The sequence below is a fragment of the Billgrantia zhangzhouensis genome, from assembly GCF_021404465.1.
In the GTDB taxonomy this organism is placed as follows: domain Bacteria; phylum Pseudomonadota; class Gammaproteobacteria; order Pseudomonadales; family Halomonadaceae; genus Halomonas; species Halomonas zhangzhouensis.
In genome coordinates this window covers 1-56,201 of sequence record NZ_JABFTT010000021.1, presented here as the reverse complement: position 1 = coordinate 56,201, position 56,201 = coordinate 1, and the positions used below count along the sequence as shown (strand labels likewise).

Sequence of the window (56,201 nt, the reverse complement as noted above, 5' to 3'; positions counted from 1 at the left end):
AGATCGCCGGCGAAGCGGTCGCTCGCCGAGATCAGCGTGCCGTCCTCAACCGTCCAGTCGAGTGAGGAGCGGCCATCGAGCCTCAGCGTGCCGCCGCCGCGCAGGATCATGTCGCCATCCGTGCCGTTCAACCCGGCAATCTCGCCGGCAAAGACCCCATCGCTTGTCTGATCGAACGCCACCATACCCGCATTGGCGATGTTGCCGGAGATCGAACCGGCATCGCCCACCAGGGTGCCGGACCGGACGCGCGTGTCGCCATAGGCGTTGCTGCCCGTCAGCACCAGCGTGCCATCGCCGCCCATGACGAGATCGCCTGGGCCGGTGATGTCCTGTGTGAGGGTAAAGCTGTGCCCGGCCTCCTCGATGTCGAAACCGCCGCCATGCTCGCCCCAGACAATATCGCGTCCGATGCTGGACATGCCGGTGCCCGTTATCTGCAACACGCCGCCATCGAAGGTCAGCGCGCCCGAAACATCGCCAAGCTGGTCATCCGAGGAGACCGACAGCGTGCCTTGTGAAATCGTCCAGGGCGTTATCGCGGAGGTGGTACCCTCAAGTGTCCATATGCTGTCGCCCGTCTTCTCGAAGGTGTCGAAGCCGACGAACCATCCGTCATCGGTCGAGGGCGTATCGGTCAGTGTGGAGACATCGAAGCTTGCGTTGTCGTCGCCGCCCAGGACGAGGGCGCCGGTCGCGCCGCTCTCGACCACGACATTGCCGGTGAAGGAATAGCCCCCGCGCAGCTCCAGGCTGTTGGCTCCGCTGGTGAAGGTGATGGCGTTGGCCAGCACCTGATCTATTGGATCGGCATGGCCGCTCATACCGCCGGAAATTTCTCCGGCATTTAGGATGATGAGATCCGAGCCCAAGATACCGGCACCGCCTGTGCCCGGTTCGCCATCAGCCGCACTGGCGCTGTTGCCGCCAATTCCGCCGGTGCCGCCGCGGATCGTTCCACCATTGGTCAGAGAAAAACCACTGCCGCTGACACCAGTGCCACCATTGCCGCCGCGTCCACCGTCAACGTTGGTTGTCGCGCCGCCGCCCCCTCCGGTGCCGCCAACGATCTCGCTGCCACTGACATTGGCAACGCTGCCGCCACTGGTCAATTCAATGCCGGTGCCGCCATCGCCCCCACCCCCGGCGTGACTCTGGGTGAGATCACCGTCGCCGCCGGTTCCGCCCTGACCACCTTCGATACGGCTCGATGCCGACAAATTGATCGATCCGCCATTGGTTACAAGGACGCCAGCCGCGCCCTGACCACCACCGCCGCCACCGGCCATGCCGCCGCCGCCCTCCATGCCGCCACTGCCACCAGCACCACCAGTGATAACTGCCACATTGCTGGAGTTGCCGTTTCCCTCGATGAGCCACCCGACGCCACCGCCGCCGCCGCCGCCGCCGCCGCCCGACGGGGCACCACTGCCATCGGTTCCATCTTCACCATCGGTGCCCGCGACGTTGGCTGTATTGGCCTCGTCTGTTGATGTCGTTTTCCCCACAGTGCCGCCGGCTCCGCCAACTCCACCAGGGCCGCCGTAATCTCCCCCCCCGCTGCCCCCAGTACCACCAATTCCGGTGATCTGGTCGACGCTTCCGCCACCACCGCCGCCGTGACCGGTGCCACTTTCGCCATCGGGGCTTGAAGGGGTACCTCCATAGCCGGGACTGGAAAAGGCGACGCCGTTACCGCCATCGCCGCCGCTCTGGGTCTGCTGCGCCATCGCCGGTCCGACTGCCAGCACCAGCGCAAGCGCGGCCCCGGCCAGCATATGAGGCCCGCGCCACCTTGCTGTGATCCCCGAGAATTTTCCCTGCCCCATCCCCGCCGGTAGCCCCTTCTTCATCGCCCTCACCTCGATATACCCATCAGATCGAATCCCGACCTTCTATCATCCACATTTGGGCTTTGCGCGGAGTCCCAATATTTTGCAGAACGTCCCAATTTTCGATATTTCAGGAGGTATTGCGCGCGGGACACGCGCTTGCGACCCCGGGGCCGATACTGCATCCTGTGCAAAACCGATAATAACCAGCCCCGGGTACAGACGATGCCCAACGACATCCACCACGTCCATCTCGATACCAGAACCCTTGACGAGCCCGACAGGTTCGAGGTTTGGCGCAGCTATTTCCGCCGCACCTTCCTCGATATCCCCGACCCCGCGCGGGCGCCGCTGTTCGAGGCCGAGGGCGACATCATCACCAGCAGTGAAGGCGTGATGTTCACCGCCGGCCACTGCGAGGCGACCGACAACTACATGTCGGGCGATATCAGCGACTTCATCCTGCTCGGCTCGATCCTCGACGGAGAGAGCCTGTACAGCCATGCCGACAATGATGCGCTCAGCGTGACCCCGGCCAGTGGCCTGGCCATGCTCTCGCCGCAGGCCAAGGTGCGTGTCTCCAACCACTATCACCGCTATGCGCTGATCGTTGTGCCCAAGCGCCTGGTGCGAGCGCGGCTGGGTTTCGACATTGCCTACCCGGAGGTTCAGCGCGGGGCCGATCGCGGGCGTAGCGTTTTCACCTTTCCCCGCGCGCCGATCGCCCGCATGCTCGACGGCATGCTGCGCCTGGCCGCTCAGCACGCGCACATGTTCGACGGGGCGGCGGCGCAAACCACGCTCAACGGCCTGGTCGATTTCGCCCTGGCCACGGTGCAGGAGGAATACGCCCTCCAGAACGAAAGGCTGCCCGGTAGTGATCGCGCCTGGTATACGGCGGTCTGCACCATCATCGAGGGGCATCTTCATGAACCGACCCTCGATGCCAAGATGATCGCCCATTATCTGGGCATTTCCCGGAGCAGCCTCTACCGCATTCTCGCCGACCGGAACGAGACGGTCGGGCATCTCGTGCGCAGGCTGCGGCTGAAAAAAGCGCAACGGCTCCTGAGCCAGCCCCATAGCCAAATCAGCATGGTCGCGGCCGACTGTGGCTATGCCTCGGCCGCCGCCTTCTCACGCGCCTTTCGCAGCGCCACGGGAATGACGCCGAGAGACTGGCAACAACAGGCAAGGGCTGGCAACGTTTACCATTGACAGGGGCTGGCGTCGCTCACCGGCGGGCGAGCAGGTCGATGGGCTTGCCCTGTCTGCGGAGGGCCGCGTGTTCGTACCTATGCCGGGCTGGCCTCAAGCCGCCGCGACATCGAAGGCGACGATCTGGCGCCGTTCGCGGGAGAACTCGACACCGACCAGGTGAATGGGCTTGCCCTGGCCGCGGTACTTGTCGGCATAGCCCTTCTCCTGGAGCTGCTGCAGCGCCTTGCCTTCGGGCAGTTGCTCGACCACCTTGAACTCGAACAGGTAGAGGTGGCCGTCGAAGTCGACGGTCATGTCGACCTTGCCGGTATGGCTGGCGTCTTCCACCGTCACGCTCACGCCCAGGGCGGCGAAGTGGCTGTAGAACACGCTGGCATAGTGGCCTTCATAGCGCGCGATGGGGTTGTTGCGGTACCAGTCGTGGGGCAGGCCGGCATAGAGCGCCTTGAGGTGGGTTTCCAGCGCCGCCAGGTCGTGTTGGCGAAGTGCGTCGAACAGGGTCTTGCGCTGGCGAGGCGCATTCTCGACGCCCAGCACGGGCAACAGCGCCTGGTTCAGACTGCTCTCCACCTCCCGGTTGGGAACACCGAGCGTGTAGAGGCGATAGCCCAGCATTGGCTCTTCGACTTGCTTGACGGTGAGGTAGCCGGCCTGGAACAGCAATGCTTCGGTGGCCATGTCGTCGACGTCGAAGCGGCTCATCAATTCCGGCTCTGCCTCCCAATGGCTTAGCGCAGGCGTGTAGGTGCCGCGCTCCTTGAGGACATCGATCAAAAAGGCGGGCGTGGCGGTCTCGAACCAGTAGGGGGCGAACTCGCGTTTCTGAAACAGCAGCAGCACGTCGAATGGGTTGTAAACGGAAGGCACGGCTTGGCTCCCCCAACGGTAGCCGTTGTACCAGTGGCGGATGTCGCGGCGCTCCAGGCCAGGCAGCTCAGGCGCGAAGACCGTGTCGATGTCTTCGTCGGTATAGCCGCAGATGGTGGAATGGGGAGCGTCGAGGGTGATGTCGTTGAGGTTGTTGAGCCCCGAGAACAGGCTGACCTTGCTGAATTTGGAGACCCCGGTGAGCAGGCAGAATTGCAAGTGGCGATCAGCGTCCTTGAGCACACTGTAGAGGTTCTTCAGCCCTTCGCGTAGCTCGCGGGCGCGCTTGGGTTCGAGCAGGTTGTCGAGAATGGGCTTGTCGTACTCGTCGATCAGCACGACGACGCGCTGGCCATGCTGCTCGTGCGCCCGGCGGATCAGGTCCGAGAAGTCGTTGGAAATCAATTCCGGCGGCGGATTGATGATGCCCAGTCGTTGACGGTGCTGTTGCAGTTGGTGCCGGATGTGGCTGTCCAGTGTGCTGCGACTCGTCAGCACGCCGTCGCCAAAGCTCAGCCGAATCACCGGATGGCGCTTCTGCCAGTCCCACTTGTCGTGAATGTAGAGCCCATGGAACAGCGCTTCGCGGCCCTCGAACAGACAACACAGGGTATCCACCAGCAGGCTCTTGCCGAAGCGGCGCGGGCGCGAGAGGAAGTAGTACTTGCCTTGCTCGATCAGGCGGTGGATGTGAGGTGTCTTGTCGACGTAGTAGTAGCCGCCTTCGATGATGTCGGAAAAGGTTTGAATGCCGATGGGCAGCTTGCGGCGAGACGGGATGGACACGGCGACGCTCCTGCACTGGAAACCAGAGGCATTGAGCATACCATGGCCACGGTGCCTGTTAGGTTTTGTCCGAAAACCTAGAGTGACAGGGGGCTGCCATCGGGGAGCGGCTGGCGGCCATACAGCACCCAGACGTCCAGTGCCGGGCCCAGGTCCTCGATCAGGCGCAACGCGTCGGGATGCTCCTCGAGCGTTCGCCGGGTGCAGATGCCGGCCTCGAAGCGGCCTGCCAGCAGCCCCTGGGCCACCGCCACGGTGGTGGGCACGTCGAGTTCTTCGGCGAACCCCGAAAGGTCGGTGTAATACCGGGTGGCGGGCTGGCGCGCCACCTGGCGCGGCTCGGCGACCCCGCGACGCGCCAGCAGCGCCAGCGGATGGCTGCCGGCAACGAAGGCATCCACCGGAAAGGCGCGATGCATGTAGCGTCCCACGCAGTCGGCATGGCTGAAGTGGGCCGTGCATTGCAGCACCCTATCCACTTTGCCCGCCACCAGCGCCGCGAACATCGCGGGGAAGTCGTCGAACAGCCTCACCTGCGCATCGGCCAGCCCGCGAGCGTCGAGATAGCGGCGCAGCACCAGCACATGGTTATTTCCTTCGGGGCCTAGCGTGGCAACGATCATCTCATTTCCCTCAAGGGCTCAGCTCAAAAAGCGAAGATCGCCAGCGCGCCGGCCACCACCAGTACTACCCGCAGCCACGCGGCACGCCGCGCGATCACCCCGTAGGAGATGGCGGCGAGACCCAGCGCGATCTTGAGTGCATCGAGAACGGCCCAGAGCGGATCGAAGGCCAGGCGGATCACCTCGGGGTTGGCGACCATGGCCAGCGGGATGATGTAGAGCCCGATGCCCAATGCCATGGCTTTCATCGCTACCTTGAGCCAGTTCTCCCCGACCATGCCGGCGGCGATGAATACTCCGCCGCACACCGGCGGCGTGATGGTCGAGAGCAGCGCGAACCAGAACACGAAGAGATGGGCCAGCAGCGGCTCGAGCCCCAGCGCGGTGAGTGCAGGTCCCGCCACCGACACGCAGATCACATAGGCGGCGGTGGTCGGCACCTCCATGCCCAGTACCAGGCAGGCCAGCGCCGTGAGCAGCAGCGCCGGCCACAACATCTCGTTGGAGAGCGACAGGATTCCGGAGGTGATCTTGACCCCGAGCCCGGTCAGCGACAGCACGCCGATGACCAGCGAAGCGCAGATGATGATGGCGCCGATCACCGCCACCTGGCGTCCGGCCGTGACCACCGCTTCGGCCATGCGCGAGGCGAAGCCGCGTGCCGAGAACGTCAGCGTCACGTCGAAGAACAGCAGCAGCATGCCGGCGAAGATGGCGATGCTCGCCGCGTACTGCGGCGTATAGCCGCCGAGGAAGATACGTTCCAGCAACAGCACGAAGGGCACGGCGAAGAACAGCGAGGTGATCGCCACCTCCTTGCCGCTGGGCTGGTCGGCTGCCGCCATGGGTCGCAGATCGTGACGGGTGGCGTAGGCGTTGATGCCCATCCACACGGTGGCGAAATAGAGGATCGCCGGCAGTAGCGCCGCGGCCATGATCTGGGTGTAGGGCGTACCGGTGAGTTCCACCATGACGAAGGCGCCCGCCCCCATCAGCGGCGGCATGATCTGCCCGCCCGAGGAGGCTACCGCCTCGACGCCCCCGGCCAGGGTGCGCGGGTAGCCCAGCCTCACCATGGAGGGAATGGTGATGGCCCCGGTGGAGGCCACGTTGGCCGAGGCGGAGCCGGAGATCGATCCCATCAGCGCCGAGGAGATCACCGAGACCTTGGCCGCCCCGCCGGTCAGGCGTCCGGCAAAGGCACTGGCCATGTTCATGAAGCCGCGCCCCGCCTCGCCGGCGTTGAGCACTGCGCCGAAGATGACGAAGATCGCCACCACGCCGACGCTCACTCCGGTAAGCGAGCCCCAAAGGCCGCTTTCGGCGATGGTCAGGGTGCCGACGAAGCTCTGCATCGGCAGCCCCGGATGGCCGAACTGGCCGGGGATGTGTTCACCGAACACCGCGTAGGCCAGCGCCGCCACCGCTACCAATGGCAGCGGCCAGCCGATCGCCCGGCGTGCCGTCTCCAGGGTAAGCACGATCAGGAATACGCCCAGCAGCATCTGGAAATCGTTGTCGATGAAGCCGTACTGGGTGGCCAGGGCTTCTTCATTGAAGGCGATATAGCCGCAGGCGGCGATACCGAGCACGGTCAACAGCCAGCCACTCCAGCGCTCGTAAGGAGTGCGAGCGGACAAGATCAGGATCCAGGGTAGCGCCAGGGCCATGTGAATTGGCCGGCTGACCAGCGCCGGCGTCAGACCGTAGAAGATCAGGCCCAGGTGAAAGACCACCGTGACCGCACCGAGGAGCACCCAGGCGGGATGGACGCGCGGCGCATCATGACCGACGGCCGAACCGGCCAACGATGAAGAGGAAGAAGTCGATAGCATAAAATGCAGGGATGCCTTGCGACCCCAGCGGGGGCGTCCTTGCCCCGGCTGTCAGCCGTGATTAACGAAATTTGGCTCTATACGAAAACTGTCTGCGCTCGCCGATTTTTCGTACAAAACCTAGCGCAGCTCGTCGGGAATCTCGATGCCGGCTTCGTCATAGTAGCGCACGGCTCCCGGGTGCAGAGTGCCGGCGATGTTGCCGATCATGTCGTGGGTAATGCCGCCCCACCAGGCGGTCTCCTCGGCCATGGCATCGCGCCGCTCCCAGAACGTCTTGGTCAGGGCGTAGGCTGTGTCATCGTCCATGCTGGTGGTGGTATAGGCGATCACCGGCAACGAGGTGGTCTCGACATCCTCGTCGACCCCGGTGTAGGTGCCGGCGGGAATGGTCTGGCGGGCCGCGCCGGTCTGCTCGATCTGCTCGTCGGTGAGGCTGACCAGGCTGATCGGCATGCTGGCGGCGGTTTCGATCACGTTGGGCGTGGGGAACGAGCTGGCCGTGACGAAGGCATCGATCTGGCCGTTCTTGAGCGCATCGGGACCGCTGCCGATCTCGGCATTGGCCACGCGCACCTTGTCCAGCATGTCGAACAGCTCCAGATAGCGCTCCGCCTCACGGGCGCCAAAGGTGCCGCGACCGATGAGGATATGCTTGTCCTCCAACTCCTCCAGGCCGATCACACCCTCGTCGCCGGCTACCACGAGGTGCATGGTGATGGCGGGAATCGGGAACAGGCCACGAATCTCCTGGAAGCGGGGATTCTGCCGTTCGGCGAAGGGACCCTCGCCGGCCATGGCCTGGTCGACCAGCCCCGGCGGCGTGGTGAAGACGTAGTTGCCCTGGCGCGCCATCACCTCCATGACGTTCTGCACCGAGCCCTGGCTCTCTTCCAGGGTCAGTACGATTTCGCCTTCGGTACCCCGGCGGATCGCCTCGGAGAGCTCGACCCCCATCTGGTAGTAGGCCGTGCCCGCCGAGGCGGACTTGTAAGTGACTCGGGTTTCGGCCTGGGCGGAAAGTGCAGTGGCGCCCAATGCGACGGCCGTAGCCGAGGCCAGCAGGGTACGAGTAAAGGCGAACTTGCGGTTTGACATCGGTCTCTCCGTTTCGGCGTCCAGCATCGCTGTACGATGACATGTATCTTGTTGTGGTGGTCGAGTCGTTATAAAGAAATGTCGGGCAAACGTCTATAATGCCGATTTTCCTAACCGAAGCATACCTAGGACATGACATGCGAATCACGGCCGTACTGGGCGCCACCGGGGGAATCGGCAGCGCTGTCGTCGCCAAGATGATAGCGGCGGGTGACTTCGTCTATCTGCTGGATCACGCAAGCGCGGAAGCGCAAGCCAGCACTCTGCTCAATGAATGGCCGGAGCAATCTGCCTTCATTGCCTGCGACCTGACCCAGCCGGCTAGCATCGAGGCGGCATTTACCCGTATCGCGGCGCATGGCGCGGGCCTGGATGCCTGCATCAATGCTGCCGGCGTGATCCGCCGGGGACGCTTCGTCGAGGTGACAGCCGAAGCACTCGGGGAGATGCTGACGATCAACGTCAGCGGGGCCTACCAGGCACTACAGGCTGCCGCCCGATTGATGATGGCCGGTGACGGCGGTCGTATCGTCATCGTCGCCTCGGCCCATGGCCTGCGTACCACCAGCGAGCGTTCGGCCTATGCCATGTGCAAGGGCGCCATGCTGGCGCTCACCCGCGCCCTGGCGGCGGAGCTCGGCCCCCACGGCATCCTGGTCAACGCCGTAGCCCCGGGGCCGGTCAGCGTGGGCATGCAGGATACCGCGTCCGAATCGCGGCGGCGCTGGCAGGCGGCGACGCCACTCGGTCGGGTGGCCGAAGCCGGCGAGGTGGCCCAGGCAGTGGCCTTCCTCGCCGGCGCCGAGAACACCTTCGTCAGCGGCGAGACGCTGGTGGTGGACGGCGGGGCCAATGTCTCGATGTAGGAAAACGCTGCACGCTTTACACAGCGCTCCCATGGCGCCACCAGGCCGGTTTCAGATACCGAACGCCACCTTCGCGACATCGCGATAGCGTTTGGCGAAATGCACCGTCATGCCTTCCTTGAGGAAGTCCGGCAGCTCGTCGTAGTCGCGGCGGTTGGCTTCGGGCAGGATCACCTCGAAGATCTTGCTGCGCCGGGCGGCGATGATCTTCTCGCGAATTCCGCCTACCGGCAGCACCTGGCCGGTCAACGTCAGTTCACCGGTCATCGCCAGCGGCCGATCGACGCCCTGATGCCGCGCCAGTGACAGCAGCGCCGTGGTCATGGTCACCCCCGCCGAGGGGCCATCCTTGGGCGTTGCCCCCTCGGGCACATGCAAGTGGACGAAGGCCGAGTCGAAGAAGTCGGCATCGACGCCGTACTCGGCCAGATGTCCCAGCGCGTAGCTGTAGGCAATGTTGGCCGACTCCTGCATCACCTCGCCGAGCTTGCCGGTGAGCTTGAAGCCGCGTGACAAGGCATGCACCTTGCCCGCCTCGATGGGCAACGTGGCACCGCCCATGGCGGTCCAGGCCAGGCCGGTGACCACCCCTTCCCCCTTGAGCACCTGCTCCTGACGGAACAGCGGAGCACCGAGATACTCTTCCAGGTTCTTGACCGAGACGCGCACCGAGGCCTGATCACCTTCGAGCAGCTTGACCGCTGCCTTGCGCACGATGCTGTGCAGTTGCTTCTCGAGCTGGCGCACGCCGGCCTCGCGGGCATAGCCTTCGATCACCTGACGCAGCGCCGCGTCGGTAAGATTGATGCGCTTGCGCGGGATTCTGTCGCGCTCGAGCAGCTTGGGCCAGAGATGGTGTTTGGCGATCGCCATCTTCTCCTCGGCGATGTAGCCCGACAGGCGAATCTGCTCCATGCGGTCGAGCAGCGGCCCGGGAATCGAGTCCAGAGTGTTGGCCGTACACACGAACAGCACCTTGGACAGGTCCAGGCGCACGTCGAGATAGTGGTCGAGGAAATCGACGTTCTGTTCGGGGTCGAGCACTTCGAGCAGCGCCGAGGCCGGGTCGCCCTGGAACGACTTGCCCAGCTTGTCGATCTCGTCAAGCATGATCACCGGGTTCTCGACCTCGACCTCCTTGAGTGCCTGGACCAGCTTGCCCGGCATGGCGCCGATGTAGGTACGGCGATGCCCCTTGATCTCGGCCTCGTCACGCATGCCGCCCACCGAGAAACGGTAGAACTCCCGCCCCAGCGCTTCGGCGATGGAACGGCCGACCGAGGTCTTGCCCACCCCGGGAGGACCGACCAGCAGCAGGATCGAGCCGCCGACGTCACCCTTGAAAGTGCCCTCGGCGAGGAACTCGATGATGCGCTCCTTGACGTCCTTGAGGCCGTCGTGGTCGCGGTCGAGCACCGTCCGGGCATGCACCAGATCGAGCTGATCCTGGCTGCGCACGCCCCATGGCATCGAGGTCAGCCAGTCCAGGTAGTTGCGCGTGGTGCCGTACTCCGGCGAGCCGGTTTCCAGCACCGAGAGCTTGTCGAGCTCCTCCTCGATGCGGGTGTAGACCTTGGGCGGCACCGTCAGCCCCTCCAGGCGATCGCGGAAGGTATCGACGTCGTTCTCGCGATCGTCCTTGGAGATACCGAGTTCGCGCTGGATCACCTTGAGCTGCTCGCGCAGGAAGAACTCGCGCTGACGCTCTTGCATCTGGGCGTTGACCTGTTCGCTGATCTCGGTCTGCAACTGGGCGACGTCGATCTCCTTGCGCAGCAATGGCAATACCTTCTCCATGCGCGACTGCACCGGCAGGGTCTCGAGCACTGCTTGTAGCTCCGGCCCCTTGGCCGAGGTGATGGCGGCGGCGAAATCGGTCAACGGTCCCGGCTCGTGGGGGCTGAAGCGATTGAGGTAGTGCTTGAGCTCCTCGCCGTAGAGCGGGTTGATCGGCAGCAATTCCTTGATGCCGTTGATGATCGCCATGGCATAGGCGCGGGTCTCGTCCTCGTCGGCCTTGACCGGCTCGCGGGGGTAGCTGACCTCGACCAGGTAGGGCGGCTTCTTCGACAGCCAACGCTGGATGCGGAAACGGCGCAGGCCTTGGGCGATGAACTGCAACTGGCCCTCTTCGCCTTGAAGCTTGTGTACCTTCACCGCGGTGCCGAACTCGGGGAAGTGCTCATGGCTCAGCTCTTCCACGGCCGTATCGCCAACGAAGGCCACCCCAAGCGTATGGTGGGGCGTATTGCCGACCCGGCGGATGGTCTCTTCCCAGCGCTCGCGGTTGATCACCAGCGGCTGGACCTGGGCAGGGAAGAAGGGACGATTGTGGATCGGCAGCAGATAGATGCGTTCGGGCAGGTATTCACTGGCCGGAATCACGGCATTGGCGACTCCATCCACCTCGCCGTCGGAGCCCAGCGTCTCGTCGGGATCCGATCCTGCCTGCTGCAAGTCGTGTTCGTCCTGGTCGTGCTCGTTCATGAAGTCCTCGTCCTGAAGCTGTGAAAGCCGGATACACATTGCCCTGTGGAATGCGGGCAGCATAGTCGAACTTCAAGTCGCGCGAGATGCGAACAGGACAATGGCTAACGCCACAGGGGCGGCAGCGGACGGCTGTTCACCCGCACCTGGCCCCGCCCGATGTCGATCTCGAGCGTGCGGGTATCCAGCGGCAGGCCGAGCCAGAGAGCCACCACGGTGGGCAGCTCGTGCCAGGTGAAATCACCGTCGAGACGCCGCCGCCAGCGCTCCTTGGCCGCCGGCTGATCCAAGTCGACCAGGCTGAGCGACTCGAGCCGGCGTCCATCGAAGAATAGTGAGCCATCGGCCTGGGCGGACAGGCCGAGCATCGGGCTGTCCAGTTCCAGGCGCTGCAGGTCGAGGCGCGGCGAATCCTGCAGGATCGCCAGCAGGTAAGGCTCGAGATGGGCCAATAGCGCTTCCCGCTTCGTTCCGGCCTGCCCACTGGCGGCCAGCTTGCGCAGGCGCGTCATGGTGGCGCGGATCGCATCGGCATTGAATCGCGACAACTCCAGCTCCGTCTGGCCGGTCAGCAACACTTGCTCGGCGGTATGAATTTCGCCCAGGTCCAGGTCGAGCTGGATGCGAAGCTCCCGGTCGTCCAGCGAGACGCGATTGGCCAGGTGGATGGCAGAGGCATCGAGCTTGAGCTGGGGCTGGTGCCAGGAGAGCGACTCGATCTGCAGGCGATCCTCCTGGGTGAAGGAGTGCGCCCCTTCGGTATAGGCGTACTGGCTGTTGAGGATGGCGGGGCCGATCTCCAGGCGAGCCTCTCCGTCGCTGAGCACCCATGACTGAAGCTGGGCACGCAGGCGCCAGTTGCCCTGCTCGCCGCTGAAGCGCAGCCTGCCGCCTTCGAAGGCCAGTTCCCGCTCCTGCTGGGTGATGCGCAGCGGCGCGAGCTGGATCCCCCCCTCGAGGGTACCGCTCAGTACGTGGTAGCGCGCTTCCCACAGGGGCGGAGCCGTGGCCAGCGACTCGCCGAAGAGATGCCTGGCCTCGGGGCCATGGCGCAGCATCACCTCGCCGTCGAGGTGGGTGCTGAGTACGCCGTGATGTGCCTGATAGGTCAACTCCAGGCGCCAGGCCTGGCCGAAGAGCGGTGCCAGGTGAATGCGTCCGGTCGAAGTCCACCAGCCCTGTTCGACATCCACCCGCTCGATGTCGAGTTCACCCCGCGCTTCCAGGTCGGCCAGCGTACGCGCCATCTCCCGCTCGAACAGCCAGCTCGATATGGCCTGTGCCGCCATCCAGGCAAGAAGCAAGACGACCAGCAACGGGACGATGAGACGTTCCTTGCGCATAGCGTCACCTCCCTGTCGTTAACCCTCGCGCTACCCCATTCAATCGAACACGGAACGTAACCTAATGCAACCAGAGCCAGAGATGCATCGTGCTCCAGGCATAGATACCGGCCAGCACGTCGTCGATCATGATGCCGAATCCGCCCGCCACACGCCGGTCGGCCCAACGGATCGGCCATGGCTTGAAGACGTCGAAGATGCGAAACAGCACGAAGCCCCACAGCGCTGCCTCCCAGGAGAACGGCACTGCCGCCATGGTGATCCAGTAACCGACGAATTCATCCCACACGATGCCGGAGTGATCGTGTACGCCCAGGTCGCGGGAAGTCTTGTCGCACAGCCAGATTCCCACCACGAAGGAGACCGCCACCAGCGACAGGTACCAGCCCAGCGGTAGTTCGGAGAGCAGCCAGTAGAAGGGGATCGCCGCCAGCGTGCCGAAGGTACCCGGCGCCCAAGGCACGCCGCCGCTGCCCAGGCCGAAGGCGAAGAAATGCACCGGGCGCCGCCAGACGCTCTGGGGGCAGCGGTTCATGACTTGCCCCCGTGGAAATGTTGCCAGCCATGGGCGCCGCCGATGTCGACTCCCCTCACGCCCGGCTCGGCGCTGATCGTACCGATGGGAGTCAGGGTCAGCCCCTGTTCCGCCAGACGTCGGCAAGCCTCGTCGAGCCTCTCGCCGGGCAGGCTGACCAGCAGCTCGTAGTCGTCGCCGCCGCACAGCGCGGCGCGATAGGCGGCCTCTGCGCCCAGCGCCTCGACCAAACCATCCGCCAGCGGCAGCGCCTTCGACTCGAGTCTTGCACCCACGCCAGACGCCTCGAGGAGGTGTTCGAGGTCGGCCAACAGTCCATCGGAGATATCAATGGCGGCATGGGCCAGATCGCGCAGCGCCAACCCCGCTGCCAGTCGGGGCTGGGGTTTCAGGTATCGCTCCAGCAGAGGGTGCTCGAGATCGCGCTCGCCGCGCTGCCATAGCGCCAGGCCTCCCGCACCGCCACCGAGACAGCCGGTTACGGCCAGCACATCGCCGGCGCGCGCACCACTGCGCGTCAGCGCCTCTCCGGGAATGACCTCTCCCATTACCGTAACACCGACGGCGAGTTCACCGCGGGTCACATCGCCGCCCACCAGCGCCGTGCCGCTTGCCTGGCACAGCGAGTGAAAACCATGGGCGAAGTTCGCCAGCCAGGTTTCGTCGTCGCTTTCGAGCGCCAGTGCCATGAGGCACCAGCGTGGCTCGGCTCCCATCGCGGCGAGGTCACTCAGGCTCACCGCGAGCGCACGATGCCCGATCGCCTCGGCAGGCGCATCGGCGGGAAAATGCACGTCGGCAACCGAAGTGTCGACACTGACCGCCAAGTGCCGGCCCGGCTGCGGAGCGAGCAGCGCACAGTCGTCGCCCACGCCAAGCGGCACGCCGGCTCGAGCTCCGGATGCGACAGGAGTGAGATAGCGGGCGATCAGTTCGAATTCACTGGCCACCGATGGCACCTTCAGCCACGACGTGCCCTGACCTCGGCGCTACGCAACCGGGCGGCCAGCTTGTCCAGGATGCCGTTGACGTACTTGTGCCCGTCGGTGGCGCCGAAGGACTTGGCGAGTTCGACGCCTTCGTTGATCACGGCACGATAGGGCACATCCAGACGCCGGCTGAGTTCATAGGCACCCAGGCGCAGGATCGCCAATTCGATGGGGTCGAGGTCCTCCAGGCGACGGTCAAGCAGCGGAGCGATGGAAGCATCCAGATCGTCGCGGAAACGCACCACGTTGTGCAGCAGTTCGTGAAACAGCGCCAGGTCGGCGATCTGCATCACCTTGGCCCAGTTTTCGTGATCCTCGAGATCTTCATCGGGCTGCTGGCTACGAAACTCCGCCTCGATCGAGGTGGCCGACTTGCCGGTCATATGCCACTGATAGAGCCCCTGTACCGCCAGTTCGCGGGCCGCTCGCCGCGCTTGCTGGCCCGCAGAAGGGGAGCGTTGCGGGCGTGATGCACTCATGAAGCTTCTCCGCTCTGACCGTCGCTGTCACCGAAGCCACGCAGCAGGGAGACCATCTCCATGGCAGCCATGGCCGCTTCGGCGCCTTTGTTACCTGCCTTGGTGCCGGAACGCTCGATTGCCTGTTCGATCGAGTTGACCGTCAGTACGCCGTTGGCGATGGGCGTCTCGAACTCCAGTTGAAGATTGCCCAGCGCCGCGTTGCAGCCACCCGCTACATACTCGAAATGCGGCGTGCCGCCACGGATCACCGCGCCCAGAGCGATCACCGCATCGGGACGCGCCACCTGCAAGGCACGCTTGACCGCCAGCGGCAATTCCCAGGCACCGGGGACATGGACGATATCGATGTTTCCGGCATCCACGCCATGACGCACCAGGCTGTCCACGGCGCCCTCGACCAGGCTGTCGACGACATGATGGTTGAAACGTCCCACCACGATCACGTATCGACCGTCGACGTCGACGAAGTTGCCTTCCAGTTGAGACAGGGTATGCATCGCTAGTTCCTGATGAAAATGGTCCTGCTGAAAACGATTTGGGTACTGCTGAATCGAATGGCCGGCAGCCAGTGCCGGCCAACACGCCTCGTCACGTCACCGGACGAGCGCCGGTTCAGTGATCCGCGGCACTCTCCTGCTCGCCCGGTGCGATCAGCTCGACCACCTCGAGATCGAAGCCGGACAGTGCCGAGAATTTCCACGGCGAGCTGAGCAGCCGCATGCGTCCGACACCCAGATGGCGCAGGATCTGCGAGCCGGTGCCGATGGTAAGATAGTTGCCGGCACCGTCAGAGTCGCTGGTGCGCGGCAGACGCCGCCGCTCGAGGAAGACTTCCAGTTGATCGCGGAAGTCCTGGTGCGGACGGCCGTCGTCAAGCAGCACGAATACGCCATGCTCGACCCGGGCGATCTCTTCCAGCGCGCTGTGGGTCGTCCAGTTACGGCTTTCGCTCTTCTGCAGACCCAGCAGGTCGCGCATGGTATCGGCCAGGTGCACCCGCACGGTGGTCAGGCCTTCGGGGCTGGGATGCCCCTTGACCAGCGCCACATGATGCGCATTCTGGATGCGATCGTGAAAGACGTGCAAGGTCAGCTTGCCCACGGCCGTCTCGACCAGCGTGGATTCCACCGGCTCGATCGTCTGTTCGTTGTGGATACGGTAGTGGATCAGATCGGCGATGGTGCCCATCTTGAGGCCGTGCTCGGCGGCGAAGCGCTCGAGTTCGGGGCGACGCGCCATGCTACCGTCGTCGTTCATGACTTCGCAGATCACCCCGCTAGGGTCGCAGCCGGCCAGGGCGGCCAGGTCGCAGGCCGCTTCGGTATGACCGGCACGGCGTAGCACACCGCCGGGCTCGGCCATCAGCGGAAAGATGTGGCCGGGCTGCACGATGTCCTCGGGACGTGCATTGCGAGCAGCAGCCACCTGCACGGTACGCGCCCGATCGGCGGCCGAAATTCCGGTGGTCACGCCCTCCGCCGCCTCGATCGACAAGGTGAACTTGGTCCCGAAGCCGGAGCCGTTGTCGCGAACCATCAGCGGCAGGTTGAGGCGCTCGCAGCGCTCGCGGGTCATCGGCATGCAGATCAAACCGCGCGCGTGGCGCGCCATGAAGTTGATATGCTCGGCCTCGACCTTCTCGGCGGCCATGATGATATCGCCTTCGTTCTCGCGACCCTCATCGTCCATGAGGATCACCATCTTGCCCTGCCGAATGTCTTCGATCAGTTCGGCGATGGAAGCCAGGCCCCCTGAGGAAGATTTCACGTTGGAATCTCCGTATTTTCAAACGACTTCGAGGACGATAGCGCACTGCAGCCAGGCAGTGTCGCCAAATCGCACCACGTTGAATGGGCGTCAGAGTACATTGGCGCGGCTTCGGGCGCCAGTAGCGAGTACATTGGCGCGGCTTCGGGCGCCAGTAGCGAGTACCTTGGCGCCAGCAGACTCTCTCTCAAGCGAGCTGCCCCGGGGCCAAGGCCGCTGGGGAGGCGCTGTGAATCCTTCCCTGGACGCTACTTTTTCCGTCCCTGGAAAAAGACCTCCCCGGCAGCCTGCCCCGGAGCATACGGCTTGGGAAGCCGCGGCTTACTCCTGCCGGCGCTCCGGCCGCGCCGTGATTCGCCAGTCGCGCCCCACGGCGCGGATGTCGAGGATCTCCAGCGGACGCTGCTGCGCCATACGTGTCAGCCCCGGCAAGGCGAACAGCGGGCGCGCTTCGCCGCCGAGCAGCGTCGGCGCCACGAACAGCTGCATCTCGTCGACCAGGCCGGCATCCAGCATCGCCCCGGCCAGCGTGGCCCCAGTCTCGAGCAGTACCTCGTTGACCAGCTCCTGCTCGGCCAGGTAGCGCATCAGCGCCGACAAATCGACACGGCCATCGTCGCCAGCACGCAACACCACCACCTCGGCGCCGACCGCCTCCAGGCGTGTGCGGCGCTGCGGCTCGTGCCCGGGCACCGTCGCGACCAGCGTGCGCCCGGGCTCACGCAGGCAGGCTGCCGCCTGGGGCAGGCGTAGCTGGGTGTCGACCACCACCCGCAGCGGCTGGCGCGCAGCGATGGCTTCGGCATCATCGAGGCCCAGCTGCGAAGCGCGCACCGTCAGGCGCGAATTGTCGAAGATGATCGAATCGACCCCGGTCATGACCGCACTGGCGCTGGCCCTGAGTCGCTGTACGTTTTCCCGCGCGTGGGGTCCGGTGATCCACTGCGACTCCCCCGACTGCATGGCAGTGCGCCCATCGAGGCTCATGGCCATCTTCAAGCGGACGAACGGACGCTGGCGCGTCATACGGGAGATGAAGCCGACGTTCAGCTTGCGCGCTTCCTCCTCGAGCAGCCCCACCTCGACCTCGACCCCCGCCTCACGCAGCATGGCGATACCGCGCCCGGCCACCTCGGGGTTGGGGTCCTGCACGGCCACCACCACGCGTTGAATACCGGCCTCGATCAATGCCACCGCACAGGGCCCGGTGCGACCGTGGTGGGAGCAGGGTTCCAGGGTCACGTAGGCGGTGGCGCGACGTGCGGTTTCCCCCGCCATGCGCAGCGCATGGATTTCGGCGTGCGGCTCGCCGGCTCGCACGTGCCAGCCCTCGCCGATCAGGCGGCGGTTCTTGACCAGTACGCAACCCACGCGAGGGTTGGGATGGGTGGTATAGAGGCCGCGGCGGGCGAGCCGCAGCGCCCGGGCCATCCAGGCAGCATCGGTCGGCTTGGCCATAACGCTCCTATGCTTCGTTGAGACTGGCTGTATCCGCGCGCTTGATAGCCAGGCCCGCGGGCCTAGCCCTCGGCGGTACCCGGCGGGAAGCCGGGCTCTTGAGATAGGCGTTCGATCTCGGCGCGGAACTCGTCGATGTCCTGGAAACGCCGGTAGACCGAGGCAAAACGGATATAAGCCACCTGATCCAGGCGCTTGAGCGCCTGCATCACGGCTTCGCCAATGTCGCGCGCCTGTATCTCGCGCTCGCCGCTGGCACGCAGGCGATGACGAATCTGCTCCACCGCCGCCTCGATGGACTCGGCGCTGACCGGGCGCTTCTCCAGCGCGCGCAACATGCCGGCCCGCAGCTTACGGTCATCGAAGGTCTCCCGGGAGCCGTCGGACTTCACCACCCTGGGCATGACCAGCTCGGCGGTCTCGTAGGTAGTGAAGCGCTCGCCGCAGTCGGTACATTGGCGGCGGCGGCGCACCTGATCGCCCTCCGCTACCAGGCGGGAGTCGGTCACGCGGGTGTCATGGGCGCCACAGAAGGGGCAATGCATGGTATCGATCCGAACGTGAAGCGGGGCGACCCAGCGGTCACACATGGGTCACGATTCATACTTCTTGCTCCGGTATTGTACCCCCTCCCCCATCACCCGCCCAGCTTCGGCGTCGCGCCCCAGCCGGCCGGCCTCGCCTAGTGCGCGTGATCGTGCTTGTGGTCATGGGCGTGCGCGTGACCATGCTGCCCTTGTTCCTCTACCACAATCTGCTGAACCGGTGCTTCCAGACGCTGCGATTCGCCCGATTCGAAGCCAAGCTCGATCTCGACGGGCTCGCCTTCGACCAGCGGGTCGGTCAGCCCGATCAGCATCAGGTGCAGCCCACCCGGCGCCAGCTCGACCGACTCACCGGCGGGAACGGTGATCTGGGCAACCTTGCGCATCTGCATCACCCCATCCACGTCTTCGTGGTTGTGCAGTTCCAGCGTTTCTGCCGCCGACGAATTCGCGGTGACCAGCACTACCTCCCGCTCCCCTGGGTTGTGCAGTGTCATGAAGGCAGCGGAGGCCGGCGAGCCGGGCGGCACGGCACGCACCTGTGCCTGTTCGATGATCAGAGGGTCGGCCAGGGCCGCGAACGAGATCAGCGAAAGGCCGGTGGCAACCACTAGCGAACGGGACAGCATCATCTCATGACTCCTTGTTGTATCGTGGCACTTGGAAGATAGCGCACAGCATACTACGACGTTTGCAAAGCGCTGTCGGATGCGTCAACGCGACTCAGCGATGGATTCGGCAACCAAGGAAATCCTCTCATGCCCTTTCGCTTCACCCTGCTCTCCTCTGCCCTGGCCGTGCTCGCCATCGTCCCGGTGATTCATGCCTACGACTGGCCGCCGCCCATTCGCGCTCTGGTCGCCGAGGGCCTCGAGATCCATGGCGATTTCCCCGCTCCCGATGGCCTGACGGGCTACGCTGCCAGCCATCAAGGGCGTGAAATGACCGTATTCGTGACCGCCGATGGCCAGCACGCCGTCGTTGGCACCCTGATCGATGCCGAAGGCAACGATCTCTCCGAGGTACCGTTGGACGAGCTGGTACGTGCGCCCCAGGAAGATGCGGCCTGGCAGCGCCTGGAGGAGAGTCATTGGATCATCGACGGCAACCCCGAGGCTCCGCGGGTGCTATACACCTTCACCGATCCCAACTGTCCGTTCTGCCGCCAGTTCTGGGAGGCTGCACGTCCCTGGGTCGAGGCTGGCGAGGTTCAGTTGCGCCACGTCATGGTGGGAGTACTGCAACAGGACAGCCCCGCCAAGGCCGCCGCCATGCTGGGCGCCGAAGATCCCGAGACGGCCCTGTACGACCATAGCATTGGCGCTGACGAGATCACCCCTTCGGCCCAACCCCGACGCATCGAGGACATGGTCTACCGCAACAACCAGCTGTTCGATGAGCTGGGCCTTTACGCCACACCAACCACGGTTTACCAGCGCGACGGCCGCCTGGAACGGGTGGACGGCATGCCCAGCGAGGAGCGCCTGGTGGAAATGATGGGTGGTGCGGCTCCCTGAGAAGCTCATCGCCGCCTCGTGGCAGCCGTCGTCGGGCTGAGGCGGAATCCAGATATCTCGGCGCTATATCAGCGGCTTACAGGGAGCGGAAAGAGCAGAATGGCGGCCTTAGGGGCTGCGATGCGTAAGCTGTCCACATCGCTTACGGGATCCTCAAGACGCAAACCGCATATCGGCCACAAACCGCCTGATGGGATGTTTGTGGCCGGTTAGGAGAGATGGTATCTAGTACAGCGCCTTGCCGCGACAAATGGCATTAAAAAACTTGCCTACCAGGCTTGTGGCGTGGGTAACATGCGCACCCAGCGATACCAGGGCTGCTGCCAGAGGACGGTGCCATCATGACCACGGGTCTATTCTTTCTTGCCAACTTTCTGTTCTGTCTCGCCTACATTGTGCGCGACATGGCCTATCTGCGGGCCATTACCATTCTCGCCGCGCTGAGCACGCTACCCTACTTCTACTTTCTCGAATCGCCGCTTTACTCGGCAATTGGCTGGCAGCTCGCTTTTATCGTCATCAATGCCGTCAATCTCACCGTTCTGCTAATGTCTCGGCGCCCTGTCAGCCTCGACGACGATCAGCGTTGGCTGCATCAGCACACCTTCCGCATACTGTCGCCACGAGAAATGCTCAGGGTACTGCGGCCCGCCCGGCGCCAGCGCTGCCCTGCCCACGTCGCTCTCATCGAGCAGGGGCAGTCCCTCGACAAGCTGATTCTGCTGCTCGACGGCGAGGCCGAGGTGCACGCCGGCGGCCAGCATCGCGCTACGCTGCGTGCAGGGGACTTCGCAGGCGAGATGAGCTTCGTCACCGGCAAACCAGCCAGTGCCTGCGTGGTGACCAAAAGCCCGGTGGACTATCTGGCCTGGCAGCGCCGTGATCTCGAAGCACTCTACCACCGCGACCCGCGCCTCAAGGACGCCATGCAGGGTGTCCTTGGCGCCGACATGGCCAGGAAGCTAACCCGCTGACACGCTCGAACAGCCCCGCAAGACTTGCACTCTCAGGCCAGACATGGTGACGTAACGGAGCGCTAAGACAATGAAAATACTAAAACAATGAAAATAAATGTACTGGGTGCCAGCGGTGGACTGGGTGACGGCAGTGCCACCACCGCCATCCTCGTTGGCGAGACAGTCTTGCTGGACGCCGGCACCGGGCTGACGCACCTGTCAGTGGATGACGCCGCGGCCATCCAGCACGTGTTTCTCAGCCACGCGCACCTGGATCATGTTGTCGGCCTGCCACTGCTGGTCGACACCCTCTTCGAGCGTCTCTCGGATACGCGCAGATCGCTGACGGTTCATGCCCTGCCGGCGGTCATCGATATCCTGAAAAAACACCTGTTCAACCAGCACCTATGGCCGGACTTCAGTACGTTACCAACGCGGAACCGAGCGGTAATGCGTCTTTCACCGCTGACGCCGGGACACACCATCGTCTGTCAGGATCGCCAGCCGATGAACGTGACACCGTTTCTGGTCACGCATCGCGTACCGGCCTGCGGGTTTCATGTCGAGTCGCCCGATACCCGGTTCGTGTTCAGCGGCGATACCACGCTCGACGCCTCAATGCTCAGCCGCCTGAATGCATTGGGCCAGATCGATATCCTGATGCTAGAGTGTGCTTTTCCCAACCACCACCATCGCCTGGCAGAGTCATCGGGCCACATGACGCCAGCGCTGGTGGCAGAACTGCTACGCCGGCTGAACCAGGCACCCGCGCAGATCTGGATCAGTCATCTAAAGCCGGAATATCGCCAGCAAGTCATCGCCGAACTCGAAGCGGCACTGTACGGACAACGCTGGCTTTGCCTCTGAACGCACCACAACAATGACAGTGTGACTCATGCCATACCGCTCTCCCCTCAAGCGTCGCCTTCCAGCTATCTATCTACTGCCAGCGGTCGTGATCGCCGCCAGTCTTGGCAGCCCCGCCAGCCTGTCCTATCAGAATCCGCTGGACGAGGCCCGCCAGCACCTCGAAGCCGATGCACCCGAGGCGGCCTACCAGCAGTTGAGCGAACTTGATCAGCAGCATGCCGGGACGCCCGAGTTCGACTACTGGTTAGGGGTCACGGCTTTACGTGCCGGCCATCCCAGCCAGGCGCTGCTGGCCCTCGATCGGGTGATTCGCACCGATCCTCAGCACGCCGCCGCGCGCATGGCGCGGGTGGGCGCCTACCTGCGGCTCGGCCAAATCGATGCCGCCGAGCGCGAGCTGGACGTACTCGCATCGCTGGAGCCCCCGGCCCAGGCCCGCCAGGCCATGCAGCGTTATCAGCGGGCCATTGACGAACGACGCCAGCGCGACACCTCTCCTCGGCACCAGGCGCGCTTGATGCTCGAGACCGGCTATGACAGCAACGCCCAACGCTTTCCCAGCCGCTTCCTGATCGATCCCAACCAGCTGATACCCGAGGCGCTGCGCCCGCTGGTCGAAGAAGCCGACCGTATCGAGCTGGCACGTCAGTCCAGTCACTTCCAGCGCTTCGCAGGCCACTATCGCGGCAGCCAGCCGCTCAACGAGGACCAGCGTCTGCTGTTCGAGGCCGGTGTCCAGAGCCGCTATTACCAACGCGAAGAGGCCCAGGCCTACAATCTCTCGGTGCTTCAGGGTCGTCTCGGCTGGGACTACGACCTCGACGCCGAGCGTCGGCTGACCCTCTCGCTTGACGCACTTCGCGCCTGGCAGGACACCGATTTCAGCCGCCTGCTGCGCCGCTGGGGCCTAAGCACCGAATACCGCCACCCGCTGGCCCAGGATAGTCAGCTGCGCTGGCATGGCCACGCCTACGACAACCGCTTCGACCAGCGCAGTGACAGCGATTACCAGAGCGCCGGGCTGGGCGTGGAGCTACGGGTTCCCCGGGGCGCATGGACCCTGCGTGTCAGCGGCCTCGCTGAGCACGAGCGGGCTGGTCGCCACGCTGGTCAGGCCCGGCGCGACGGTGGCGATCTCGACCACCTTCGACTCGGCGTGGGCCTCGACATTCCCGTCGGCCACCGCCAGCAGTGGCGCTTCGACCTCGATCACCGCTGGCGCCGCTATCAGGACGAGGGCTTCGCGCTGTATAACGACTTCTCCCCTGCCGCACGGCACGACCGCAGTTGGGAAGCCAGCGTAGGCTGGTACCTGCAGTTGGATCGCGACTGGCTGCTGCATGCCAAGGCGGACTACGAACGCCGTCATTCGAGCATCGAATTCTTCGACAACCACCGCGTTCAGGCTCGCCTGGGTCTCAGCTACCTGTTGTGAGCTGATGCCACCCAGCTGTCTTCCAGGAGCCCTATCATGAATCATACGACCCGCTCACGCTCCTCGTCCCTCGCCTCGGGTCTTGGTGGCGCGTTTTTTATCGGCCTTTTCAGCCTGCCAGCGCTGGCCGAGACGCCTGCCGGTCAGTTGATGTTCGTACACGGCGATGCCGAGATCATCCGCGGCGGCGAGCGTTTGCGCGCCAGCCGCGGCGACGATCTCTACCCCGGTGACAGCCTCGAGACCGGCCCCGCCGCCAGCGTGCAGATTCGTTACCAGGACGGCGGCACCCAGGCGATCAAACCTGACAGCCACTACACCCTTACCCAGTATCAGCAGGAAGATGACAACCAGAAAGGCGTGAAACGCACCGAGTTGGCCCGCGGCGCCATGCGTGCCATCACCGGAGCAATCGGCCAGGCCTCACCGGAGAACGTCAACCACGACACCCCAGTGGCCACCCTCGGCATCCGCGGCACCAGCCTGGCGGTGCTGCATGTTCCCGAGCAGGGCTACGCCCCGCTCCCCGACGCCGAGCCCGGTACCTACCTCAAGGTCGAGAGCGGACTAGTGGCGATCATCACCGACGCCGGCACGCGGCTGGCGCGACCCGGCGAGGTGTTCTTCTCTGCCGCACGCGACCAAGCACCGCGGCTGCGTCCCGAGGCCAGCGCACTGTTCGGCCAGATTGGCGAAGCCCCCCCCGGCAGCAGTGCCACTCTTGACCAGGAGGGTGTGACGCTGGCGACTGACGCGGACCCACAACAGCTACAGGAGTCGCTGGAAAGCAGCGAAACGCAGCAGCGCGAGCGGAGCATCCAGCCCCCCGAACCTGAACCAGAGCCTGAGCCAGAACCCGAGCCCGAGCCCGAACCTAGCTGGATCGACTACGACCCAAATGCCAGCGACAGTACCCTGCTCAGCGTCAGCGACAGCGCCGCACGCTTCGGCGAACTCTATGAACAGAACCTCGCCCCTGAAGGGCTCGGCGGCTTTGCGCTGAACGAGGGCGAGATCACCTGGGGCTACTGGGCTGCCGGCACCACGCTGCCGGAGGGCGACGAGCTCTCCCAGTCACTGGCCTTTATCAGCGCCACGCCGGAGATGATGATCAGTGATACGTTGCCCGACAGCGCTCAGGAAGCACTTCAGGAGTTTCCGGAGGGCGTCTTCATCTTCGACTGGCAGGACGGTACGGCACTGATCGATCTCGACGGCGAGCAAGACCCCATGCCTATCGAAGAGGGTCAAATATGGATGAGTCGGTTTGGCGATCTAGAATTATTCCTCCGTTTCGAGGGCGACATGGGCGAGCTTCTCGGGGTAGCCGAGTTGCCTGAGGATTTCAGCCTCGACGGTGTAGCGCTGGAGATTGTCGAAGAGAGCTTCTTCGATGGCGCCAGCCTTACCGGTCGCTATGTCGGCGAGGACGCCGACGCCATCATGGCCATCATCGAAGCCTGGAACGACGATGCCATCTTCGGCGGCAGCGGCGTGTTCGAGCGCCTTGAGTAGTGCGGGCACGCCTCACTTGTCGAGGTGCCGCCACACCCCATCCCACTCACTGGGTGGCTGGCGGCGCAGCTCAGCCAACCGCGCCAGATAGAGCTGGGTCACCGGGTCATCGTCGGGCAGCGCCCTGAAGGCCGCCTCGGCGTCGCTGAAGTCGCCCTGCTGATAGCACTCGACGGCCGCTTCATAGGCCCCTACCCACTGCTGACGGGGGCCCGATACCACGGCCGCCAACCCCAGCGGTTCATAGATCCACAGCGGCGCCTTACGCCCCTTGACCCGCACCCGGTCCAGTCGCCGGAATATCCAAGCCGGCGCTCGTGCCACCACCGACTCACTGACGATCACGGCAACGCCATAGGTCTTGGTCAATGCCTCCAGACGCGAGCCGAGATTGACATTATCGCCCATCACCGTATACGCCATGCGAAAGCGTGAGCCCATGTTGCCGACGCTCATCTCGCCGCTGTTGAGGCCAAGCCCCATCGACAGCGGCGGCTTACCCTCGGCGTGCAGCTCGCGGTTGACCGCCTCCAGCGCCTCGCGCATGGCCCAAGCCCCGTGCAGCGCATGTTCGGCGTGGTCGGGATCACGTAACGGTGCCCCCCAGAAGGCCATCACCGCATCTCCCATATACTTGTCGATAGTGCCGCCATGGAGATGAATCGCCGCGGTCAGCGGCGTCAGTAGACGGTTCATCACCTCCGTCAGCTCGCGCGGCGTCAGCGACTCGGCAAATGCGGTGAAGTCGCGGATGTCCGAAAACAGCACGGTCAGCTCACGCTCCTCGCCGGCAAGCCCGAAGTCCTCGTCGCTGTCCACCATGTCCTCGACCAGCGCTGGCGGTACGTACTGGCCGAAACGGGCCGCCACCCACTGCTTTTGCCAATGGCTGCGTAGCAGGTTGGCACTCAGATGCCACAGCAACTGCACCACCAATAGCACCAGCAGGCCCGCCAACGGCAACACCAGCCCCTGCTGCCAGGCCCACCAGTTGCCGCCCAGGCTCAGCGCCACCAGTACCACGCTGAGCGCCATCAGCCAGGGCGCACCGAGCAGCGGATAGAGCACCACCATCAACGCGCCCAGGCCTACCAGGGCCACCAGCTCGGCACCGGCCACCCAAGGCGGGTCGGCCATGAACGACTGATGCAGCATGCCGGCGAGCAGGTTCAGATGAATCTCCGGACCAGGAAACACCGCTCCCACCGGGGTGGCACGCAGGTCCATCAGGCCCGGCGCCGAGGCTCCCAGTATCAGGGTGGTACCGGCCAGTTCGCCAGGCGCCATCTCCCCCTCCAGTACATCCACCGCCGAGACGTAATCAAAGTGCCCGCGCGGCCCGTACCAGGGCACCAGTGCGGCGCCCCGGCCGTCCACGGGGATCTCGAAGCCACCCACGTCGAGGGCTTCGAGCTGGGGCTGGCCGGCTCCTTCGGCAACCACGAGAGACACCTGGGGCTGTCCCAACAGAGTAAGCAGCATGGCCAGCGGCAGTGCCGGATATACCTCGTCCTGCCAGCGCTGTAGCATCGGCATGCGCCGATAGACACCGTCGGCATCGACACGCGGATTGTCGAAGAAGCCTCCCCCCATGGCGGCCTGTTGCAGCACCTCGAGGTTACCGGTGAAGCGGCCGGGTTCGGGGAGTGGCAGGGGGGGCGCTTCGGCCAGGTCGAGCGGTTCGGGCAGCGCCCCGCTCGAAGACAGTGCTTGCGCCGACGTATCTGACTGAAAATAGTAGCCCAGCACCACCGGATAGCCGGCCAGCACCTCGGCCAGGCGCTGATCGCCATCGTCGGGCAGCGATGCTTCCTCGAGCACAGGATACTGCTCGCGTAGCTGCTCCCAATGGCGTTGCCACAGCGCTGTCTCGGGCTCTGCGAACACCACATCCACGCCCAGCAAAGCGGCGTCGTGCTCCTCGAACAACGTCTCGATCAGTTCCGCCAACAGTGTGCGCGGCCAAGGCCACTGGCCCAGTGCCTGCAGGCTGCGCTCGTCGATATCGATGATCTTGAGGGCCGGGTCCTGAGTGCCAATCTGGTCGAGGCGCACGCGCTGGTCGTAGACCTGCCACTCGAGCCGCTCGAGCAGTTTCCATGGTAATAGCTCCAGCGCTGCCGCCACCACTAACGCGACTAGCGCTGCCCCTCCCAGGCGCTGCCAATGGCGCCAGCGACGATCCATGGCCCCCTGACCACGTATTCCTGCCACACTGCCCCCCTGGATCCCGATGCCCATTGCTCGATCCTTGCCAGACCTCAGCCTACCGTGGGGGCCAACAAACCAAAAGCGCCCCGCCAAGGCGGAGCGCTTTCTGAGGCTATTGGTAATGAGGTAACGCGGTCAGTCACGATACACCGGCAGACGGGCACACACCGCCTCGACCTTGGCCTTGACCTCAGCCTCGACGCCCTCGCTACTCTCGCCCCTGGTCATCACGTCGAGGATGTCGCAGATCCAGCTGGCCAGCTCACGGCACTCATTCTCGCCGAAACCACGCGTGGTCACGGCGGGGGTACCGATGCGCAAGCCAGAGGTGACGAACGGGCTCTGCGGATCGCCGGGCACGGCGTTCTTGTTGACGGTGATATGAGCGCGGCCCAGGGCGGCGTCTGCATCCTTGCCGGTCAGCCCCTGCTTGATCAGCGAGAGCAGGAACAGATGATCCTCGGTGCCTCCGGAGACCACGTCATAGCCGCGCTCGATGAACACGCCTGCCATGGTCTGGGCGTTCTTGACCACCTGCTGCTGGTAGGTCTTGAACTCGGGCGCCATGGCTTCCTTGAAGCATACCGCCTTGGCGGCAATGACGTGCTCCAGCGGGCCACCCTGGCCACCCGGGAAGACGGCGGACTGCAGCTTCTTCTCGATCTCGGCGTCGCCCTCTGAGGAAAGAATCAGGCCGCCGCGCGGACCGCGCAGGGTCTTGTGCGTCGTGGTGGTCACCACGTGAGCATGGGGCAGCGGGCTGGGGTAGATCCCGGCGGCGACCAGGCCGGCGATGTGTGCCATGTCGACCAGCAGGTAGGCGCCCACCTCGTCGGCGATCTCGCGGAACTTGGCCCAGTCGATGATCTGGGAGTAGGCGGAGAAGCCGGCGATGATCATCTTCGGCTGGTGCTCGCGGGCCAGCCTCGCCACTTCCTCATAGTCGATGCGGCCGCTGTCGTCGATGCCGTACTGCACGGCGTTGTAGTGCTTGCCGGAGAAGTTCGGCTTGGCACCGTGGGTCAGGTGCCCACCCGCATCGAGGCTCATGCCCAGCACCGTGTCGCCCGGTTTGACCAGCGCCTGGAACACGGCACTGTTGGCCTGGGAACCGGAGTGCGGCTGAACGTTGGCATAGCTGGCGCCGAACAGCTGCTTGGCGTAGTCGATGGCCAGCTGTTCGACGATGTCGACGTACTCGCAGCCGCCGTAGTAACGCTTGCCGGGGTAACCTTCCGCGTACTTGTTGGTCAGCTGGCTGCCCTGGGCCTCGAGAACGCGGGGGCTGGCATAGTTCTCGGAAGCGATCAGCTCGATGTGCGCTTCCTGGCGAGCGACCTCTTTTTGCATCGCATCGAACAGGGCGTCATCGAAGCCGGCAATCGTCATGTCTCGGCTGAACATCGGCGGGGAACCTCGCATACGGGGGAAAGTCAGGATGCGCCATGATACCCCAGCCCATGACGGCTTTCACATGAAAGGCCGTCATGAACGGGTGCAGAATTTCTCATGCAGGGTTTAGGTTTCTCCCAGCAAGCCCAAGCTCGCCGCCGGCGCCTGCCGCCGCAATCCGCGCGACAGTGCATGACCGATGGCGCCAACCAGCAGCGCGCCGCCCAGGGGAAGTACTACCCACAGCCACGGATGCAGCCGCGGCGCCAAGTCGAGCCAGGCGACATAGATGCCTGCGGTGGCCAGCTCGGCCAGCAACGCGCCCATCAGGCCGCTGGCCAAGCCCAGTATGGCGAACTCGGCCCCCTGCACGCGGGAAATGAGCCGTCCTCCGGCGCCGAACACTCGCAGTAGGCCACTCTCGTGTGCGCGAGCCGGGCGGCTTGCGGTCAGCGCCGCGTAGAGCACGCTCACGCCAGCCAGCAGCACGAAGGCGAGTACCAGCTCCACCGCTCTCGTGACCTGGGTCACCACATCGCGTACCTGGGCCAGAATGGCATCGATATTGAGCAGCGATACGCTCGGGAAGCCCTGTACCAGTTGGCGCAGTGTCTCGCCCTGCCCCGCCTCGAGGTGGAAAGCAGTGATGAAACTGTGGCCGAAGCGCTCCAGCACCCCCGGCGGGAAGATGACAAAGAAGTTGGGACGGAAGCTGTCCCAGTCCAGGTTGCGCAGACTCGCCACCTCGCCGACGATCTCCTCGCCACCGATGGTGAACGTCATCCGGTCGCCGAGTGCCAACCCCAGGCGTTCGGCCAGGCCGTCCTCGAGCGAGATCGGCACCGTGGCCTGCCGGGGCTCGGCATCCATTGCCCCTAGCCAGCCAGCCCCCGCCGGTGCGCTCTCCAGATCATCGAACCAGCGGCCGGCCACCACCCGGTTGCCCTCCGGCAGCTCGGCCTGCCAGGTGAGGTTGAGTTCACGGCGCAGCGAGCCGTCGCCGCGCGACTCCACCGGCACCGCTTCGCTGGCCGGTTCGCCGTTGATCGCGGTGAGACGCCCACGCACCATGGGATACAGCGCCGTGCGGTCGTCGGCATTGGCATCAAGGGTGGCGATGAACGCCTCGCGCTCGCCGGGCTGGATGTTGATGGCAAAGTAATTGGGTGTGTCCTCGGGGAGCTGGGCCTGCCAGGTGGTGAGCAGATCCCCGCGCACCAGGGCAATCATCGCCATGGCGAAGAAGGTCACTGCAAAGGCGAGCAGTTGCCCCAGGCTGGCACTACGGCGCCTGGCCAGTTGGCGCCCCCCCAGGCGCACGGCCTGGGGCAGCTCGCCACTGTTGCGTCCCTGCGGCAGGCGAGCCGCGAGACGCAGCACCAGGCCGAGCAGCAACACCCCCAGCCCCCACAGCACTACCAGCATGACCAGGCCACCCAACAGCAACGAGGCCGCCAGGCCGAAGTCGCCGGAATAGAGCCACAACAGTCCCCCGAAGACCAGACTGGCCACCAGCACGACCAGCCAGGCCGCAGCCGGTAGCGGATCGAGTTCGCGGCGCAGCACCTTGAGCGCGCTGACACGCTTGAGTCGCAGTAGCGTCGGCCCGGCGAAGCCGACCAGCACCGCCAGCGCCGTCAACACACCAAGCCACAGCGGCAGCCAGCCCGGCGGCGGCAGCGTAAGCGGCAGGAAAGTGGTCAGCAAGGCCAGCAACGCGGCCTGCCCGGCCAGGCCCAGCAACGCTCCCAGGAACGACGCCGCCAATGCCAGCCACAGCAACTGCAGTGCAAACAGCCAGGTCAGGTCACGCTGGGTGGCACCGAAGCAGCGCAGCAGCGCAGCCGTATCGAGATGCCGCTCGACATAACGCCGCGTCGCCATCGCCACCGCCACGCCGGCCAGCAGCACGGCGGCGAGACCGGCCAGGCTCAGGTATTTCTCGGCCCGCTCCAGGGCATTGCCGAGCCCCGGGCGGTCGCGGCGCACGTCACGCACCTCGACCCCATCGCGGCGCAGCCGCTCGAGCAACGGAGCCAGCCGCTCCAGCGCCTGGGGCGGGCCGGCGGCGAGCAGCTCGAACTCCACCCGTGCGCCGGGCTGTATCAGATTGGTGGCGTCGAGGTCATCGACATGCACCATCAGGCGTGGATTGAAATTACCGAAGCCGGCGGACTGATCCGGCTCGCGCTCGATCAGGCCGGTCACCGTCAGTTCGCCCTCGCCCACCTGGATGCGATCGCCAAGCTCGGCCTCGAGCAGCAGCGCCAAACGAGGCGCCAGCCAGGCCTCGCCGGGGGCGGGTCCATGGTTCACGGTTTCGCTGCCTGCGCCCCGGTCGACGTAGACTTGACCGTAAAGAGGGTAGACGCTGTCGACCGCCTTCAGGCTTGCCGGCTGAAAGGCCTCGCCCAGGCTGACCATGGTCACCATGTCGACCTGGTCGCTCAGCGTCATCCCGGCCTCTTCCAGCATACGACGCAGCCCGTCGTCGAAGGGGCGGCTCTGCTCCAGCACCAGGTCGCCCCCCAGCAGTTGTCCGGCCTGGCGGGTCAGGCCGCGGTCCAGGCGGTCGAGGAAGAAACCGATCATGGTGGAAGCCGCCACTGCCAGGGCCAGGGCAACGAATAGCGCCCGAACGTCGCTGGCACGTAGGTCGCGCAGGAGCCCACGGGCGGAAAGCCGCAGCAGGTTGGCACCGGTTGAGCGGTTCGACGTTCGGCTCATGCGCCCACCTCGTCGCGCACGAGTTCGACCAGCCGCCCCTCCTCCAGACGCAGGCAGCGATCGCATCGCGCCGCCAGGGCGTGATCGTGGGTCACCAGTATCAGGGTGGTCCCAGCCTCGCGGTTGAGCTGGAACAGCAGCTCGATGATACGCCCTCCGGTCGCCTGGTCCAGGTTGCCGGTGGGCTCGTCGGCAAAGACCAGCTCGGCGCCGGTGACAAAGGCCCGCGCCAGCGCAACACGCTGCTGTTCGCCGCCGGAAAGCTGCTTGGGCAGGTGATCCAGGCGTTCACCGAGCCCGACCCGGGTCAGCCAGTCACGCGCCCGCGCCGAGGCATCGGGCAACGGCGAAAGCTCGAGAGGAAGTAGCACGTTCTCCAGCGCCGTGAGGGTCGGCAGCAGTTGGAAATTCTGGAACACGAAACCGACCTGACCGGCACGCAGCCGGGCGCGACCGTCCTCGTCGAGCTTGCCCAATGTCTCGCCAAACAGCTCGAGCTCACCGCCGCTCGGCTCATCGAGCCCCGCCAGCAACCCGAGCAGGGTCGACTTGCCCGCCCCGCTCTGCCCGAGGATCGCCACGCTCTCGCCGGGGAACACTTCGAGCGTCAAACCACTCAGAATGGTGAGCCGCCGCTCTCCGCTCACGACCTGCTTGCTCAGTTGCCGAGCATGTAGAATCGGTCTGGCATCACGCCTGGAGCCGGAAGTCGTGGCGGGCGCTACAGCATCTCGAATCGAGGAGTCGGACATGGTGAAAGGTTTCCCCATTGGTGTGATCGGTATGTATCGAGCCTGGCCAATCCGGTGGCGTGCACGCTTCCCTGGCTCGACCGGCGCCATGCTGCTCGCCATGATGCTGGCGGCCTCGGCGGCCATGGCTGCCGAGAGGCCGGTAGTGCTGGTCATGGGAGACAGCCTGAGCACTGCCTATGGCATCGAACAGGAAACAGGCTGGGTCAGCCTGCTGCAAGAGCGGCTCGACGGACACGCACGGGTGGTCAATGCCAGCATCAGCGGCGAAACGAGCAGCGGTGGTGCCAGCCGGCTCCCCGAGCTACTCGGACAGCACGAACCGGACATCGTTCTGCTCGAACTGGGCGGCAATGACGGCCTGCGCGGCCTGCCGCCCAGCCAGCTCGAAGCCAACCTGGCCGGCATGATCGAGGCCAGCCAGACCACTGGTGCCGGAGTCTTGCTACTCGGCATCGACATTCCGCCCAACTACGGGCCGGCTTACCGCCGCGCCTTCACCGATGTGTTCACCCGCTTGGCCGATAACTACGATACACCGCTGGTGCCCTTCCTGCTCGAGGGAGTAGCACTCGTGGAAGGCATGATGCAGGACGACGGCATTCACCCCACCAGCGACGCACAGCCGATCATTCTCGACAACGTGTGGCCGGAACTGGCGCCGCTGCTGAAAGGCAACGGCGTGGAGCTGGCCGAAACCGCACGGGAGTGACATCCATAGCCAATGGTCCATTTGCGGGCTATACTCAGACTACTGGAAATTCATCAGGAGTGTCCTCATGCGCACCGAGACCATCAGCTACCTCAAGCAGAATGCGGCCACGCTCAACGTCGAGGAGCCCCTGGTCATCACCCAGAAGGGCAAGCCCACCTACGTGGTGGAGTCCTATGCCGCCCATGAGCGCCGCGAGCAGGCCATCGCCCTGCTCAAGCTGCTGAGCCTGGGCGAGAAGAGTCGTGAGGAAGGCAAGACCATGAGCGCCGAGGAGTTCATGGCGCGGTTGAAGGAAGATGAGAAGGCTGAGTTGGGCAAGCAATTGTGACCCCTCCCCTTCCCGTCACCCTCGAAGATACTGCGCTTCGGTCACTTCGCAGCTGTCGTCACTTCCTGATCGATCACCAGGAGTGGGCACCGGCGGAAGCGCACGCCTACACCCAGCGACTCGTCAGTACTGCCCTGCAGCGTCTTGCCGAGCGTCCCGGCACCTATCCTGTCTGCCGCCTGGCCCTGGAGCTGGGCATAGCTCACTACCGCGAACTGTTGTTCGACGGCTACCGGGTCATCTATCGTTTCTGGCCGGAGCAGGAACAGGTATCGGTCTACCTTTTCGCCCATCAGCGCCAGGACTTCAAGCAGCTGCTGTTCGAGTATCAGCTACTCTCCTGAGCCGCCGCCCCGGGAGTTTTTTGCCACTGCTGCAGGCCGAGCCCGCCGAGGATCAGCACCAGCCCGACCAGGGTGGAGACGAGGATCGGCTCGCCGACCACCAGGTAGAGCAGCAGCAGCGACACCGGCGGCGACAGGAAGATCAGGTTCGAGACCTTGGCCGTGCGCGACACCCGATGCATGGCCATCTGCCACAGCACGAAGGCGATACCCATCTCGAACAGGCCGACGTAAACCCCGGCGCCCACGGCCGCCCAGCCGTGCCAGGAAAAGCCGGGGCCAAGCAGCATCAGCAACGTGAGCACCGGCAGGCCGACGCTGAAGTTCTGCCACTGGGCCACCAGCGGCGGGCGCCGGTCGCGCACGTTGAGCAGCCAGTAGAGCGCCCAGAGCAGGGTGGAAGCCAGCGCCATTCCCACGCCGAGGGGATCGGCGAAGGCCACGTTCAGCACCTGCCCCCGCGTGGCGATCACCCATACGCCCGAATAGGCGACCAACCCTGCCAGTACGTCGACGCGCGTCAGTCGTTGGCCAAGCAGTGGCACTGCAAGAAAGGCCATGGCCAGCGCCCAGGTGTAGTTGAGCGCCATGGCCTCCTGTCCCGGCAGGCGGTCGTAGGCGCCGAACAGCACCAGGTAGTAAGCCACCGGATTCATCAGACCGGCCCAGGCAGCAGTGCGCCAACCATGCCGCAACGCCTCGCCGAGAAGGCCCTGGCGAACCACCATCACCCCCATCAACAGCCACGACACCAGCGACGCCAGCCACATCAGTTCCAACGGCGACATGTAGGCCAACGCCACCTTGAAGGCAGTGGCAACGGTCGACCACAACGCCACTGCCCCCAGGCCGAAGAGCATCGCCGCGCGATCCTGGCGTAGGGTATCCGCCCCCATCATCGCCGCTCTCATCGGTCGATATGCCCCAGGTCCCGTCCGGGATCGAGCCGGTCGCGTACCCGCTGCTTGAGCTGCTTGCTATCGGGAAAGCCGCCGTCGCGCTTGCACTCCCACAACGATTCGTCGTCATAGAAGATTTCGAAGTAGCCCCCGTGGGAGGGCACCAGCGCCACCTCCTCCAGTTCCTCGCCGAAGGTGGAAAGCAGTTCCTGGGCCAGCCAGGCGCTGCGCAGCAGCCACTGGCATTGGGTGCAGTAATGAATGCGAATGCGTGACATGCGGACACCCTGTCGCAACAATGGAATGGAGACGAATGGAATGGGGATGATAGCAGCCAAGGAGCCTGAATGGCCGAACGAGAGATCAGCCAGTCGCGCCTCTACGAGCGGTTGACGGGTGACGACGACAGTCGCATGTGCAAGGACATTCCCGACGCAGCGTGCCGCGAGCAGCCGCACAACTTCTTCCTGCACCTGTTCGCCGCCCTGGGCAACAAGCTGGCCGACGAACTCTCCAGCGCCAGGTTGGTACTGCCCTGGCTGCTCGGGGTGATCGGCGCTCCGCTGTGGATGGTCGGGCTGCTGGTACCGATTCGTGAGTCGGGTGCGCTACTGCCGCAACTGTTCGTCGCCGGCTTCATTCGCCTCAAGCCGCAGCGCAAATGGGCGTGGGTGATCGGCGGTGTCATCCAGGCGTTGGCCGCCGCGAGTCTCGCCCTGCTCGCCCTGTATGGCCAGGGCAGCCTGGGCGGAGCCCTGGTGCTGGCCACACTGATTGCCCTGTCGCTGGCTCGCGGGCTCTCCTCCATCGCCACCAAGGACGTGTTGGGCAAGACCATCGCCAAGGGCCGACGCGGCAACCTGCTGGGCTGGAGCGGCAGTGTCGCCGGCGCCGTGACCCTGGCCGCCGGCGGCACCCTGATGCTGTTCGAGGAGCGCCCCGGCGAGTTGGCCCTTGCGGCCCTGCTGGGCATCGCCGCCCTGGGCTGGCTGCTCAACGCCGCGTGCGCGGCTCGCATCAAGGAGGAGCCCGGCGCGGTGGAAGGCGGTGAGAACGCCTGGAACAGCATCAAGCTAGGGCTGCGCCTGCTACGTGACGATCGCGCTTTCCTGCACTTCAACCTGTCGCGCTCGCTGCTGCTGGCCAGCGCCCTGGCGCTACCTTACGTCGCCCTGCTCGGCCAGCAGCAGAGCGGCGCCGAGCTGGGCGGCCTGGGTGTGCTGGTCGTGATGTCGGGTGTGGCGGGCATGCTGGCCAACCCAGTGTGGGGCAAGCGCGCCGATGCCTCGAGCCGCACCGTGCTGCGCGACACCGGCCTGGGAGCCGCGACCTGCTGTCTGCTCGGTGCCGGTATCGCCTGGCTGCCGGGCGAGTGGACGCAAACGGTATGGCCTTACGCCATCGTCTATGCTCTGCTTGTCATCGTCCATGCCGGCGTGCGCCTGGGTCGCCAGACCTATCTGGTCGACATGGCGGGGCAGGACCGGCGTGCCCTCTACGTAGCGCTCTCGAACACTCTTACCGGCGGCATGATGTTGCTGGTGGGCGGTGCGACAGGAGTGTTGGCGCAGTGGCTGGGCACCGCCTCGCTGCTGGTGGCCCTGGCCTTCATGGCACTGGCCGCCGCCGCCTCGGCCGTGCGTTTGCCGGAAGTCGAACAATAGCGGGCCGCATGGCGCGGCCTCTCCCGATACCTTCGGTCACGCAAAAAATTTCACGCAGGGCTTGCTCTCGTCGCTTCCCGGATATATATAGCCGTCAGGTGCCAACCATTGGTACCGATGGCGCTTCAGGTCCGTCGCTTCGGACGCGAAGCGAAAGTGCGACACGTCGATCGCCGAGCGGTCGACACCGGGCCATGGGAGGATTTCGCATGAGCCATGAACCCCTTGTCAACGACTCTCACGACGACGAAGAATTCCTCGAAGCGGTGAACGACGACGAGTACGTGCGTCCCCGCACCTCGAGCCGCGCCGACACCCTGCGTGCCCGACGCCGCGTCGAGGCCCTGCTCGAAGAACGGCGCCTGCAGCGCGCCATCGAAGACGACTGGATGCTGCTCGACGAAGAGGAAGAAGAGGAGTAGTCGACGGCCCCCTGCCACGAGGCATCCCCGGATGCCTCGTCGAATTCGCCCCAAGCCCGCCTTGCGGCCCATCCCCGAGATACCAAGCGCTACGGCGCTGGCCTTTGCCCTGTACGGCCACTATCATCGTGGCCACTGAAACCCTCAACCCAGTGGAATTCCATGGCGCAATACGTCTTCACCATGAATCGGGTGGGCAAGGTCGTTCCGCCCAAGAAACAGATTCTCAAGGATATCTCGCTGTCCTTCTTCCCGGGCGCCAAGATCGGCGTGCTGGGCCTCAACGGTGCTGGCAAGTCGACCCTGCTGCGCATCATGGCCGGCGTCGACAAGGAGCATGAGGGCGAGGCGCGCCCCATGCCCGGCATCAACATCGGTTACCTGCCCCAGGAGCCGCAGCTCGACGACGACAAGAACGTGCGCGAGACCGTGGAAGAGGCACTGGGCGAGATCAAGGAAGCGCAGGCCAAGCTCGATGCCGTCTATGCCGCCTACGCCGAGCCGGACGCCGACTTCGATGCCCTCGCCGCCGAGCAGGCGCGCCTGGAGAACATCATCGAGGCCGCCGATGCGCATAACCTCGAGCGCAAGCTGGAAGTCGCCGCCGAGGCACTGCGCCTGCCGCCCTGGGAGGCCCAGGTGGGCCATCTCTCCGGCGGCGAGCGGCGCCGTGTGGCACTGTGCCGCCTGCTGCTCTCCAACCCTGACATGCTGCTGCTCGACGAGCCCACCAACCACCTGGATGCCGAATCGGTGGCCTGGCTCGAGCGCTTCCTGCACGACTATCCGGGCACGGTGGTGGCGATCACCCACGACCGCTATTTCCTCGACAACGTGGCCGGCTGGATACTCGAACTCGACCGCGGGCACGGCATTCCCTTCGAAGGCAACTACTCGCAGTGGCTGGAATCGAAGGAGAAGCGTCTGGAGCAGGAAGCCAAGCAGGAAGCCTCGCGCCAGAAGGCGATCAAGCACGAGCTGGAGTGGGTGCGCTCCAATGCCAAGGGCCGTCAGGCCAAGAGCAAGGCGCGCCTCAATCGCTTCGAGGAGATGCAGTCGGGCGACTTCCAGCAGCGCAACGAGACCAACGAGATCTACATTCCGCCCGGCCCGCGCCTGGGCGACAAGGTGATCGAGTTCCACGGGGTGTCCAAACGCTTCGAGGACAAGCTGCTCTACGAGGACCTCTCCTTCAGCGTGCCCAAGGGCGCCATCGTCGGCATCATCGGCGGCAACGGCGCCGGCAAGTCCACGTTGTTCAAGCTGATCACAGGCAAGGAACAACCGGACAACGGCGAAGTGGTGATCGGTGAGACCGTCGACGTCGCCTACGTCGAGCAGCTACGCGATGCGCTCGACGATAAGCAAACGGTATGGGAAGCGGTTTCCGACGGCCAGGACATCCTCAACATCAACGGCTACGAGGTCTCCTCGCGCGCCTACGTCGGTCGCTTCAACTTCAAGGGCAACGACCAGCAGAAGTTCCTCAAGGATCTCTCCGGCGGCGAGCGTGGCCGCCTGCAGCTGGCCCAGACCCTCAAGCAGGGCGCCAACGTGCTGCTGCTCGACGAGCCGTCCAACGACCTCGACATCGAGACCCTGCGCGCTCTGGAGGAGGCCCTGCTGGCCTTCCCCGGCTGTGCCCTGGTGATCTCTCACGACCGCTGGTTCCTCGACCGGATCGCGACCCACATCCTGGCGTTCGAAGGCGATTCCCATGTGGAATTCTTCGAGGGCAACTACACCGAGTACGAGGCGGATCACCGCAAGCGGGTCGGCAACGATACCCCGCATCGCATGAAGTACAAGCGCATCGACGCCTGAGGATGCACTACCAGGCAAGAGGCCTCGCCATTGGCGAGGCCTCTTGTCGTTGCAGCTCACTCATTGTGTAGAGGGTCACGGTCGTCTTCCGGTGATCAGCGAAACGATGAACAGCACGATGAACAGGAAGAACAGAATCTGAGCGATGGTGGTGGCCGCACCCGCGATACCGGTGAAACCAAGCACCCCCGCAATGATGGCGATGATCAGAAACAGCATTGCATTGCCGAGCATAACAGACCTCCTTGACTGTCTTGGCGCCAACTCTCCTTCGGCGCAGTTACCCAAACAGGTGCCTTTCAGCCTTACGTGAGCTGACCGAATCGTCAAGTAACTGCCAGTGACGCCTTGTATCCCAGCGCATGCCGCGGAAACATGCCGCTTTCAATAGAAGCCGGGCTCGCCTTCCGGCCGGGTCTTGAAGCGCCTATGCAGCCACATGTACTGCTCGGGGTGCTTGCGGATCGCCTCCTCGATGAAGGCGTTGACGAGAGTGGCATCGCGTACCTCGTCGCCACTCGGGAAGTCCTCGAGTGGCGGGCGGCACTCGATGGTGTAGGTGCGATCGTCGGGGTTGCGGTGGAACATCAAGGGTACCACCGGCGCACCGGTCATCCGTGCGATCTTGGCGGTCAGGCGGATCGTTGCCGCCTCGACGCCGAATAGCGGCGCGAAGACGCTGACGTCGCGCCCGAAGTCCTGATCCGGCGAGTACCAGACGATATGCCCCGCCTTGATCCGGCGTACCACGCCACGCAGGTCGTGACGATCTATCGCCTCGCCGAAGATACGGCTGCGCGCCCGCGTCATGAAGCGGTCGAATAGCGGGTTATTGTGGGGCCGGTAGACCACGTCGGAGGGAAAGTAGAGCGAATGCAAGGCCCCGCCCAGGTCCAGCGTGGAGAAGTGGATGCCCACGACCAACACGCCCTTGCCCTGGGCATGCGCCCGCTCCAGATGATGCCGGCCCTTGTAGGTGACCCGGTGACGCAGATGCTTGGGGTCGCGACACCACCCGGTAGCGGTCTCGAGAATGCCGATGCCGTTGGCCTTGAAGGTCTCGCGCACCAGCCTGTCGCGCTCGTTCTCACCAAGTTCCGGGAAACTCAGGCGCAGGTTGGTATCGACGATGTGACGACGGCGCGGCGCGGCCCACCAGGCCAGCATGCCCAGGCCACGACCGATGGCCAGCTTGAGCCGCCAGGGTAGCCAGGCACCTGCCCGCATGGCGCCGATGGCCATCCAGGCCGGCCAGAACCGTGGGTGGGCGAAGGATGCGGGCCAATTGCGCTTGGACATGCAGGGTTCCGTTCAAGTCCTGTTCATGACGAGGATGCCGGGATCGGCCATGTGTGATAGCGCCTGGGTACCCGGGGCAGGACACCGGTCAGCAGCGTGTAGCTGATGGTATCGCAGTGGCGTGCCACTTCATCGACCGATAGCACCGCCCCATGGCGGGACCTGCCCCATAGTATCACCTCGCTGCCGATCTGGGCCTCGGGTATGTCGGTGACATCCACCATCAACATATCCATCGAAACCTTGCCGGCAATCGCCGTGCGCCGCCCGGCCACCAGTACCGGCGTGCCATCGACGGCATGCCGATCATAGCCGTCGCCATAACCGCAAGCCACCACTGCAATGCGCGATGGCCGCGGCGCCCGCCAGCGACCGGCATAGCCTACCGGCTCACCCTCCGCCAGGTCACGCAGGGCAATGATCTCGGAGCGAAGCGTCATCACCGGCTGCAGCCGACGGCTGACCTCGCTGGATCGTTCCAGCGGATCGCTGCCATACAGCATCACTCCGGGCCGGACCCAACTACCATGGGACTGCGGCCAGGCCAGGGTGGCCGGGGAGTTGGCCAGGCACAGCGGTGCCTTCAAGCGCTGCGCCAGGTCGCGCATGCGTTCCAGTTGGGTCTCGAAGTAACCGGCATCGGCGGCATCGGCAGTGGCGAAATGACTCATCAGTTGCAGGCCGGTGGCATACTCGGGGGCTGCCGCCAGGCGCTGCCACACCGCTTCCACCTGCTCTGGGGCAAAGCCCAGCCGGTGCATGCCGGAATCGACCTTGACCCAGACCGGGATCGGCCGGGCCGGACGATGCTCCAGCAAGGCCTGGAGCTGCCACTCGCTATGCACCGCCATCCATAGCCCGAGCGCCTCGACGCGAGCCAGCTCCGCTGCCTCGAAAATGCCTTCGAGCAATACGATGGGCGACTCGATACCACCCAGGCGCAAGGCCTCGGCTTCCTCCAGGCAAGCCACGGCGAAGGCGGGCGGACGCTCACCCTCAGGCAGCGACTCCAGGGCGCGGGCACAGGCCACGGCGCCATGCCCGTACGCATCGGCCTTGATCACCGCCAAGGCCTGGCTGTCGCCGGCCAGTCCACGGGCCAGGGCATAGTTGTGACGCAAGGCGTCAAGATCGATATCGGCGATCAGGGGCCTCGCCATGGCGACCTCCCAAAGAGTGAAACGGCGAAAGATTATCTTTCATATACAGAGCCATTTCACGAAGAAAACCACCGATTTCGCGGTGGTTCTTGAAACATAACACCCAATTTTTCACGATGACCAGCAATTCCTCATGACGGCGCTCGTGGGCGCTCGCCGATGTTCATGACCGGGTTGTTATTCGCTTCGTCAGGTAGCTCCAACGATACCCGCTCCTGTTCGGAGAGCCAGGCGTTGACAGCCTGGATCGAGTCCGCTCCGAGCAGCCCGGCCTGCAGTTGCAGCTGCAACAGGCTGAGCACATAGTCGTAACGTGCCTCGGCATGCTCGGCAATGGCGTTGAACAGGTTCTGCTCGGCGTTGAGGACGTCGACGATGTTACGCGTTCCTACTTCGTAACCCGAACGGGTCGCCTCGAGGGCGCTCTGGTTGGAAACGATCGCCTGCCGCCGCGCCTCGACGGTCTCGACGTTGTTGTTGGCCAGCGTAAAGGAGGAGCGCACCTGCTGGATGGTATCGCGCCGCTGCGCTTCGAAGTCGTACTGGCTGGCTTCGAGCAGAAACCCACTCTGGCGGATCTGCGCCTGGGTCGAGCCACCGGTATAGAGCGGCAGGCTGGCACGCAATCCGACCTGGCTCTCCGATTGGTAATCCGCCCCCGTACGATCGCTGTCCGCCCAGCCGTAGCTGGCGAAGGCCGACACCACTGGCCGCTGGCCTGCGCGGGCTACCTCGACGCTGCTGCGTGCCACTTCGATACCAGCCTCGGCCGCCAACACCAACGGACTGTTGGCCATCGCCAGTGCGACCCACTCCTCACGGTCGGCCGGTTCGGGAGGGGTGATAGGCACTTCCTCGTCCAGCGCACCGATGCTGTTGTAGCGGTGCCCGGTCAAACGCTCCAGCGCCTCGAAGCTGACCTGCATGGCCCCCTCCGCGGCAATGCGCTGGGCGCGGGCCAGATCGTAGGAAGCCTGCGCCTCGTGCACGTCGGTGATCGCGATCAGGCCTACCTCGAAACGCTCGCGTGCCTGTTCCAACTGCCGGCTGATAGCCACTTCCTGGGCACGTCGCGCACTGAGGATATCGTGGGCCCGGAGGATTTCGAAGTAGGAGTTGGCCACGTTGAAAAGCAGTTGCTGGGTGGCCGCATCGACGCCCAGGGCATCACGATCGATCTCACGCTCGGCCTGTTCGAGCTGGGCACGGCGGCTGGGGTCGTAGAGTGCCTGCTCGGCGTCCAGGCTCAGGCCGATGGAGTTGACCGTATCGTCCTGGACGAAAGGGGATCCGCCCCCTTGTCCTCCCTCACCTAACTGGCCGTTGGCACTGTTGTAGACCCGTGAGTGCGATGCGTTGCCGCCCACTGAGATCTGCGGCAGCAGCGTACCGCGCTGCACGTCTCGAGCAGCTTCGGTGGCCCGGAAGCCGGCCTGGGTGGAGGAGAGTTCGGCGTCGTTGTCCAGCGCATCCTGGGCGATGGTCCAGAGATCAGCAGCCTGGGCATTGCCGGTCATGAGGAAACCGACGAGAACTGCCAGGCCGCGGCGTGGAAAGCGTCGTGCGAAAGGTGGGCGAAGCATATGTTCTTTTCCCTTTTTCATCCCTGCATCATGAGGACGCTAATAATACCCCAACAGCATGCAGAAAATATGCAGCCGACCTGATAGTCGGCTGCCTTCTCCTGACATGGCGACTATTCGTTGAAGATGTTGTCCATCGAAAGCCCCTGTTTCTCGAGAACGCGGCGCAACTTCTTGAGCGCCTCCACCTGGATCTGGCGAACCCTCTCGCGGGTCAGGCCGATCTCGTCGCCAACCTCTTCCAGCGTCGCGGCCTCGTGCCCGCGCAGCCCGAAGCGCCGTACCACCACTTCCATCTGCTTCTCGGTCAGCTCCGCCAGCCATTCGTCGACATGCTGCTTGACGTCGACATCGACCAACGAGGATTCGGGCCCCTGATCGTTATCGTCGGCCAGGGTCTCGATCAGCGGCTTGTCGCTCTCGCCGCCCATCGGATAGTCTACCGAGGAGACACGCTCGTTGAGCCCCATCATCTTCTTCACCGACTCGACCGGCTTGTCGAGATAGTCGGCGATCTCTTCCGGCGTGGCCTCGTGATCCAGCTTCTGGGTCAGCTCGCGGGCCGCACGCAGGTAGATGTTGAGCTCCTTGACCACATGTATCGGCAGGCGGATGGTGCGCGTCTGGTTCATCAGCGCCCGCTCGATGGTCTGGCGTATCCACCAGGTGGCGTAGGTGGAGAAACGGAAACCCCGCTCGGGGTCGAATTTCTCAACTGCCCGGATCAGGCCGAGATTGCCCTCCTCGATCAGATCCAGCAACGTCAGCCCCCGGTTGAGGTAGCGCCGGGCGATCTTGACCACCAAGCGCAGGTTGGACTCGATCATTCTCGCCCGGCCGGCCGGATCGCCTTTCTGCGCCAGGCGGCCGTAATGGACCTCCTCTTCGGGCGTCAGCAAAGGCGAGAAGCCGATCTCGTTGAGATAGATCTGGGTGGCGTCGAGGCTGTGGTGGTGCTTGTCTTCGCGACTCAGCGCCTTTTCGAAGGCTGCGTCGTCGTCGCTGTCCGAAGTGTCCGAGTCCGTGTCGAGGTCCTGGCCGGCCTCGGTTACGTCCTCGAGATCAACATCCTGAAGGTCCCGTTCAAGCATGCTCATCGGTTGCTACCCCGTGGTTTCGTCCTGAAATGCCTGTTGCTCTGGCATGGCTTACAGCACGCAGAGTTCTATTTGTTATGACTCCTCATTGGTACCCGCGAGGTACCATGACCACCTGTGATGTCCCGACGGCAACCGTTGTCAGACTACCGTTCCGGCAGGTATTTCAAGGGGTCCTGAGGCTGGCCATCCTTGCGCACCTCGAAATGCAGCCTGACGCTTTCGGCATCGCTGTCACCCATGGTGGCGATGACCTGACCGGCCTCGACCACATCGTTCTCCGTGACCCGAAGGCTGTCGTTGTGGGCGTAGGCGCTCAGGTACTGATCGTTATGCTTGAGCAGGATGAGGTTGCCGTAGCCCCGCACCCCGCTGCCAGCATAGACCACGATACCGGGTCCGGCTGCTCTGACAGGTTGCCCCTTTTGCCCGGCGATATCAATGCCAGCGGTAATGCTGCCACCTTCACCGAAGCGGCCGACCAGGTCACCGTCGGCGGGCCATTGCCAGGGCACCTCTGCTACTGGTGTATAGGTACGACTCTCACTCTCGGGTTGACGTTCCGGCTCACCTGCCACTTGGGTGCCGGCATCCGCCTGCGGCTGGGCCGGCTCTGCCTGCCGGGACTGATCCTGCTGGGGCTGGGATTCAGGCTCGGCCTGTGCCGCAACGGCTGCCTCGGGTTCCACGCGAGGCTCCGGCTCGGGTTCCGGTTGGGCTTGTGGCTCCGGCTGTGCGGGTGCCTGAGTCTCGGCAACGCTCTCGGCGCTCGCCAACGCAGCGTCGCTGGGAGCGCTCGCCTCACCCTGGAGAGGCTCGGCAGCCAGGCGCCGATTGCGCTCGATGGCTTCCTCATCGGGCAGCAGCCAGTCATCACTGGCCGGCTGGGCTGTGCTTCCACCTCCAAGCGCGGTGGCCGTGGCGACCTGGGCCTCTCCCAGCTCACGCGACTGAGTGTCGGGAGACGGCGCTGCGGCACCATCGCTCAGGCGCAACTGCTGTCCCGGCTGAATGCGGTAGGGGGGGGCGACTTGATTGAGCCTGGCCAGATCACGATAATCCATGTCATGGCGCCAGGCGATCCCGTACAGGGTGTCTCCGGCCTCAACCGTGTAGTGACTGGCGGGAGTACGTTCACGACTCACCGAGAGATCGCGAACCTGAGGAGCGCCGTACTCCTGCTGGGCGGCACAGCCGGCCACTGCCAGGGCCACGGCCGAGACGAGAAATACCTTACGCATTGGAGCCCTCCTGCTTGTCTGTCGATTTGTGAGAGCCGTTCCCAGCCTTGCCAGGCGTACTGCCCCCCGAATAGCGCCCCAGCACCAGAACCAGCGCCGCACCGATCACCATGGCTACCACCACCGGCACCAGCAAGGCGGGTTCTCCGGTCAGATTGGCGTAGTCGCCGGGCGTCAGATAGCGGTAGTCGAGCGGGATCATCCGGCCTTCAGGGCCGAGCTGGTAGCGTACCAGCTCACGCCAGGGCCACAGCACTGGCAACGAACCGATGATGAAGCCGATCAGCAGTTGCAGGGTCGCGGTGTGATGGTGGCGCAGCAGCCAGGAAAGCAGCCGCGAGAAGCCGAACAGGCCGATCAGACAGCCAACGGCGAAGGTCGAAAGCAGCGAGAGATCGAAGCTGCGAATGCCTTGCATCACGGTGCCATAGAGCCCCATGGTCAACAACAGGAAGCTGCCGGAGACGCCAGGCAGCAGCAAGGCACTGATGGCGATCGCCCCGCCAACGATCAGCACCAGAGAAGGACTCCCCAACTGGTTCACCAACGGCATCAACGATGGCAGCCCATGAGCCAGCAATAGGCCTACGATCAGTGGCGCCAGGTGCCATAACTTCCAGTCCGCCGGATGGCGACTGACCACGATGGCCGATGCCGCCACCAGGCCGAAGAAGAAGCCGTTGAGCAGCAGCGGATAATCGTCCATCAGCCAGACCACCAGATGAGCCACGCTGACCAGACTGGCCCCGATACCCAACAGCAGTGGGATGGCAAACATCAGGTTGAGATGAACGAACAGACCTGACAGCCCACTGCGGCGCCACGCCGTGAAGGCACTGGGACCGAACTGCTTGATGGTATGGATCAGTTCCTCGTAGATGCCCGTGACGAAGGCAATGGTGCCACCGGAAACGCCGGGCACCGCATCGGCCGCCCCCATACCGGCCCCCTTGAGGAAAATGCTGAGTTGTCGCTTCAACGAATCACTCCTTGCAACAGCGGCACGAAGCGCACTCGCTCCAGCCGCTGGACGTCATGTTGAGTACCGCTGCGGCGCACCCGGGTCAACCACTGTTCGCCGTTCGGGTCGGCCAGTGGCAGGATCATTACGCCCTCTTCGGAAAGCTGCGAGACCAGCACCTCGGGCAGCTCATGCGCGCAAGCCGTGAGCAGCACCGCATCGAACGGCGCCGCCTCCTGCCAGCCGTGGCCGCCATCGGCCAGGCGCAGACGCGCGTTGTGCGCCTTGAGCAGACGCAGCCGCTTCGCCGCCAGGTGATGCAAGGCATTGATTCGTTCGACCGACCAGAGTTCCGGCACCAAACGCGACAGGATCAGGGTCTGGTAGCCGGAGCCGGTGCCGATCTCCAGCACACGCCGCGGCGCCTCGTTCATCACCAGCTCGGTCATGCGTGCCACCATCCACGGCTGGGACAGCGTCTGGCCATGGCCGATAGGCAGCGAGGTATCCTCATAGGCACGGTGAGCCAGTGCCTCATCGAGAAAAAGATGGCGCGGCGCGGCCGCCATCACACCGAGCACACGCTCGTCGGTGATGCCCTGCTTGGCCAGGCGAGCCACCATGCGATCTCGCGTTCGCTGCGACGTCATGCCGACACCGCGCAGCAGCTCGGGTAATCGTTCAGGTGAATGCATCCAGCCAGCCCTGCACATCCGCAATGGCCGCACGCTGCGTCAGGTCGGTCTGCAGCGGCGTAATCGAAACGTAGCCTGCCTCGATGGCGGCAAAGTCGGTATCCGGTCCATCATCGGCATTCTGCCCCACGGCCGCAATCCAGTAGCGTAACCGGCCGCGCGGGTCGCGCACTTCCATCGGCCGCTCCGCCGGCCCGCGGTAACCCATGCGGGTCACGCGGAAGCCCTGGATCTCCTCCCAGGGCAGGTCCGGCACGTTGACGTTGAGCAGACTGCGAGGCGGCAGCGAAAGCCGGTCCGCCGCTCCCACCAGGCTTGCCGCCACGCGTCCGGCGGTAGCGAAGTGGCGCGAGCCGACCAGCGACATGGCAATGGCCGGCATGCCCAGGTTGCGTCCCTCCATGGCTGCCGCCACGGTGCCGGAATAGAGTACGTCGTCACCCAGGTTGCCGCCGTGGTTGATACCGGAGATCACCAGATCGGGGCGCTCGTCCCAGACGCCGTTCACCCCCAGGTAGACACAATCGGCCGGGGTGCCGTCGACACAGTGAAAGCCGTTATCCAGCGCCGTCAGCGCCAGGGGTCGATTGAGGGTCAGCGAATTGCTGGCGCCGCTGCGATCGCGGTCGGGCGCTACCACCCGCAGCCGGGCATGGGGCTCCAGGGCTTCGTACAGGGCGCGCAGCCCCGGTGCATGCACGCCGTCATCGTTGGAAAGCAGGAGTCTGCGCATTCGATTAGGCCTCCGCTGAAAGCGTCAAGTTGGGATGGGCGATGAGTTCACGCAGTACTGCCGTGGCAAAACTGCCTCGTGGCAGTTGGAAGTCGAGATGCGCGCCATCCTGCGCCCACGTCAGCCGCGGCTGATCCAGACGCATGCGCAGGGCGCGCCGTGACATGCGCACTCCTGCCTGCTCCAGCCCCCGGCAGAGCGTGGCATGGCGCTCGGCCACGGCGCTCTCGTAACGCACCGCTTCCCCCGTGGCGAGCGAGTCGCCCACACCCCACAACACGCCGGTGGGATGCAGGTCGAGCCGGAGGGCACGCGCCTCCAGCTCGGCATCGGGCGTCTCGACACCGAATTGGCTTGCCGTACCGTCGAGCATCGCCACGTCGCCCGCGACCAGGCGCTGCCAAGTGTCATCCGCCAGACGCATCGCCACGAGCTCGTTGAACAGGTAGCTGCGGGCGGCGGAGAGCAGCATTCCTTCGCGATCGTCACGCTTGCGCCAGCCACGCGCCAGCAGCGCACGCGCACGCGCCAGGTTGCGCCCTGCGGGCCCGAAGCGCTGCGGTCCGAAGAGGTTGGGTACGCCATGTTGGCACAGCCAGGCCCAACGCGCCTCGAGATCCTGCTGCAGCGCCGCCCCCGTGATGCGCAGCGAGAAGCGATTGGCGCGGTGCACGCCACGCTTGAGCTTGCGCGGGTGGCGAACCTGCTCGAGCACTCGCACGCCACAGCCGGCCAGCCGCTCGGCCAGCCCCTCCGGTGCCGGACGTCCCGGGAGATGCACCGAAAGCCATTGGCGGGTCACGGCGGTGCGATCCTTCATGCCGGCATAACCTACCGCCCGCGGTGCTACGTCAGATGCCTTCGCCAGGTGGCGTACCGCCTCCAGGGTGGTAAGACCGCGTTTCTCCACCCATAGCCAGAGATGCTCACCCTCCCCTTCGGGCACGAAGCCGAGAATTTCCTCGACCACGAAGTCCTCGGGCGTGGCGCGGAACTCGCCGGACCCAGGCGGTCCAAAATCAGCTTCGGTGGCGAGAGGCCAGTCGCCTGGCCGGGAGGGATCGCTCACTTGGCCTCCCCTACTCGTGCCAACAAGACCACGGCTTCGGCAGCAATGCCTTCGCCGCGTCCGGTGAAGCCCAGCCGTTCGCTGGTGGTGGCCTTGACGTTGACCGCGCCCGGGTCAAGTTCGAGATCCTCGGCGATACGCTCGCGCATGGCTTCGATATGAGGCGCCAATTTCGGTGCCTGGGCGATCACCGTGGCATCGACGTTGCCGACCCGGTAGCCCGCCTCTTGTACCAGGGCCAACACGTGGCGCAACAGTGCCCGGCTGTCGGCACCGGCCCAGGCTGGGTCGGTATCGGGAAAATGGCGGCCGATGTCGCCCAGCGCACAGGCACCCAGCAACGCATCGCTGATGGCATGCAGCAGGACATCGCCATCGGAATGGGCGACGAAGCCGTGATCGAAGGGGACGGCAACGCCACCGATCATGAGATGATCGCCTGCACCGAAACGATGAACGTCGAAGCCATGACCGATGCGTAGCATTCAGGGCGTCTCCTCATAGATGTGGTTCGGCGAGGACGTTCCCTGCTGGGCGGCCAGGATGTGCTCCGCCAGCGCGAGATCCTCCGGATGAGTAATCTTGATGTTGTCGCGCCGCCCAGGCACCAGCCGCGGCTTGAGCCCCAGCGCCTCCACCGCCGAGGCTTCGTCGGTCACCTCGAGGCCGCTCGCGACGGCTTCGTGCAGCGCCCGGCACAGCAGGCCGTAGCGGAAGCCCTGGGGTGTCTGGGCATGCCATAGCCCACGACGGGGCTCGGTCTGCGACACGCGCTCGTAGCCATCGTCGCGCTTCATGGTGTCGGCTACCGGGCTAGCCAACAGGCCGCCGGCGGAATCTTCACGCAGTACCGCCAAGAGCTGATGCAGGTCGGCCACCGTAACGCAGGGACGCGCCACGTCGTGCACCAGCACCAGGTCGTCGTCGCGGGCCTCGCCGGCCAGCGCCGCCAGTGCCTGGCGCACCGAATCGGCCCGCTCAACGCCGCCGGGGCTGCGTCGCCACTGGTCGAAGGGCACCCAGCCCGCATCGAAGTGGGCGTCACCGGGATCGAGGCACAGGCACAAGCAGGCCTCGGGAAAGGCTTGATGCAGCCGCGACAGGGTATGCGCCAGCACCGGCCGCCCGGCCAGCGCCAGGTACTGCTTGGGCAGCTCGGCACCCATGCGTCGCCCACGCCCCGCCGCGGGAACTATCAGCCATAGCCGCTCGGCCACGCGGCGCTCATTCATTCGGCGTCCCCGCCCGGCCATTGACCGCGGAGGGTTCCACGGAACCGGTTTGTCCCTCGATCACCACACCTGGCACCCAGTAGAACTGCTCGTCGGTACGCACCATGCCGATATCGCTGCGCGCCCGCTCTTCAATGGCATCGAGCCCCGTCTTGAGGTCTACCACTTCGGCGGCCAACCGCTCGTTACGGTCACGCAGCGGCTTGTTGGCGGCATCGAGCATGGCGACGCGCTCGCGTATCTCACGCAACTCATGGATGCCGCCGTCGCCGAGCCACAGGCGATACTGCAGCAGCGCCAGCAGCAGAAGCAGGGCGATGGCGAGCCACTTGAGCATCGGCTGACGTCCTCATGATCTGAATGGCGGGCATTATGCCATCATCGCCCGCCCGGCTCACGCCCTGAACGCCTCATATCCTGAACGGCAACGCCCTCTCGGCGGCCCGGCAGTAGGCTTCGACATGACCGTGCTCCTCGTCGCAGAAGCGCGCCACGGCAGCACGCAGTCCGGGGTCGGCGAGGTGATGCAACGAGCGTAGCCGCCGAGGAGCGAAGCCGCGGGTGAGCTTGTGCTCGCCCTGGGTGCCAGGGTCGAAGCAGCTCAGGCCTCGCGCCAGGCAATGCTCGATGCCCTGGTAGTAGCACGCCTCGAAGTGCAGGCAATCAGCCAGCACCTCGCTGCCCCAGTAGCGCCCGTAGAGCGTACGACGTCCCTGCAGGCAAAGCGCGGCGGCCACCGGCTGTCCATCGAGGCGCGCCTGGATCAACACCAGCGCTGCGGGCATGGTGCGCCGCAAGCGGCGGAAGAAATCGAGATTGAGGTAGCCGTGGCGCCCCCGCTCCAGGTAGGTGATCTCGTAACAGCGAAAGAAGTGTTCCAGCTCCCGCTCGCCGATCTCCTCGCTCTCCAGGCGATGCAGCGTGAGTCCCTGCTCGGCCACCCGCCGACGCTCACGGCGTATCGACTTTCGCCGCTTCGAGGTCAGCGCGGCCAGAAAGCCGTCGAAGTCGCCGTAGCCCTGGTCGCGCCACTGGAACTGCACGCCATGGCGCACCAGCAGCTCGGGGCGCACCGCAAGCCAGGCATCGATCTCGCCGTCTTCGGCGTAGAGCAGATGCCAGCTCGACAGTGCTGCTCCCTCCCATGCCGCGGCCAGCGCGCTGCGCGCGGCCAGGGGGTCCTCACCGCTGGCCAGCGCTAGCCGCGGCCCCGGCACGGGAGAGAAAGGAATCGCCGTGAGTCCCTTGGGATAGTAGCGCCCGCCGGCACGCTCCCAGGCATCGGCCCAGGCCCAATCGAATACATATTCGCCGTAGGAGTGGAACTTGTGGTAGTACGGCATGGCACCGACCAGCGACTCGCCACGCCACAGGGTCAGGTGGCGCGGCACCCAGCCGGTCGAACGGCTGGCTGCCCCGCTTGCCTCGAGTGCATGCAGGAATTCGTGGCGCAGGAAAGGATGATCGTCGCCGACCAGCGCGTTCCACTGCACTGCCGGCACGGCCTCAATGGCGGGCAGTTCCTTGAGGATCAGCTCGGACATGGGGGTACCCGGAAGGTGTGACCGAAGCGCCGGCTGACAATTGGCCGACGGCCGCCTACATTGTGCCCAGACCTGCCGAACCTTTTCCATCGCCGTAATAAAGCTACATACTTTCGGCAAATTTCCTTCATTTCCGCCATGCGATGGGAGATAATTTTGTAAATTTACATCCATCAACGACGCGAGGTGTCCCCATGGCTCGCCCCACCGCACTCAATCCGACTGTCGACCAGGTGACCGCCCGCATTCGTGAACGCTCACGCCAGCGCCGCAAGCTCTACGAGGCGCACATGGCCGCACAGCACCAGCAGGGCGTACATCGCGGCGAGCTCTCCTGCGGCAACCTGGCCCATGGCTTCGCCGGCTGCGACCACGCCGGTGACAAGGACCGGCTCAAGCTGACCAACAGCGCCAACCTGGCCATCGTTTCGTCATACAACGACATGCTCTCGGCCCACCGGCCGTTCGAGAGCTACCCGGAGATCATCAAGCAGGCCGCCCGCGGCATGGGCAGCACCGCCCAGTTCGCCGGCGGCGTGCCGGCCATGTGCGACGGCGTCACTCAGGGCATGCCGGGCATGGAGCTGTCACTGTTCTCCCGCGACGTGATCGCCATGGCCACCGCCGTGGCGCTGTCGCACAACATGTTCGACGCCGCCCTCTACCTGGGCATCTGCGACAAGATCGTGCCGGGGCTGTTCATCGGCGCGGCGCGCTTCGGCCACCTGCCGGCGATCTTCGTACCCGGCGGTCCCATGCCCAGCGGCCTGCCCAACGACGAGAAGGCGCGCGTGCGCCAGCTCTATGCCGAGGGCAAGGTCGGCCGCGAGGAACTGCTCGAGGCGGAATCGCGCTCCTACCATAGCCCCGGCACCTGCACCTTCTACGGTACCGCCAATTCCAACCAGCTGATGATGGAGATGATGGGCCTGCACCTGCCCGGGGCCTCCTTCGTCAACCCCGGCACGCCGCTGCGCGAGGCATTGACCCGTTACGCCGCCGAGCAGGCCATTCGCAACACCGAGCAGAGCGGTAACTACCGCCCCTTCTACCAACAGATCGACGAGCGCGCCATCGTCAATGCCATGGTCGGCCTGCTTGCCTCGGGCGGCTCCACCAACCATACCCTGCATCTGGTGGCGATGGCCGCCGCCGCCGGCATCACTATCGACTGGAACGACTTCAACGACCTATCGGCGGTGGTACCGAGCCTGACCCGGATCTACCCCAACGGCAGCGCCGACGTGAACCATTTCCAGGCCGCGGGGGGCATGAGCCTGCTGATCCGCGAGCTGCTCGACGCCGGCCTGCTGCACGCCGACATCCCCACTGTGTTCGGTACCGACCTCTCCGCCTATACCCAGGAACCGTTCCTCGAGGACGGCAAGCTCACCTGGCGCGAAGGGCCGAAAGAGAGCCTCGACGCCGACGTGCTGCGCCCGGTCTCCCACCCCTTCGCCCCGACCGGCGGACTGGTGGTGCTCAACGGCAATCTCGGCCGTGGCGTGATCAAGATCTCGGCGGTCAAGCAGGCGCACCGTGTGGTGGAGGCACCGGTACGCATCTTCGACGACCAGAACCAGGTCAAGGCCGCCTTCGAGTCGGGCGAGCTCGATCGCGACGTGGTCGTGGTGGTGCGCTTCCAGGGACCCAAGGCCAACGGCATGCCCGAGCTGCACAAGCTCACTCCGTTCCTCGGCGTGCTGCAGGATCGCGGTCACAAGGTGGCACTGGTTACCGATGGGCGCATGTCGGGCGCCTCGGGCAAGGTCCCGGCCGCCATTCACGTCACCCCGGAGGCGGTGGATCGCGGCCCGCTGGCGCGCCTGCGTGACGGCGACGTGGTGCGCCTCGATGCCGAGCGCGGCGAGCTGACCGCACTGGTCGATACCGTCGAGTTCGCCAACCGCGGCAGCATCGAGCCCAACCTGGAGCGCTACCACTTCGGCATGGGCCGCGAGCTGTTCGGCGGCTTCCGCCACTTGGCCGCAGGCGCCGAGCTGGGCGCCGGCGTGTTCGGCGGCTTCGAGGAGGAAGTGCTCTCCCGCGAGCTCGAGAAAATCTCCCAGGAGGATCAATGACCCGACCGGCCCTGATCGGCGACATCGGGGGCACCAATGCCCGCTTCGCCCTGGTGACCCCGGGCGAACACGCGCCGCGAGAGATCCTCGCCCTGCCTTGCGCCGACTATCCCGGCCTGGTGGAGGCGGTACGCGACTACCTGGAGCGGGTCGGGCTGGCCACCGAGGCGGCACCACGGGAAGCCTGCCTGGCCTTCGCCTGCCCCATCGGCGGCGAGCGGGTGACCATGACCAACAACCACTGGTCGTTTTCACGCCGCGAGGCGCAGACGGCGCTTGGCCTCGAGCGGCTCAAGGTAATCAACGATTTCACCGCCCAGGCCCTGGGGGTACCGCACCTGACGCCCGGCGAGCTGGTCGAGGTGCAGCCTGGCGTGGCTCGCGACCACGCCACCTGCCTGGTCATCGGACCGGGCACCGGGCTCGGCGTGGCCGGCATCTTTCCCGGCCGCCATGCCTGGATCCCGCTGCCCACCGAAGGCGGCCACGTCACCTTTGCTCCCACCGACGAGCGCGAGCAGAACCTGCTGCGTCACTTCCGCAATCGCTATGGCCGGGTATCCGTGGAGCGCATTCTGTGCGGCCAGGGACTGCTCGACCTCTATCTCGCCCACTGCTCGTTGAAAGGCGCCAACCCCGCCTGCCAGACGCCGGCCGAGGTGACCGCCGCCGCGACAGGCGGCGATGGCATCGCCCGTGATACCCTGCTGCGGTTTCTCAAGATCCTCGGCGACGTCAGCGGCGACGCCGCGCTGACCATGGGCGCACAGGGCGGCGTCTACTTGTGTGGCGGCATCCTGCCACGGCTGCTGGACTGGCTGCCCCAAAGCCGCTTCGTCGAAGCCTTCACCGACAAGGGCCGCATGAGCGGCTACACCCGCACCATTCCGGTCCGGGTGGTCATCGCGCCCTGGCCGGGGCTGCTGGGCGCCGCCGAGGCCCTGCGCAACGAAGAAGTGGAATGACGAAGTGAAGCAAGGAGAGGTAAACGAATGATCCCGCAAAGCCTGCGAGCCCTGATCGACGCGACCGACGGCCAGCGTGAGTGCGAGTGGGCCGACCGCCGAGTGTGGCTGGCCCGCGAATCCTGGGGCGAACTGGTGGTCTGTTTGCAGGGCGCCCAGGTGCTTCACTTTCTACCGGCGTCCGAAGACACGCCGCTCTCTAACGCATCCGATGCCACGCGAGCTGACGCGCCCGAGGCCATGGGCAGCGGGGAAGAAGCGTTGGTGCCCGGCGGCTGGCTGTGGGTCACGCCTACGCCCCAGGCGCTGCCCGGCGCCATCCGCGGCGGCATCCCGCTGTGCTGGCCATGGTTCGCCGACGAGCGCGGCGCCGACGAAAGTCCGGATCGCTCCGGCCCCATGCACGGACCGGCGCGCCTGGCCCAATGGCGCCTGGACGCAGTGGACGAGCACGAAGGCGGCGTCGAGCTGCATCTCTCCCCTACCGAGCGCCTGCATAGCCAACTGGTACCGCGCGCGGTGATCCAGGCCAATGCCCGGCGCCTGCACGTGGAGCTGATCACCGAGCATGTCGGCGAGACCCCGGTGAAGCTGAGCGGCGCGCTACACAGCTATCTGGCCGTGGCCGATAGCTTTGCCTGCCGCGTCGTGGGCCTGGCCGGCGCCCGCTATCTGGACAAGCTGGCGGGTTTTGCCGAACGCGAGCAGCAGGGCGAACTCGCCGTGCGCGGCGGGCTCGACCGCATCTACCATAGCAACGCCGAGGCGGTACTCGACGACGGCCACCGACGCCTGCGTGTCGCCCGCCAGGGCAGCGATTCGGCGGTAGTATGGCACCCGGGCGAGACACCGCCCGACGACACGCCGGTCGTGGCCGCACGCCACTTCCTCTGCGTGGAGTCGGCCAATACCCGCCTCGACCCGGTATGGCTGGTACCCGGCGCTCAGCATCTGCTGGGTACAACGCTGACACAGGAGAATGCCGAATGATTCCCGTCATTGCCTTCGGCGAAGCCTTGGTCGACATGCTCTCCAGCCGCCTCGGCAATCTCACCGGCGACGCCCCCGAAACCTTCACGCCCTACGCCGGTGGCGCCCCAGCCAACGTGGCCGTGGCCTGTGCACGCCTGGGGGTGCCCAGTCGCTTTCTCGGCATGCTCGGCGCGGATCACTTCGGCAACTTCCTCGCCGCGGAACTTGCCTCTCACGGCGTCGACCTTTCCGGCGTGGTGCGCACCCACGAGGCACGCACGGCGCTGGCCTTCGTCTCCCGCGATGCCGACGGCGAGCGCACCTTCGACTTCTACCGTCCGCCCGCTGCCGACCTGCTCTACCGTCTGGAACATCTGCCGGCCGGCGTGTTCGCCGAGCCCGCCATCGTACATTTCTGCAGCAATAGCCTGACCGAGACGGAAATCGCCGAGACGACCCTGGCCATGGCCCACATGGCCGGTCGCGCCGGCTGCCTGGTCAGCGTCGATGCCAACCTGCGTCACAATCTGTGGGCCGACAGCCGGGCCGATATCGCCCTGGTTACCCAGTTGATCGACCACGCCGATCTGGTCAAGCTCTCGACCGACGAACTCGACTTCCTGCGCGCCGATCATCCTGTCGATGCCTGGTTGGCCGAGCGGCTCGCCGCCGGTGTCAAGCTATTGGTGATTACCGATGGCCCCGGTGAGGTGCGTGCCGTAGGTGTCGGCAAGGAACTACGTCATAGGCCGCCAGCCGTCGAGGCGGTGGATACCACCGCTGGAGGCGACGCCTTCATCGGCGGCCTGCTGGCCGAACTGGCCGGCTTCCTCTGGGAACGGGGAGCGGAGGGCAACTGGCATCAGGACGAGGCCTTCCTGCAACGTGCGCTGGGCACCGCCGCCAACTGTGGCGCTCACGCCGTGACGCGCCCCGGCGCCTATGCCGCCCTGCCCGACCGCAACGACCTGGCCCGTCTGCGCGGCTAGCAGCCCACCGAGGAGCGGGCCGGGCCTTGAGCTGAGCCGGATGGTGGATCATCCTTCCGCCCCCGGCACCATCTCGCTTTAGCGCAACTTCGACAAACACCATCCACGAGCGGCAATCGAGCAGGAGGCGCCATGCCTGGCGCACCCATAAAAAAGGTTCATCGCACTTTGCCGGGAAACGCGGCACGGATCTTCAGGAAGAAGTACGCCGTGTCGCGATACCCGTAGGCCATCCGCTTGATGACCTTGATTCGGTTGTTCATGCCCTCCAGCAC

General features: G+C 65.1%; 53 protein-coding genes (1 of these 53 running past the window's edge). 17 read left to right on the top strand and 36 right to left on the bottom strand.

Going from position 1 to position 56,201, the window contains the following annotated elements; genetic code table 11:
- Positions 1 to 1,853, bottom strand: partial view of an autotransporter-associated beta strand repeat-containing protein gene (locus tag HOP51_RS20945; RefSeq protein WP_267957829.1) — the 5' portion only. The gene continues 106 nt to the left of window position 1, outside the view; only the first 1,853 of its 1,959 coding nucleotides appear in the window; its start codon is at positions 1,851 to 1,853; its stop codon lies beyond the left edge, outside the window.
- A gap of 204 nt (positions 1,854 to 2,057) precedes the next feature.
- Between HOP51_RS20945 and HOP51_RS20375 the strand changes: the two genes are divergently transcribed.
- Positions 2,058 to 3,050 (top strand): helix-turn-helix transcriptional regulator, encoded by a 993-nt coding sequence (locus HOP51_RS20375; protein ID WP_234275700.1) that lies wholly within the window; start codon positions 2,058 to 2,060, stop codon positions 3,048 to 3,050.
- Between the two features lie 93 nt (positions 3,051 to 3,143).
- Here the strand turns inward: HOP51_RS20375 and HOP51_RS20370 are convergent, their stop codons facing one another.
- From HOP51_RS20370 to HOP51_RS20355, 4 genes are all read right to left on the bottom strand, one after another.
- Entirely contained in the window at positions 3,144 to 4,706 is a 1,563-nt protein-coding gene (locus HOP51_RS20370; protein ID WP_234275699.1) for an AAA family ATPase, read from the bottom strand.
- Positions 4,707 to 4,783: 77 nt separating this feature from the next.
- On the bottom strand, positions 4,784 to 5,329 hold the full coding sequence (locus HOP51_RS20365) for a substrate-binding domain-containing protein (protein ID WP_234275698.1): 546 nt from the start codon (positions 5,327 to 5,329) through the stop codon (positions 4,784 to 4,786).
- A gap of 23 nt (positions 5,330 to 5,352) precedes the next feature.
- Positions 5,353 to 7,164: a TRAP transporter permease gene (locus HOP51_RS20360; RefSeq protein ID WP_234275697.1), complete on the bottom strand. Its 1,812-nt coding sequence runs from the start codon at positions 7,162 to 7,164 to the stop codon at positions 5,353 to 5,355.
- Between the two features lie 120 nt (positions 7,165 to 7,284).
- The gene (locus tag HOP51_RS20355; protein ID WP_234275696.1) at positions 7,285 to 8,262 is read right to left on the bottom strand and encodes a TAXI family TRAP transporter solute-binding subunit; all 978 of its coding nucleotides are present in this window, start codon (positions 8,260 to 8,262) and stop codon (positions 7,285 to 7,287) included.
- Between the two features lie 137 nt (positions 8,263 to 8,399).
- Here HOP51_RS20355 and HOP51_RS20350 point away from each other — a divergent pair, with 137 nt between their 5' ends.
- The gene (locus HOP51_RS20350) at positions 8,400 to 9,128 is read left to right on the top strand and encodes an SDR family NAD(P)-dependent oxidoreductase (protein ID WP_234275695.1); all 729 of its coding nucleotides are present in this window, start codon (positions 8,400 to 8,402) and stop codon (positions 9,126 to 9,128) included.
- Positions 9,129 to 9,179: 51 nt separating this feature from the next.
- On the opposite strand, the gene lon is transcribed toward HOP51_RS20350, so the two are convergent.
- The 10 genes from lon to HOP51_RS20300 all read right to left on the bottom strand — a co-directional run bounded on the left by lon (position 9,180) and on the right by HOP51_RS20300 (position 19,366).
- Positions 9,180 to 11,615, bottom strand: coding sequence for an endopeptidase La (gene lon / locus HOP51_RS20345; RefSeq protein ID WP_234275694.1), 2,436 nt, complete (start codon positions 11,613 to 11,615; stop codon positions 9,180 to 9,182).
- Positions 11,616 to 11,719: 104 nt separating this feature from the next.
- Entirely contained in the window at positions 11,720 to 12,958 is a 1,239-nt protein-coding gene (locus HOP51_RS20340; RefSeq protein WP_234275693.1) for a DUF945 family protein, read from the bottom strand.
- A 61-nt stretch (positions 12,959 to 13,019) separates the two neighbouring features.
- Positions 13,020 to 13,493: a phosphatidylglycerophosphatase A family protein gene (locus HOP51_RS20335; protein ID WP_159553732.1), complete on the bottom strand. Its 474-nt coding sequence runs from the start codon at positions 13,491 to 13,493 to the stop codon at positions 13,020 to 13,022.
- Positions 13,490 to 14,443: a thiamine-phosphate kinase gene (gene thiL, locus HOP51_RS20330; RefSeq protein ID WP_234275692.1), complete on the bottom strand. Its 954-nt coding sequence runs from the start codon at positions 14,441 to 14,443 to the stop codon at positions 13,490 to 13,492. The genes HOP51_RS20335 and thiL overlap by 4 nt, the downstream gene beginning before the upstream one ends.
- A gap of 11 nt (positions 14,444 to 14,454) precedes the next feature.
- Positions 14,455 to 14,961 carry a transcription antitermination factor NusB gene (nusB, locus tag HOP51_RS20325; RefSeq protein ID WP_234275691.1) on the bottom strand — a complete coding sequence of 169 codons (507 nt, stop codon included), beginning with the start codon at positions 14,959 to 14,961 and terminating at the stop codon, positions 14,455 to 14,457.
- The gene (ribH, locus tag HOP51_RS20320; protein WP_234275690.1) at positions 14,958 to 15,461 is read right to left on the bottom strand and encodes a 6,7-dimethyl-8-ribityllumazine synthase; all 504 of its coding nucleotides are present in this window, start codon (positions 15,459 to 15,461) and stop codon (positions 14,958 to 14,960) included. Before ribH ends, nusB begins: the two co-directional genes overlap by 4 nt.
- Positions 15,462 to 15,576: 115 nt before the next feature.
- The gene (gene ribBA, locus HOP51_RS20315) at positions 15,577 to 16,731 is read right to left on the bottom strand and encodes a bifunctional 3,4-dihydroxy-2-butanone-4-phosphate synthase/GTP cyclohydrolase II (protein WP_234275689.1); all 1,155 of its coding nucleotides are present in this window, start codon (positions 16,729 to 16,731) and stop codon (positions 15,577 to 15,579) included.
- Between the two features lie 321 nt (positions 16,732 to 17,052).
- The gene (gene ribD / locus HOP51_RS20310; RefSeq protein WP_234275688.1) at positions 17,053 to 18,189 is read right to left on the bottom strand and encodes a bifunctional diaminohydroxyphosphoribosylaminopyrimidine deaminase/5-amino-6-(5-phosphoribosylamino)uracil reductase RibD; all 1,137 of its coding nucleotides are present in this window, start codon (positions 18,187 to 18,189) and stop codon (positions 17,053 to 17,055) included.
- A gap of 62 nt (positions 18,190 to 18,251) precedes the next feature.
- Positions 18,252 to 18,734, bottom strand: a complete 483-nt coding sequence (gene nrdR, locus HOP51_RS20305; RefSeq protein WP_234275687.1) for a transcriptional regulator NrdR — start codon at positions 18,732 to 18,734, stop codon at positions 18,252 to 18,254.
- Positions 18,735 to 18,871: 137 nt separating this feature from the next.
- The gene (locus HOP51_RS20300; protein WP_234275686.1) at positions 18,872 to 19,366 is read right to left on the bottom strand and encodes a copper chaperone PCu(A)C; all 495 of its coding nucleotides are present in this window, start codon (positions 19,364 to 19,366) and stop codon (positions 18,872 to 18,874) included.
- A 126-nt stretch (positions 19,367 to 19,492) separates the two neighbouring features.
- Here HOP51_RS20300 and dsbG point away from each other — a divergent pair, with 126 nt between their 5' ends.
- The 5 genes from dsbG (at position 19,493) to HOP51_RS20270 (ending at position 25,027) form a co-directional block, all read left to right on the top strand.
- On the top strand, positions 19,493 to 20,251 hold the full coding sequence (gene dsbG / locus HOP51_RS20295) for a thiol:disulfide interchange protein DsbG (protein WP_234275685.1): 759 nt from the start codon (positions 19,493 to 19,495) through the stop codon (positions 20,249 to 20,251).
- A 341-nt stretch (positions 20,252 to 20,592) separates the two neighbouring features.
- Positions 20,593 to 21,225, top strand: a complete 633-nt coding sequence (locus HOP51_RS20285; protein ID WP_234275684.1) for a cyclic nucleotide-binding domain-containing protein — start codon at positions 20,593 to 20,595, stop codon at positions 21,223 to 21,225.
- 87 nt (positions 21,226 to 21,312) lie between these two features.
- A complete protein-coding gene (locus HOP51_RS20280) occupies positions 21,313 to 22,074 on the top strand; it encodes a 3',5'-cyclic-nucleotide phosphodiesterase (protein WP_234275683.1) in 762 nt (253 codons plus the stop codon).
- A gap of 28 nt (positions 22,075 to 22,102) precedes the next feature.
- Positions 22,103 to 23,512: a porin family protein gene (locus tag HOP51_RS20275; RefSeq protein WP_234275682.1), complete on the top strand. Its 1,410-nt coding sequence runs from the start codon at positions 22,103 to 22,105 to the stop codon at positions 23,510 to 23,512.
- Between the two features lie 36 nt (positions 23,513 to 23,548).
- Positions 23,549 to 25,027, top strand: coding sequence for a FecR family protein (locus tag HOP51_RS20270; protein ID WP_234275681.1), 1,479 nt, complete (start codon positions 23,549 to 23,551; stop codon positions 25,025 to 25,027).
- A gap of 12 nt (positions 25,028 to 25,039) precedes the next feature.
- On the opposite strand, the gene HOP51_RS20265 is transcribed toward HOP51_RS20270, so the two are convergent.
- The 4 genes from HOP51_RS20265 to HOP51_RS20250 form a co-directional block, all read right to left on the bottom strand.
- Entirely contained in the window at positions 25,040 to 27,268 is a 2,229-nt protein-coding gene (locus tag HOP51_RS20265) for a CHASE2 domain-containing protein (RefSeq protein ID WP_234275680.1), read from the bottom strand.
- 105 nt (positions 27,269 to 27,373) lie between these two features.
- Positions 27,374 to 28,642, bottom strand: a complete 1,269-nt coding sequence (gene glyA, locus HOP51_RS20260; RefSeq protein WP_234275679.1) for a serine hydroxymethyltransferase — start codon at positions 28,640 to 28,642, stop codon at positions 27,374 to 27,376.
- Positions 28,643 to 28,756: 114 nt separating this feature from the next.
- Positions 28,757 to 31,357, bottom strand: a complete 2,601-nt coding sequence (locus HOP51_RS20255; protein ID WP_234275678.1) for an ABC transporter permease — start codon at positions 31,355 to 31,357, stop codon at positions 28,757 to 28,759.
- A complete protein-coding gene (locus HOP51_RS20250; RefSeq protein ID WP_234275677.1) occupies positions 31,354 to 32,109 on the bottom strand; it encodes an ABC transporter ATP-binding protein in 756 nt (251 codons plus the stop codon). Before HOP51_RS20250 ends, HOP51_RS20255 begins: the two co-directional genes overlap by 4 nt.
- On the opposite strand from HOP51_RS20250, the gene HOP51_RS20245 reads away from it, so the two are divergent.
- The 3 genes from HOP51_RS20245 to HOP51_RS20235 all read left to right on the top strand — a co-directional run bounded on the left by HOP51_RS20245 (position 32,108) and on the right by HOP51_RS20235 (position 33,496).
- A complete protein-coding gene (locus tag HOP51_RS20245) occupies positions 32,108 to 32,821 on the top strand; it encodes an arylesterase (RefSeq protein ID WP_234275676.1) in 714 nt (237 codons plus the stop codon). The genes HOP51_RS20250 and HOP51_RS20245 overlap by 2 nt on opposite strands.
- 67 nt (positions 32,822 to 32,888) lie before the next feature.
- Entirely contained in the window at positions 32,889 to 33,152 is a 264-nt protein-coding gene (locus HOP51_RS20240; RefSeq protein WP_234275675.1) for a type II toxin-antitoxin system Phd/YefM family antitoxin, read from the top strand.
- Positions 33,149 to 33,496: a type II toxin-antitoxin system RelE/ParE family toxin gene (locus HOP51_RS20235; RefSeq protein WP_234275674.1), complete on the top strand. Its 348-nt coding sequence runs from the start codon at positions 33,149 to 33,151 to the stop codon at positions 33,494 to 33,496. Before HOP51_RS20240 ends, HOP51_RS20235 begins: the two co-directional genes overlap by 4 nt.
- Here the strand turns inward: HOP51_RS20235 and HOP51_RS20230 are convergent.
- Together HOP51_RS20230 and HOP51_RS20225 are read right to left on the bottom strand one after the other, a co-directional pair.
- Positions 33,481 to 34,395, bottom strand: coding sequence for a DMT family transporter (locus HOP51_RS20230; protein ID WP_234275673.1), 915 nt, complete (start codon positions 34,393 to 34,395; stop codon positions 33,481 to 33,483). The two genes, HOP51_RS20235 and HOP51_RS20230, sit on opposite strands and share 16 nt — an antisense overlap.
- Before the next feature lie 8 nt (positions 34,396 to 34,403).
- A complete protein-coding gene (locus HOP51_RS20225; protein ID WP_234275672.1) occupies positions 34,404 to 34,673 on the bottom strand; it encodes a SelT/SelW/SelH family protein in 270 nt (89 codons plus the stop codon).
- A 69-nt stretch (positions 34,674 to 34,742) separates the two neighbouring features.
- Between HOP51_RS20225 and HOP51_RS20220 the strand changes: the two genes are divergently transcribed.
- The 3 genes from HOP51_RS20220 to ettA all read left to right on the top strand — a co-directional run bounded on the left by HOP51_RS20220 (position 34,743) and on the right by ettA (position 38,305).
- Positions 34,743 to 36,059 (top strand): MFS transporter, encoded by a 1,317-nt coding sequence (locus HOP51_RS20220; protein WP_234275671.1) that lies wholly within the window; start codon positions 34,743 to 34,745, stop codon positions 36,057 to 36,059.
- A gap of 209 nt (positions 36,060 to 36,268) precedes the next feature.
- Positions 36,269 to 36,481, top strand: coding sequence for a PA3496 family putative envelope integrity protein (locus tag HOP51_RS20215; RefSeq protein ID WP_234275670.1), 213 nt, complete (start codon positions 36,269 to 36,271; stop codon positions 36,479 to 36,481).
- A gap of 162 nt (positions 36,482 to 36,643) precedes the next feature.
- Complete coding sequence (ettA, locus tag HOP51_RS20210; RefSeq protein WP_234275669.1) at positions 36,644 to 38,305, top strand: energy-dependent translational throttle protein EttA; 1,662 nt, start codon at positions 36,644 to 36,646, stop codon at positions 38,303 to 38,305.
- 75 nt (positions 38,306 to 38,380) lie between these two features.
- Here the strand turns inward: ettA and HOP51_RS20205 are convergent, their stop codons facing one another.
- The 14 genes from HOP51_RS20205 to HOP51_RS20140 all read right to left on the bottom strand — a co-directional run bounded on the left by HOP51_RS20205 (position 38,381) and on the right by HOP51_RS20140 (position 50,919).
- Positions 38,381 to 38,539 (bottom strand): DUF1328 domain-containing protein, encoded by a 159-nt coding sequence (locus HOP51_RS20205; RefSeq protein ID WP_159553797.1) that lies wholly within the window; start codon positions 38,537 to 38,539, stop codon positions 38,381 to 38,383.
- A gap of 150 nt (positions 38,540 to 38,689) precedes the next feature.
- On the bottom strand, positions 38,690 to 39,604 hold the full coding sequence (lpxL, locus tag HOP51_RS20200) for an LpxL/LpxP family Kdo(2)-lipid IV(A) lauroyl/palmitoleoyl acyltransferase (protein WP_234275668.1): 915 nt from the start codon (positions 39,602 to 39,604) through the stop codon (positions 38,690 to 38,692).
- Between the two features lie 23 nt (positions 39,605 to 39,627).
- Positions 39,628 to 40,764, bottom strand: a complete 1,137-nt coding sequence (alr, locus tag HOP51_RS20195; RefSeq protein ID WP_234275667.1) for an alanine racemase — start codon at positions 40,762 to 40,764, stop codon at positions 39,628 to 39,630.
- 131 nt (positions 40,765 to 40,895) lie between these two features.
- Entirely contained in the window at positions 40,896 to 42,347 is a 1,452-nt protein-coding gene (locus HOP51_RS20190; RefSeq protein WP_234275666.1) for a TolC family outer membrane protein, read from the bottom strand.
- A gap of 113 nt (positions 42,348 to 42,460) precedes the next feature.
- On the bottom strand, positions 42,461 to 43,444 hold the full coding sequence (gene rpoS / locus HOP51_RS20185) for an RNA polymerase sigma factor RpoS (protein ID WP_234275665.1): 984 nt from the start codon (positions 43,442 to 43,444) through the stop codon (positions 42,461 to 42,463).
- Positions 43,445 to 43,590: 146 nt separating this feature from the next.
- Positions 43,591 to 44,685: a peptidoglycan DD-metalloendopeptidase family protein gene (locus tag HOP51_RS20180; RefSeq protein ID WP_234275664.1), complete on the bottom strand. Its 1,095-nt coding sequence runs from the start codon at positions 44,683 to 44,685 to the stop codon at positions 43,591 to 43,593.
- Positions 44,678 to 45,664, bottom strand: a complete 987-nt coding sequence (locus HOP51_RS20175) for a DUF368 domain-containing protein (RefSeq protein WP_234275663.1) — start codon at positions 45,662 to 45,664, stop codon at positions 44,678 to 44,680. The genes HOP51_RS20180 and HOP51_RS20175 overlap by 8 nt, the downstream gene beginning before the upstream one ends.
- Complete coding sequence (locus HOP51_RS20170; RefSeq protein WP_234275662.1) at positions 45,661 to 46,341, bottom strand: protein-L-isoaspartate(D-aspartate) O-methyltransferase; 681 nt, start codon at positions 46,339 to 46,341, stop codon at positions 45,661 to 45,663. The genes HOP51_RS20175 and HOP51_RS20170 overlap by 4 nt, the downstream gene beginning before the upstream one ends.
- Positions 46,328 to 47,074: a 5'/3'-nucleotidase SurE gene (surE, locus tag HOP51_RS20165; RefSeq protein ID WP_234275661.1), complete on the bottom strand. Its 747-nt coding sequence runs from the start codon at positions 47,072 to 47,074 to the stop codon at positions 46,328 to 46,330. Before surE ends, HOP51_RS20170 begins: the two co-directional genes overlap by 14 nt.
- 4 nt (positions 47,075 to 47,078) lie before the next feature.
- The gene (truD, locus tag HOP51_RS20160) at positions 47,079 to 48,143 is read right to left on the bottom strand and encodes a tRNA pseudouridine(13) synthase TruD (protein ID WP_234275660.1); all 1,065 of its coding nucleotides are present in this window, start codon (positions 48,141 to 48,143) and stop codon (positions 47,079 to 47,081) included.
- A complete protein-coding gene (gene ispF, locus HOP51_RS20155; protein WP_234275659.1) occupies positions 48,140 to 48,628 on the bottom strand; it encodes a 2-C-methyl-D-erythritol 2,4-cyclodiphosphate synthase in 489 nt (162 codons plus the stop codon). Before ispF ends, truD begins: the two co-directional genes overlap by 4 nt.
- The gene (ispD, locus tag HOP51_RS20150) at positions 48,629 to 49,375 is read right to left on the bottom strand and encodes a 2-C-methyl-D-erythritol 4-phosphate cytidylyltransferase (RefSeq protein ID WP_234275658.1); all 747 of its coding nucleotides are present in this window, start codon (positions 49,373 to 49,375) and stop codon (positions 48,629 to 48,631) included.
- Complete coding sequence (gene ftsB, locus HOP51_RS20145) at positions 49,368 to 49,712, bottom strand: cell division protein FtsB (RefSeq protein ID WP_234275657.1); 345 nt, start codon at positions 49,710 to 49,712, stop codon at positions 49,368 to 49,370. Before ftsB ends, ispD begins: the two co-directional genes overlap by 8 nt.
- Positions 49,713 to 49,785: 73 nt before the next feature.
- Positions 49,786 to 50,919: a GNAT family N-acetyltransferase gene (locus HOP51_RS20140; protein WP_234275656.1), complete on the bottom strand. Its 1,134-nt coding sequence runs from the start codon at positions 50,917 to 50,919 to the stop codon at positions 49,786 to 49,788.
- Positions 50,920 to 51,113: 194 nt separating this feature from the next.
- Here HOP51_RS20140 and edd point away from each other — a divergent pair, with 194 nt between their 5' ends.
- The 4 genes from edd to HOP51_RS20120 are packed head-to-tail and all read left to right on the top strand — an operon-like array spanning position 51,114 to position 55,926.
- The gene (gene edd, locus HOP51_RS20135) at positions 51,114 to 53,000 is read left to right on the top strand and encodes a phosphogluconate dehydratase (RefSeq protein ID WP_234275655.1); all 1,887 of its coding nucleotides are present in this window, start codon (positions 51,114 to 51,116) and stop codon (positions 52,998 to 53,000) included.
- A complete protein-coding gene (gene glk / locus HOP51_RS20130; RefSeq protein ID WP_234275654.1) occupies positions 52,997 to 53,965 on the top strand; it encodes a glucokinase in 969 nt (322 codons plus the stop codon). Before edd ends, glk begins: the two co-directional genes overlap by 4 nt.
- Before the next feature lie 27 nt (positions 53,966 to 53,992).
- On the top strand, positions 53,993 to 54,955 hold the full coding sequence (locus HOP51_RS20125) for an aldose epimerase family protein (RefSeq protein ID WP_234275653.1): 963 nt from the start codon (positions 53,993 to 53,995) through the stop codon (positions 54,953 to 54,955).
- On the top strand, positions 54,952 to 55,926 hold the full coding sequence (locus HOP51_RS20120) for a carbohydrate kinase family protein (RefSeq protein WP_234275652.1): 975 nt from the start codon (positions 54,952 to 54,954) through the stop codon (positions 55,924 to 55,926). The genes HOP51_RS20125 and HOP51_RS20120 overlap by 4 nt, the downstream gene beginning before the upstream one ends.
- Positions 55,927 to 56,084: 158 nt before the next feature.
- Here HOP51_RS20120 and HOP51_RS20115 read toward each other — a convergent pair.
- On the bottom strand, positions 56,085 to 56,201 hold a 117-nt coding region (locus HOP51_RS20115; RefSeq protein ID WP_138143452.1), incomplete at its 5' end, for a transposase.

Excerpts from the sequence above, each read along its gene's own strand:
- HOP51_RS20375 (WP_234275700.1), top strand. The coding sequence starts at position 2,058 with ATGCCCAACGACATCCACCACGTCCATCTCGATACCAGAACCCTTGAC.
- HOP51_RS20365 (WP_234275698.1), bottom strand. The coding sequence starts at position 5,329 with ATGATCGTTGCCACGCTAGGCCCCGAAGGAAATAACCATGTGCTGGTG.
- HOP51_RS20360 (WP_234275697.1), bottom strand. The coding sequence starts at position 7,164 with ATGCTATCGACTTCTTCCTCTTCATCGTTGGCCGGTTCGGCCGTCGGT.
- HOP51_RS20355 (WP_234275696.1), bottom strand. The coding sequence starts at position 8,262 with ATGTCAAACCGCAAGTTCGCCTTTACTCGTACCCTGCTGGCCTCGGCT.
- HOP51_RS20350 (WP_234275695.1), top strand. The coding sequence starts at position 8,400 with ATGCGAATCACGGCCGTACTGGGCGCCACCGGGGGAATCGGCAGCGCT.
- lon (WP_234275694.1), bottom strand. The coding sequence starts at position 11,615 with ATGAACGAGCACGACCAGGACGAACACGACTTGCAGCAGGCAGGATCG.
- HOP51_RS20340 (WP_234275693.1), bottom strand. The coding sequence starts at position 12,958 with ATGCGCAAGGAACGTCTCATCGTCCCGTTGCTGGTCGTCTTGCTTCTT.
- HOP51_RS20335 (WP_159553732.1), bottom strand. The coding sequence starts at position 13,493 with ATGAACCGCTGCCCCCAGAGCGTCTGGCGGCGCCCGGTGCATTTCTTC.
- nusB (WP_234275691.1), bottom strand. The coding sequence starts at position 14,961 with ATGAGTGCATCACGCCCGCAACGCTCCCCTTCTGCGGGCCAGCAAGCG.
- ribH (WP_234275690.1), bottom strand. The coding sequence starts at position 15,461 with ATGCATACCCTGTCTCAACTGGAAGGCAACTTCGTCGACGTCGACGGT.
- ribD (WP_234275688.1), bottom strand. The coding sequence starts at position 18,189 with ATGGCCAAGCCGACCGATGCTGCCTGGATGGCCCGGGCGCTGCGGCTC.
- nrdR (WP_234275687.1), bottom strand. The coding sequence starts at position 18,734 with ATGCATTGCCCCTTCTGTGGCGCCCATGACACCCGCGTGACCGACTCC.
- HOP51_RS20300 (WP_234275686.1), bottom strand. The coding sequence starts at position 19,366 with ATGATGCTGTCCCGTTCGCTAGTGGTTGCCACCGGCCTTTCGCTGATC.
- dsbG (WP_234275685.1), top strand. The coding sequence starts at position 19,493 with ATGCCCTTTCGCTTCACCCTGCTCTCCTCTGCCCTGGCCGTGCTCGCC.
- HOP51_RS20285 (WP_234275684.1), top strand. The coding sequence starts at position 20,593 with ATGACCACGGGTCTATTCTTTCTTGCCAACTTTCTGTTCTGTCTCGCC.
- HOP51_RS20280 (WP_234275683.1), top strand. The coding sequence starts at position 21,313 with ATGAAAATAAATGTACTGGGTGCCAGCGGTGGACTGGGTGACGGCAGT.
- HOP51_RS20275 (WP_234275682.1), top strand. The coding sequence starts at position 22,103 with ATGCCATACCGCTCTCCCCTCAAGCGTCGCCTTCCAGCTATCTATCTA.
- HOP51_RS20270 (WP_234275681.1), top strand. The coding sequence starts at position 23,549 with ATGAATCATACGACCCGCTCACGCTCCTCGTCCCTCGCCTCGGGTCTT.
- HOP51_RS20265 (WP_234275680.1), bottom strand. The coding sequence starts at position 27,268 with ATGGGCATCGGGATCCAGGGGGGCAGTGTGGCAGGAATACGTGGTCAG.
- glyA (WP_234275679.1), bottom strand. The coding sequence starts at position 28,642 with ATGTTCAGCCGAGACATGACGATTGCCGGCTTCGATGACGCCCTGTTC.
- HOP51_RS20255 (WP_234275678.1), bottom strand. The coding sequence starts at position 31,357 with ATGAGCCGAACGTCGAACCGCTCAACCGGTGCCAACCTGCTGCGGCTT.
- HOP51_RS20245 (WP_234275676.1), top strand. The coding sequence starts at position 32,108 with ATGGTGAAAGGTTTCCCCATTGGTGTGATCGGTATGTATCGAGCCTGG.
- HOP51_RS20250 (WP_234275677.1), bottom strand. The coding sequence starts at position 32,109 with ATGTCCGACTCCTCGATTCGAGATGCTGTAGCGCCCGCCACGACTTCC.
- HOP51_RS20240 (WP_234275675.1), top strand. The coding sequence starts at position 32,889 with ATGCGCACCGAGACCATCAGCTACCTCAAGCAGAATGCGGCCACGCTC.
- HOP51_RS20230 (WP_234275673.1), bottom strand. The coding sequence starts at position 34,395 with ATGATGGGGGCGGATACCCTACGCCAGGATCGCGCGGCGATGCTCTTC.
- HOP51_RS20225 (WP_234275672.1), bottom strand. The coding sequence starts at position 34,673 with ATGTCACGCATTCGCATTCATTACTGCACCCAATGCCAGTGGCTGCTG.
- HOP51_RS20220 (WP_234275671.1), top strand. The coding sequence starts at position 34,743 with ATGGCCGAACGAGAGATCAGCCAGTCGCGCCTCTACGAGCGGTTGACG.
- HOP51_RS20215 (WP_234275670.1), top strand. The coding sequence starts at position 36,269 with ATGAGCCATGAACCCCTTGTCAACGACTCTCACGACGACGAAGAATTC.
- ettA (WP_234275669.1), top strand. The coding sequence starts at position 36,644 with ATGGCGCAATACGTCTTCACCATGAATCGGGTGGGCAAGGTCGTTCCG.
- HOP51_RS20205 (WP_159553797.1), bottom strand. The coding sequence starts at position 38,539 with ATGCTCGGCAATGCAATGCTGTTTCTGATCATCGCCATCATTGCGGGG.
- lpxL (WP_234275668.1), bottom strand. The coding sequence starts at position 39,604 with ATGTCCAAGCGCAATTGGCCCGCATCCTTCGCCCACCCACGGTTCTGG.
- alr (WP_234275667.1), bottom strand. The coding sequence starts at position 40,764 with ATGGCGAGGCCCCTGATCGCCGATATCGATCTTGACGCCTTGCGTCAC.
- HOP51_RS20190 (WP_234275666.1), bottom strand. The coding sequence starts at position 42,347 with ATGCTTCGCCCACCTTTCGCACGACGCTTTCCACGCCGCGGCCTGGCA.
- rpoS (WP_234275665.1), bottom strand. The coding sequence starts at position 43,444 with ATGAGCATGCTTGAACGGGACCTTCAGGATGTTGATCTCGAGGACGTA.
- HOP51_RS20180 (WP_234275664.1), bottom strand. The coding sequence starts at position 44,685 with ATGCGTAAGGTATTTCTCGTCTCGGCCGTGGCCCTGGCAGTGGCCGGC.
- HOP51_RS20170 (WP_234275662.1), bottom strand. The coding sequence starts at position 46,341 with ATGCATTCACCTGAACGATTACCCGAGCTGCTGCGCGGTGTCGGCATG.
- surE (WP_234275661.1), bottom strand. The coding sequence starts at position 47,074 with ATGCGCAGACTCCTGCTTTCCAACGATGACGGCGTGCATGCACCGGGG.
- ispF (WP_234275659.1), bottom strand. The coding sequence starts at position 48,628 with ATGCTACGCATCGGTCATGGCTTCGACGTTCATCGTTTCGGTGCAGGC.
- ispD (WP_234275658.1), bottom strand. The coding sequence starts at position 49,375 with ATGAATGAGCGCCGCGTGGCCGAGCGGCTATGGCTGATAGTTCCCGCG.
- ftsB (WP_234275657.1), bottom strand. The coding sequence starts at position 49,712 with ATGCTCAAGTGGCTCGCCATCGCCCTGCTTCTGCTGCTGGCGCTGCTG.
- HOP51_RS20140 (WP_234275656.1), bottom strand. The coding sequence starts at position 50,919 with ATGTCCGAGCTGATCCTCAAGGAACTGCCCGCCATTGAGGCCGTGCCG.
- edd (WP_234275655.1), top strand. The coding sequence starts at position 51,114 with ATGGCTCGCCCCACCGCACTCAATCCGACTGTCGACCAGGTGACCGCC.
- glk (WP_234275654.1), top strand. The coding sequence starts at position 52,997 with ATGACCCGACCGGCCCTGATCGGCGACATCGGGGGCACCAATGCCCGC.
- HOP51_RS20125 (WP_234275653.1), top strand. The coding sequence starts at position 53,993 with ATGATCCCGCAAAGCCTGCGAGCCCTGATCGACGCGACCGACGGCCAG.
- HOP51_RS20120 (WP_234275652.1), top strand. The coding sequence starts at position 54,952 with ATGATTCCCGTCATTGCCTTCGGCGAAGCCTTGGTCGACATGCTCTCC.